The 42886-nt window shown below is 71.3% G+C and carries 41 protein-coding genes; 20 read left to right on the plus strand and 21 right to left on the minus strand.

Features of this window, described 5'->3' with window-relative positions:
• Nucleotides 1-8: 8 nt before the first annotated feature.
• From G3A44_RS14485 to G3A44_RS14505, 5 genes are all read right to left on the minus strand, one after another.
• Nucleotides 9-905 (minus strand): PhzF family protein, encoded by an 897-nt coding sequence (locus G3A44_RS14485; protein WP_163458245.1) that lies wholly within the window; start codon nucleotides 903-905, stop codon nucleotides 9-11.
• A 106-nt stretch (nucleotides 906-1011) separates the two neighbouring features.
• Nucleotides 1012-2079 carry a threonine dehydratase gene (locus G3A44_RS14490; protein WP_163458246.1) on the minus strand — a complete coding sequence of 356 codons (1068 nt, stop codon included), beginning with the start codon at nucleotides 2077-2079 and terminating at the stop codon, nucleotides 1012-1014.
• A gap of 147 nt (nucleotides 2080-2226) precedes the next feature.
• On the minus strand, nucleotides 2227-3450 hold the full coding sequence (locus G3A44_RS14495; protein WP_163458247.1) for an aminotransferase-like domain-containing protein: 1224 nt from the start codon (nucleotides 3448-3450) through the stop codon (nucleotides 2227-2229).
• A gap of 2 nt (nucleotides 3451-3452) precedes the next feature.
• The gene (locus tag G3A44_RS14500) at nucleotides 3453-4436 is read right to left on the minus strand and encodes a DMT family transporter (protein ID WP_163458248.1); all 984 of its coding nucleotides are present in this window, start codon (nucleotides 4434-4436) and stop codon (nucleotides 3453-3455) included.
• Nucleotides 4436-5035, minus strand: coding sequence for a LysE family translocator (locus G3A44_RS14505; protein WP_163458249.1), 600 nt, complete (start codon nucleotides 5033-5035; stop codon nucleotides 4436-4438). Before G3A44_RS14505 ends, G3A44_RS14500 begins: the two co-directional genes overlap by 1 nt.
• A gap of 112 nt (nucleotides 5036-5147) precedes the next feature.
• Here G3A44_RS14505 and G3A44_RS14510 point away from each other — a divergent pair, with 112 nt between their 5' ends.
• The gene (locus G3A44_RS14510) at nucleotides 5148-6635 is read left to right on the plus strand and encodes an aminotransferase-like domain-containing protein (RefSeq protein ID WP_163458250.1); all 1488 of its coding nucleotides are present in this window, start codon (nucleotides 5148-5150) and stop codon (nucleotides 6633-6635) included.
• Nucleotides 6636-6684: 49 nt separating this feature from the next.
• On the opposite strand, the gene G3A44_RS14515 is transcribed toward G3A44_RS14510, so the two are convergent.
• Nucleotides 6685-7074, minus strand: coding sequence for a nuclear transport factor 2 family protein (locus tag G3A44_RS14515; protein ID WP_163458251.1), 390 nt, complete (start codon nucleotides 7072-7074; stop codon nucleotides 6685-6687).
• 183 nt (nucleotides 7075-7257) lie between these two features.
• Here G3A44_RS14515 and G3A44_RS14520 point away from each other — a divergent pair, with 183 nt between their 5' ends.
• Nucleotides 7258-7626 (plus strand): antibiotic biosynthesis monooxygenase family protein, encoded by a 369-nt coding sequence (locus G3A44_RS14520; RefSeq protein WP_163458252.1) that lies wholly within the window; start codon nucleotides 7258-7260, stop codon nucleotides 7624-7626.
• Here G3A44_RS14520 and G3A44_RS14525 read toward each other — a convergent pair.
• Nucleotides 7593-8573 carry an alpha/beta fold hydrolase gene (locus G3A44_RS14525; RefSeq protein ID WP_163458253.1) on the minus strand — a complete coding sequence of 327 codons (981 nt, stop codon included), beginning with the start codon at nucleotides 8571-8573 and terminating at the stop codon, nucleotides 7593-7595. The two genes, G3A44_RS14520 and G3A44_RS14525, sit on opposite strands and share 34 nt — an antisense overlap.
• Nucleotides 8574-8668: 95 nt before the next feature.
• Between G3A44_RS14525 and G3A44_RS14530 the strand changes: the two genes are divergently transcribed.
• Complete coding sequence (locus G3A44_RS14530; protein WP_163458254.1) at nucleotides 8669-9190, plus strand: GNAT family N-acetyltransferase; 522 nt, start codon at nucleotides 8669-8671, stop codon at nucleotides 9188-9190.
• Between the two features lie 22 nt (nucleotides 9191-9212).
• Here the strand turns inward: G3A44_RS14530 and kefC are convergent, their stop codons facing one another.
• Nucleotides 9213-11141: a glutathione-regulated potassium-efflux system protein KefC gene (gene kefC / locus G3A44_RS14535; RefSeq protein ID WP_163458255.1), complete on the minus strand. Its 1929-nt coding sequence runs from the start codon at nucleotides 11139-11141 to the stop codon at nucleotides 9213-9215.
• 123 nt (nucleotides 11142-11264) lie between these two features.
• Between kefC and G3A44_RS14540 the strand changes: the two genes are divergently transcribed.
• Both G3A44_RS14540 and G3A44_RS14545 read left to right on the plus strand, forming a co-directional pair.
• Complete coding sequence (locus G3A44_RS14540) at nucleotides 11265-11726, plus strand: MaoC family dehydratase (RefSeq protein WP_163458256.1); 462 nt, start codon at nucleotides 11265-11267, stop codon at nucleotides 11724-11726.
• A 100-nt stretch (nucleotides 11727-11826) separates the two neighbouring features.
• Nucleotides 11827-12489: a response regulator gene (locus tag G3A44_RS14545; protein WP_163458258.1), complete on the plus strand. Its 663-nt coding sequence runs from the start codon at nucleotides 11827-11829 to the stop codon at nucleotides 12487-12489.
• 39 nt (nucleotides 12490-12528) lie between these two features.
• Here G3A44_RS14545 and G3A44_RS14550 read toward each other — a convergent pair whose 3' ends face one another.
• A complete protein-coding gene (locus G3A44_RS14550) occupies nucleotides 12529-13368 on the minus strand; it encodes a segregation and condensation protein A (RefSeq protein WP_375138664.1) in 840 nt (279 codons plus the stop codon).
• A 68-nt stretch (nucleotides 13369-13436) separates the two neighbouring features.
• Nucleotides 13437-13646, minus strand: coding sequence for a DUF3460 family protein (locus G3A44_RS14555; RefSeq protein WP_163458260.1), 210 nt, complete (start codon nucleotides 13644-13646; stop codon nucleotides 13437-13439).
• 115 nt (nucleotides 13647-13761) lie between these two features.
• Between G3A44_RS14555 and G3A44_RS14560 the strand changes: the two genes are divergently transcribed.
• Nucleotides 13762-14910, plus strand: coding sequence for a CYTH domain-containing protein (locus G3A44_RS14560; RefSeq protein ID WP_163458262.1), 1149 nt, complete (start codon nucleotides 13762-13764; stop codon nucleotides 14908-14910).
• A 60-nt stretch (nucleotides 14911-14970) separates the two neighbouring features.
• Here the strand turns inward: G3A44_RS14560 and G3A44_RS14565 are convergent, their stop codons facing one another.
• The 5 genes from G3A44_RS14565 to metG form a co-directional block, all read right to left on the minus strand.
• Entirely contained in the window at nucleotides 14971-16701 is a 1731-nt protein-coding gene (locus tag G3A44_RS14565; RefSeq protein WP_203561418.1) for a SulP family inorganic anion transporter, read from the minus strand.
• Nucleotides 16702-16964: 263 nt separating this feature from the next.
• On the minus strand, nucleotides 16965-18935 hold the full coding sequence (locus tag G3A44_RS14570) for a hypothetical protein (protein ID WP_163458264.1): 1971 nt from the start codon (nucleotides 18933-18935) through the stop codon (nucleotides 16965-16967).
• 144 nt (nucleotides 18936-19079) lie between these two features.
• Nucleotides 19080-21914 carry a serine/threonine-protein kinase gene (locus tag G3A44_RS14575; RefSeq protein ID WP_163458266.1) on the minus strand — a complete coding sequence of 945 codons (2835 nt, stop codon included), beginning with the start codon at nucleotides 21912-21914 and terminating at the stop codon, nucleotides 19080-19082.
• Nucleotides 21915-21950: 36 nt separating this feature from the next.
• Nucleotides 21951-22547: an ECF-type sigma factor gene (locus G3A44_RS14580; protein WP_163458268.1), complete on the minus strand. Its 597-nt coding sequence runs from the start codon at nucleotides 22545-22547 to the stop codon at nucleotides 21951-21953.
• A gap of 25 nt (nucleotides 22548-22572) precedes the next feature.
• Nucleotides 22573-24615: a methionine--tRNA ligase gene (gene metG / locus G3A44_RS14585; protein ID WP_163458270.1), complete on the minus strand. Its 2043-nt coding sequence runs from the start codon at nucleotides 24613-24615 to the stop codon at nucleotides 22573-22575.
• Between the two features lie 122 nt (nucleotides 24616-24737).
• Between metG and G3A44_RS14590 the strand changes: the two genes are divergently transcribed.
• The 5 genes from G3A44_RS14590 (at nucleotide 24738) to eda (ending at nucleotide 30060) form a co-directional block, all read left to right on the plus strand.
• The gene (locus tag G3A44_RS14590; protein WP_163458272.1) at nucleotides 24738-25775 is read left to right on the plus strand and encodes a glycosyltransferase family 9 protein; all 1038 of its coding nucleotides are present in this window, start codon (nucleotides 24738-24740) and stop codon (nucleotides 25773-25775) included.
• An 86-nt stretch (nucleotides 25776-25861) separates the two neighbouring features.
• Nucleotides 25862-26572, plus strand: a complete 711-nt coding sequence (locus G3A44_RS14595) for an urease accessory protein UreF (RefSeq protein ID WP_163458274.1) — start codon at nucleotides 25862-25864, stop codon at nucleotides 26570-26572.
• Between the two features lie 199 nt (nucleotides 26573-26771).
• Nucleotides 26772-27413, plus strand: coding sequence for an urease accessory protein UreG (ureG, locus tag G3A44_RS14600; protein ID WP_163458276.1), 642 nt, complete (start codon nucleotides 26772-26774; stop codon nucleotides 27411-27413).
• Nucleotides 27414-27557: 144 nt separating this feature from the next.
• Nucleotides 27558-29378: a phosphogluconate dehydratase gene (gene edd / locus G3A44_RS14605; RefSeq protein ID WP_203561419.1), complete on the plus strand. Its 1821-nt coding sequence runs from the start codon at nucleotides 27558-27560 to the stop codon at nucleotides 29376-29378.
• Between the two features lie 58 nt (nucleotides 29379-29436).
• Nucleotides 29437-30060, plus strand: a complete 624-nt coding sequence (gene eda / locus G3A44_RS14610) for a bifunctional 4-hydroxy-2-oxoglutarate aldolase/2-dehydro-3-deoxy-phosphogluconate aldolase (RefSeq protein WP_163458278.1) — start codon at nucleotides 29437-29439, stop codon at nucleotides 30058-30060.
• A gap of 42 nt (nucleotides 30061-30102) precedes the next feature.
• Here eda and G3A44_RS14615 read toward each other — a convergent pair whose 3' ends face one another.
• The 6 genes from G3A44_RS14615 to G3A44_RS14640 form a co-directional block, all read right to left on the minus strand.
• The gene (locus G3A44_RS14615) at nucleotides 30103-31074 is read right to left on the minus strand and encodes an MBL fold metallo-hydrolase (RefSeq protein ID WP_163458280.1); all 972 of its coding nucleotides are present in this window, start codon (nucleotides 31072-31074) and stop codon (nucleotides 30103-30105) included.
• 17 nt (nucleotides 31075-31091) lie between these two features.
• Entirely contained in the window at nucleotides 31092-32294 is a 1203-nt protein-coding gene (locus G3A44_RS14620; protein WP_163458282.1) for a hypothetical protein, read from the minus strand.
• Nucleotides 32295-32421: 127 nt separating this feature from the next.
• Entirely contained in the window at nucleotides 32422-32847 is a 426-nt protein-coding gene (locus G3A44_RS14625; RefSeq protein ID WP_163458284.1) for an ExbD/TolR family protein, read from the minus strand.
• Between the two features lie 51 nt (nucleotides 32848-32898).
• Complete coding sequence (locus G3A44_RS14630) at nucleotides 32899-33330, minus strand: ExbD/TolR family protein (RefSeq protein WP_163458286.1); 432 nt, start codon at nucleotides 33328-33330, stop codon at nucleotides 32899-32901.
• Between the two features lie 84 nt (nucleotides 33331-33414).
• On the minus strand, nucleotides 33415-34221 hold the full coding sequence (locus G3A44_RS14635) for a MotA/TolQ/ExbB proton channel family protein (protein ID WP_163458287.1): 807 nt from the start codon (nucleotides 34219-34221) through the stop codon (nucleotides 33415-33417).
• A gap of 122 nt (nucleotides 34222-34343) precedes the next feature.
• Entirely contained in the window at nucleotides 34344-35030 is a 687-nt protein-coding gene (locus tag G3A44_RS14640; RefSeq protein WP_310734384.1) for an energy transducer TonB, read from the minus strand.
• A 449-nt stretch (nucleotides 35031-35479) separates the two neighbouring features.
• Here G3A44_RS14640 and G3A44_RS14645 point away from each other — a divergent pair, with 449 nt between their 5' ends.
• From G3A44_RS14645 to G3A44_RS14685, 9 genes are all read left to right on the plus strand, one after another.
• On the plus strand, nucleotides 35480-36118 hold the full coding sequence (locus G3A44_RS14645; protein ID WP_163458289.1) for a flagellar basal body-associated FliL family protein: 639 nt from the start codon (nucleotides 35480-35482) through the stop codon (nucleotides 36116-36118).
• Nucleotides 36119-36152: 34 nt separating this feature from the next.
• The gene (gene fliM / locus G3A44_RS14650) at nucleotides 36153-37157 is read left to right on the plus strand and encodes a flagellar motor switch protein FliM (RefSeq protein WP_163458291.1); all 1005 of its coding nucleotides are present in this window, start codon (nucleotides 36153-36155) and stop codon (nucleotides 37155-37157) included.
• Nucleotides 37147-37593, plus strand: coding sequence for a flagellar motor switch protein FliN (gene fliN, locus G3A44_RS14655; RefSeq protein WP_163458293.1), 447 nt, complete (start codon nucleotides 37147-37149; stop codon nucleotides 37591-37593). Before fliM ends, fliN begins: the two co-directional genes overlap by 11 nt.
• 36 nt (nucleotides 37594-37629) lie before the next feature.
• Complete coding sequence (locus G3A44_RS14660) at nucleotides 37630-38022, plus strand: FliO/MopB family protein (protein ID WP_163458295.1); 393 nt, start codon at nucleotides 37630-37632, stop codon at nucleotides 38020-38022.
• Nucleotides 38023-38111: 89 nt separating this feature from the next.
• Entirely contained in the window at nucleotides 38112-38858 is a 747-nt protein-coding gene (fliP, locus tag G3A44_RS14665) for a flagellar type III secretion system pore protein FliP (protein ID WP_163458317.1), read from the plus strand.
• Nucleotides 38859-38887: 29 nt separating this feature from the next.
• Nucleotides 38888-39160 carry a flagellar biosynthesis protein FliQ gene (fliQ, locus tag G3A44_RS14670; RefSeq protein ID WP_163458297.1) on the plus strand — a complete coding sequence of 91 codons (273 nt, stop codon included), beginning with the start codon at nucleotides 38888-38890 and terminating at the stop codon, nucleotides 39158-39160.
• Between the two features lie 22 nt (nucleotides 39161-39182).
• Nucleotides 39183-39956: a flagellar biosynthetic protein FliR gene (gene fliR, locus G3A44_RS14675; protein WP_163458299.1), complete on the plus strand. Its 774-nt coding sequence runs from the start codon at nucleotides 39183-39185 to the stop codon at nucleotides 39954-39956.
• 8 nt (nucleotides 39957-39964) lie between these two features.
• Nucleotides 39965-41599, plus strand: coding sequence for a response regulator (locus tag G3A44_RS14680; RefSeq protein ID WP_163458301.1), 1635 nt, complete (start codon nucleotides 39965-39967; stop codon nucleotides 41597-41599).
• Between the two features lie 104 nt (nucleotides 41600-41703).
• A partial coding sequence (locus G3A44_RS14685; RefSeq protein WP_163458303.1) for an EscU/YscU/HrcU family type III secretion system export apparatus switch protein occupies nucleotides 41704-42886 on the plus strand: 1183 nt, incomplete at its 3' end.

Genomic DNA, 42886 nt, shown 5'->3' on the forward strand with positions numbered 1-42886 from the left:
CCCTCAGATCACAGGCTCACCGTGCCGCTGATGCAGGCGGCCACGTCGCCACCCACCCACAGGGTGTCGCCGTCTTGTTCCAAATGCACGCGGCCGTCGCGGCCCAGGGCATGGCCTTGGGCGGCGGTGTAGCGGGTGGGGGCCAGGCCGGCGCCGATGAGCCATTGGCCCAGGCTGGCGTTGAGGCTGCCGGTGACCGGGTCTTCAAAGCCCTGACCTTCGCCGTCCAGCGGGCCACCCACCAGGGCGCGCACTTCAAACTGGGCGTCGGCCGGGGCACCGGCCTCACCGTCGTGCCACGGCGCCACCACGCCCAGCTTCAGGCCGCGCAGGGCGTCCCAATCGGGTTGCAGGGCGCGCACCTGGGCGCCGCTGGCCAGACGCACTGCCGCCCAGCCGGGGCCGTTGTCCGCCCATTGGTGGCCCAGCAGGTCGGCTGGCGCCAGGCGCAGGGCCGTGGCGATCTGCGCCAGCAGCGCGTCGTCCAGTGGGCCGGTGCGGGTGCAGGGCGGGGCGGCAAAGGCCAGGCGGTCGCCTGCGCCGGGCTTGGCGCCCGGAGCCGGTGTACGGCGGATGCGGATCAGGCCGGCGCCGCATTCCTGCACCACCACGCCGGGCTTGCCCGGCAGGCCGCCGGCCGCCAGCCAGGCGCGGCAGCTGCCCAGCGTGGGGTGGCCAGCAAAGGGAAATTCCTCATGCGGCGTGAAGATGCGCACCCGGTAGTCTGCGCCGGGCTGGGTGGGCGAGAGCAGAAAGGTGGTTTCGCTCAGGTGGGTCCAGCGGGCGAAGGCGGCCATCTCGGCCGTGCTCAGGCCATCGGCATCGTGGACCACGGCGAGCGGGTTGCCGCGCAGGGGCGTGGCGGTGAAGACATCCAGCTGGGAGAAGCGGCGCAGGGTGGGCATGGGGGGTGGGGTGGGCTGTGGCGAAGGGATGAAAGGGCGGGAGGAGCGGGAAGAGCGGGAAAGAGCGGGAAAGAGCGGGCTCGTTCAGCCGCTGCAAAGGTGGCCGTCAGCGCGGCAGGGCCGGTGCCGGAGACGGCGCATCAGCAGGCGCACCAGCAGGCGCATCGGCCAACACCTGGGCCAGCAACGGCCGGTCGATGTTGCCACCGCTGAGGATGGCGGCCACCCGCAGTCCCTGCAGTTGGGCGGCCTCCTGGCGCACGGCGGCCAGCGCGGCGGCGCCAGCGCCTTCGGCCACGTTGTGGGTGCTCTCGAACACCCAGCGGATGGCCTGCGCCACTTCCTCGTCGCTCACGCTCACCACCCGGGCCAAGCCGGCGCGCAGGCGGGCCAGGGCTTCGGGGTGCGGGGTGCGGCAGGCCATGCCGTCGGCCAGCACGGTGCTCACCTCGGCGGGCAGGGGCAGGCCGGTCTCAAAGGCCCGCGCAAAGGCCGGGGCGCCGGTGCTGACCACGCCAATGATCTCGGTGGACAGCCCCAGCGCGTCACGCGCAGCCACCAAGCCGGCGGCCCCGGATCCCATGCCGATCGGCACGTAGACCCGCTGCAAGTCAGGCTGGGCGGTGAACAGCTCCAGCGCATAGCTGGCCACACCGGCCACCAGATCGCCGTGGAAGCTGGGCACCATGTGGGCGCCGGTGTGGGCAGCAAAGGCCACGGCGGCCTCTACGGCGGCCTGAAAGTCTTGGCCGGCTTCCACCAGCTCGGCCCCCAGCGCGCGCATGGCGGCGTTCTTCTCGCGGCTGTTGCCTTGGGGCACAAAGATGGTGACGGGCAGGCCGTGGCGGCCGGCCGCAAACGCCAGCGATTGGCCGTGGTTGCCCCGCGTGGCGCTCACCAGTCCGCGGGGCGCTTCACCCGCGGCCGCCCAGCGTGCCATTTGGCGTTGTACGTACACCAGGCCCCCACGCACCTTGAACGCACCCAGCGGGGTGTGGTTTTCATGCTTGACCCACAGCGCGGCGCCGGCGGGCAGTGCCTGTTCCAACAAAGGCCAGCGGTACTGCGGCGTGGGTGGCAGCACGGCGTGCACGGTGTCGGCAGCGGCGCGCAAATTGGCGAGGCTGGGGGCCGCCGTTGGGGCGGAGGCGAAAAAGGAGGTGTCAGTGGTCATGGCGGTGCGGATTAAAAAAGGGCGGCGCAGGGCGAGGCTGGCCCCACCGCCGGGCGGGCCGGCAGTGCAGGGGCAGTGAGAGGGGCGGCGGGGGCGGGGCGGCTCAGCGCCCCGCGTGGGGTGGGCCGATCAGGCTGACTAGGCCGATCAGGGCGCCGGCGGCTGCAGGTCTTCCTGCAGGTGGTGGCGCAGCACCGCGCCCAGAGTGGCCACGGCTTGTTCGATCTCGGCCACGCTCAGCGTAACGAAGCTCAGGCGGATGGTGCGCGGGTCACCCCCGTGGGCGTAGAAGGCCTCGCCCGGCACATAGGCCACGCCGGCTTCTACGGCGGCCGGCAGCAGGGCGCGTGCATTGCAGCCGGCGGGCAGGCGGGCCCAGAAGAACATGCCGCCGCTGGGGGCCTGCCATTCGCTGCCGGCGGGCAGGTGGCGGGCCAGGGCCTGGGCCATGGCGTCGCGCTGGGCGCGGTAGCGGGCCTGCACGGTGGGCACATGCTGGTCCAGAAAGCCGTTCTTGATGACCTCGTGCACCACGCGCTGGTTGAAGCCAGGGGTGTGCAGGTCAGCGGCCTGCTTGGCCTGCAGCAGCTTGGGGTAGAGCGCCGGCGGGGCCACCAGGTAGCCCAGGCGCAGGCCGGGCGCCAGCACCTTGGAGAAGCTGCCCAGGTAGATCGTGCCCTCGGGCCAACGGGCGGCCAGCGGCGCGGGCGGCGGGGCGTCAAACCACAGGTCGCCGTAGGGGTTGTCTTCCACCAGCGGCAGGCGGGCGGCCTGGGCGGCGGCCACCACGGCCTGGCGGCGTTCCTCGGGCATCAGCCGGCCGGTGGGGTTTTGGAAGTTGGGCAGCACGTAGAGGAAGCGGCAGCCCGGGGCGTCGTGCGGCACGGCGCGGATGGCGTCGGGCAGGGGCCCGTGGTCATCGCTGGCCACGCTGTGGAACAGCGGCTCAAAGGGGCTGAAGGCCTGTAGCGCACCGAGGTAGGTGGGCGTTTCCACCGCCACGGGGGCGCCGGCGTCCACCAGGATCTTGGCCACCAGGTCCAGGCCCTGCTGTGAGCCGGTGGTGATGAGCACCTGGCCGGGCGAGACCGTCATGCCCTGGCGCCCCAGGTGGGCGGCCACCCACTCGCGCAGCGGGGCAAAGCCTTCGCTGGCGGCGTACTGCAGGGCCTCACGCGGGGTGTCGGCCAGCACGCGGGCCGTGGCTTCGCGCATGGCGTCGATGGGGAAGCTCTCCGGCGCGGGCAAGCCGCCCGCCAGCGAGAGGATGCCCGGCCGCTCGGTGACCTTGAGGATCTCTCGGATGACCGACGGGTTCATCCGCGCGGCGCGGCCGGCCAGGGTGAAGGGCGAGGGGGCGGTGGGGCTCATGGTCAGCGCTCCGAAGGCGTGGGGGTCACAGGAGAAGTCGGGCTCGGGTGGGCCGTGCTGGTGGGCATGCGCTTGCCCACCAGCACCACGGCCATCACGGCCACCGAGAAGAACAGGGTCTCGCCCCGCAGCGGCTCGCCCAGCACGGGCACGGCGAGCAGCAGGGCCAAGAAGGGTTGGATCAGCTGCACCTGGCTCACGCGCAGGGTGCCGCCCAGGGCCAGGCCGCGGTACCAGGCAAAAAAGCCCAGCCACATGGAAAACACGGTGACGTAGGCCATGCCGCCCCAGGCGGCGGCGCTGGCTGACCGCGTGGGCCACACGGCCCATGTGACGGGGACGGTGAGCGGCAGGCTCAGCACCAGCACCCAGCAAATCACTTGTTGTGCCGGCATCTGGGCCGAGAGCCGCGCCCCGGCCACATAGCCCACGGCCGCGCCGGCCACGGCCAGCAGCAGCCAGCCATCGGCCGCCACCCAGTGGCCGCCGCCGGCCCGCCAAGCAAAGACCAGCACCAGCAGGCAGCCCGCCACCGCACAGGCCCAGAAACCCAGCGAAGCGCGCTGGCGCAGCACCCAGGCGGCCAGCGCCGCCGTGGCCAGCGGCAAGATCCCCGTGACCACCGCGGCGTGCATGGCCGGCACCTCCCGCAGCGCCAAGGCCAGCCCCAGCGGGAAGCCCACCACCGTGCCCAGCGCACTCACGGCCAGCGTGGTCCACTGGTGCCGCTGCGGCCACGGCGCGCGCAGCCACAGCAGCCAGCCCAGGCTCAGCACGCCCGCCCCGGCGGCGCGGCCGGCCGTGACAAAGGCGGGCGGCAGTTGCGGGTCGGTCATGGGGCCCACGGCCAAGCGGGTCATGGGGAAGGTCATCGCAAAGATCAGCACGCCCAAGGCGCCCAGCCACAGCCCCAGGCGGGCCTGGGCGGGCGTGGGGCCGGCCGGTGGGGTCGGGCTTGGGGCGTAGTCTGGCGAGTGCGTGCGCATCAGGTGCTCCAGCCCATCCAGACGGTGGTGGCCAGCAGCACGCCCGCCATGCCGCGGTTGAACGCCAGCAGCCGCCCGCCTTGGGCCAACCACGGCCGCAGCGTGGCGCCCACCACCGCATACGTGGCGTTGCTGCAGAAGGCAAACACCGTCATGGTGGGCAGCACCACCAGCAGGCGCTCGCCCAGTGGGCCCGGCGCCACCCAGCCGGCGGCCACCAGCAGCGCCGCCATCCACGCCTTGATGTTCACCCACTGCAAGGCGGCCCCTTGCCAGAACCCGATGCGCAGCCGAGTCGGATCCGCATCTTTCAGGGACTGCGCCTGCGCCAACTGCCAGGCCAGCCACAGCAGGTAAGCCAGGCCGCCCCATTTGACGGCCAGGCGCAGCGCCGGCACCGCCTGCACCAGCGTGCCCACCCCCAGCGCGCAGGCCAGCATCAGCGCACACCAGCCCACCGGCACCGCCAAGGCAAACCCCAGCGCCACCTTCAGGCCACGGTTGGCGGCCAGCGCGGTGGAGAGCATGGTGTTGGGGCCGGGCGTGAAGGACATGGCCGTCAGCAGCGCCAGCAGGGCAAGGTAGTCGGACCAGGGCATACGAGCCAGTGTAGGATTTGCGGGCAATACACCACCAATACAGTTGTGCGGTGCAGCATCTGAATCTGTATTGCCTGCGGCAACAGCACAGAACCCCAGGAGAACCCTGAACATGCCCGCGCTGGACGCCCCTTTGGCCCTCTCACCGACCTCGTCGGCCGGCCCGGCCCTGGCCCAGGCGCCGCTGGCCCTGAGCCGGGGTGCCGGCACCACCTTGGCCGAGCAGTTGGCCCAGCAGCTGGCCGAACGCATCCGCCAGCGCCTGCTGGCCCCCGGCGCCCGCCTGCCCAGCGTGCGCGAGGCCGCCCGCCGCCAAGGCGTGAGCCCGGCCACCGTGGTGGCCGCCTACGACCAACTGCTGGCCCAGGGCCTGGTGGAGGCGCGGCGCCAGCGCGGCTTTTTTGTGCGGGGCGCGCAGGGGGGGGCCGGGCCGGGCGCTGCGGTGCCCGTGGCCGGTAGCGTGGCCGCGGGCGGCCCCGGTGCCGGCGGCAGTGCGCCGCTGGACGCCGCCGGCCTGATCCGCAGCATGTTCCATGGCCGCAATGACCTGCCGGCCCCCGGCCTGGGCACCCTGCCGGCCGATTGGCTGGACCTGCCCCTGCTGCAAGCCGCCGTGCGCAAGGTGCTCGCCCAGGGCGATGCGGCGCTCAGCTACGGTCACCCCTCCGGCGACCCGCGCCTGCGCGAAGCCCTGGCCGTGAAGATGGCCGAGTGCGGCGTGCGCGCCAACCCGGCGCAGATCGTCACCGCCAACGGCGCCACCCATGCGCTGGACATCATCGCCCGCGCCCTGCTGCAGCCCGGTGACGCGGTGCTGGTGGACGACCCTGGCTGGACGGTGGAGTTTGCCCGCCTCACCCAGCTGGGCATGCGCCTGCTGCCCGTGCCCCGTGGCCTGGACGGGCCCGACCTGGCCGTGATGGCCACCTTGGCGCGTGAGCACCGGCCCAAGCTCTACGTCACCGTCTCGGTGCTGCACAACCCCACCGGCAACTCGCTGAGCCTGGGCGCCGCGCACCAGGTGCTCAAGCTGGCTGAAGCGCACGACTTTCGGGTGGTGGAAGACGACACCTACGCCCACCTGGCCCCCGCCCACCTGCCGCGCCTGACCGCGCTGGACGGCCTGCAGCGCACCCTGTACGTGTCAGGCTTCGCCAAGATCCTCACCCCCAACTGGCGCGTGGGTTACCTGGCCGCGCCCCCCGCCCTGGTGGACCGCCTGGTGGACGTGAAGATGCTGGGCGGCCTGACCACGCCTTCGCTGCTGGAGCAAGCCGTGGCCCACTGCCTGGAGCAAGGCAGCCTGCGCCGCCACGCCGAGCGCGTGGTTCAGCGCCTGGACGCTGCCCGTCCGCGCGCCGTGCGCCTGGCCGAAGCCCACGGCTGTCGCTTCGTCACCCCGCCCGCCGGCCTGTTCGGCTGGGTGGATACCGGTGAAGACACCGAACGACTGGCCCTGCGCCTGCACGACGCCGGTTGGCTCACCGCCCCCGGCCACCTGTTTCACGCCACCCGCCGCGCCAGCACGCTGATGCGCATCAACTTCGCCACCAGCCAGGAGGCGCGGTTCTGGGCGGCGTTTGATGGGGCCAGGGGGTGAGGAGGTCGCGCGCCCGCGGGCGAGCTGAGGGGCCGTGGGCCCCGGAGCCTCAGGCCTGGATCGCGCCGCTGACTGGATGCAAGGTCGGCGGTCCAAACGCGAATGACGCGCTCTGGATCTTGCCGCGCTCCACCACGTAGACGCACACCAGCTCGATGCTGCCGGGGCCTTCGGGGAAGGAGCGGGTGACATCCTCATGGTCGATGACCACATGCCCCATCACCTCGCGGCGCAGCAGATGGGCGTGCAGGTGGGGCTCCAGGAACCGGGGGGCCGTGCGGGCTCGGATCTGCGCATGGCCTTCGGCCAGCAGGGCGCCGCCCAGCTCAAACTGCTTGGCGTCTTCGGCATAGCAGTCCAGCCAGGCCTCCAGGTTCTTGGCGTTGTAGGCGTCGAGTTGGCGTTGCACCACGACGGCGGGTGAGGTGTACTGGGGCATGAAGATGGGGACGTGAAGAAGGAGCGGCCAACTGGGCCGGCCCAGCCAGCGCGGGCGCAAAGCATTCTGGGTAGGCAGGCTGGCTGTGCCAAGACCGTAAAGTTCGACCCGCGGCCCCTCCGTCGCCTTGGTCGCCTTTGCCGGTCATTTCCAGACTTCGTTCGCCACACCGCCGCCCCCGCCATGTACAGCGCCACCTTCCTCTTCATCCCCGGCACGTTTGATGATGAGTTCCACCGCCTGGACCAGGCGATTGCCCAGGTGGCCAAGTCGCTGCCGGGTTACTTGGGCGAGGAGACCTGGGCGCAGCCGGGCAGCGGGCGGGTGTGCAATGTGTATTACTGGGAGACGCTGGAGGCGCTGCAGGCCTTGATGCAGCACCCGCTGCACCTGCAGGCCAAGGCGGCGCAGGGGCGTTGGCTGGACGGCTACGAGGTGATCATTTCGCAGGTGCTGCGGCGCTATGGGGACCGTTCCTTGTCCGGTCTGCCCACGGGTTTGCCGTCCGGCCTGACCCCTCAGGCCGGGGCGGACCCGTCCAAGAACGCCTGAAGGGCTTGGGCCAGCGCTTCGGGCTGGTCGTGGTGCAGCATGTGGCCGGCGGGGCTGAGCCGCACCTGCCGGCTGGCGCCTTGGCCGTGGCGGGCCTGGGCCAGGCGTTGGCCAAACTCTTCGCGGGTGTAGCGGCCCTTCCACCACTGGTCCATCTCGGTCAGGTCGCCCTCCACCCACAGCAGCGGGGCGGTGATGCGGCGCCAGCAGGCCAGCACTTCTTCCACCCGGTAGGGTTGGCCGTGCACGCGCTTGTGGGCGGCGTCGCCCAGGATGTGCCACTGGCCGTCTTGGGCGGGGCGGGCCCAGTGGGTGGCCAGCCAGTCGGCCTTGTCGGCGGGCAGACGCGGGTTGTTCAGGCGCAGGCGGCGGGCCACGCTGGCGGCGCTGTCGTGTGGGCGCAGGGCCTGGGGGGTGGCCAGGTCGTCCAGCCATTGGGCCAGGCGGGTGGGGGCCTGGTCGGCCGGCAGGGCGGGCATGCCAAAGCCTTCCAGGTTGATGAGGCGGCGGATGTGGGTGGGGCGCAGGCCGGCGTAGTGCATCACCACATTGCCGCCCATGCTGTGGCCCAGCAGGTCCACGGGCTGGGTGCCGGCGTTCAGGCCCAGTTCGGGGTGACGCAGCAGGGCGTCCAGGTCACCCAGGTAGTCGTTGAACCAGTAGTGGTCGGTGGGCGGGCCTTCGGTCAGGCCGTAGCCGCGCCAGTCCACCGCCAGGATGTAGCGGTGTTCGCCTTCCAGCGTGTGCAGCGCGTCCACCAGGAACTGGAAGGAGGCGCCCACGTCCATGTAGCCATGGCACAGCACCAGGGCGGGCCGCTCGGGGGTGACGAGGCGGGTGTCGCCCCAGGCACGCAGGTGGTAGCGCCAGTGCTGGCGCACGTCCACTTGCAGGTGGCGGGCGGGGCGGCGCGGGGTGTAGGCGGCGTCAGCGTCGGCGGCAGTCATGGGCGCCGATTTTCTCGGGGCCCGCGCGGCGGCGCTGTCGTGGGGGCGTCATGGGAGTTTCATGGCGACCCTGCGCACTCGCACAATGCGGCGGCATGAATGCACCCCTCACGCCCCCGCCGGCTGCGGCCGATCCCGTCTTGCTGCGCGCCGCCACGGCCGACGATGTGCCGGCCCTGATCGGCCTGATCACCGAGCTGGCGGCGTATGAGTCGCTCACCCACCTGCTGCAGGTCACGCCGCAGCGGCTGCAGCAGCACCTGTTCGGTCCGCGCCCGGTGGCTGAATGTGTGGTGGCCCAGGCGGGGCCGGCGGTGGTGGGCATGGCGCTGTTCTTCACCAACTTCTCCACCTTCCTGGGCCAGCCGGGGCTGTACCTGGAGGATTTGTATGTGCAGCCGGCTTGGCGCGGCGCCGGGGTGGGCGCCTCGCTGCTGCGCCATGTGGCGGGGCTGGCGGTGCAGCGCGGCTGCGGCCGTTTTGAATGGAGCGTGCTGGACTGGAACCAGCCGGCGATCGACTTCTACCAGCGCATGGGGGCGGTGGTGATGCCCGACTGGCGCATCTGCCGGGTGACCGGCCCGGCATTGGCGCGCCTGGCGCCCCCGCGGGGCTGACGGTGCGACCTCCGCGGCGGCCTCAGCGGCGGCGTCCGGAGCGCGTGGGACGCGTGGGGCGCGGTGGGCGCCCGCCGCTGCGGTGCCCGGCGCCTTGGGCCTCGCGTTGTGGCTGGGCCAGTTCCCGGCCGGCCCAGCCGGCCGGATTGGGCGCTTTCTCGTAGAGCGCGCGTTCGGCCGCGAACAGGGCCTCCAGCTGCTGGCGGCCCGCTTTGCTCAGGGCCAGCAGGCGATCTTCGTCGTGGTAGTGCGGCGTCATGGCCTCCAGCTGGCGCTGGTTGTGCTGGCGGAAGCGGCCGGCCAGTGCCCGCGCCCGCTCCTGCGGCAGGCCCAGCAGGGTGAGCACGCTGCGGCCGCTGGCCAGCGAGGCGTTGAAGGTCTCGCGCTCTAGGTGTTCCACGCCACGGCGGCGCAGCTCGTGCCAGTGCTGCACATTGCGGGCTCGCACCACCAGACGCAGGTGGGGAAAGTGCGCCTGCGCCAGGTCCACGATGCGCAGGCTCTGCCCCATGTCGTCCACCGCCACGACCAGCACCTGCGCTTGCGCGGCGCCGGCGGTGCGCAGCAGGTCCAGCCGGGTGGCATCGCCCCAGAACACCCGCCAGCCGAAGCGGCGGATGGTGGCCACCTGGTCGGCGTCGTGCTCCAGCACCGTGGCGGTGTAGCCGGCGGCATAGAGCAGGCGGCCCACGATCTGGCCGTAGCGGCCAAAGCCGGCGATCAGCACCGGCGCCTGGGGCTCCAGGTCCTGCGTGGGATCGTTGCCCGGCGCGGCGGCCGGACCGGCCAGGCGGCGGTTGAGCCGCTCGGCCACCAGCAGCAGCAGCGGGGTCAGGGCCATGGTCAGGGTGACGACGGCGGTCGCCAGCGAGGCGGTGCTGGCGCTGACCGCACGCTCCTGCGCCGCCGCCTGGAACACCACGAAGCCAAACTCCCCGCCTTGCGCCAGCAGCAGGGTGAAGACGGCCCGCTCCCCCGGGGCAATGCCCATGCCCCGTGCCATGCCCCACAGCAGCAGGGCTTTCAGGCCCAGCACCGTGAGCACCCCGGCCAGCACCACCCACGGCTTACCCATGACCACGGCAAAGTCGATGCCCATGCCCACGGCCATGAAGAACAGGCCCAGCAGCAGGCCCTTGAAGGGCTCCAGGTCGGTTTCCAGCTGGTGGCGGTACTCGCTCTCGGCCAGCAGCACGCCCGCCAGAAACGCCCCCAGGGCCATGGACAGGTCCACCGCGCGCATCAGCGCGGCCGTGGCCACCACCAGCAGCAGCGCGGCGGCGGTGAAGACCTCGGGCGTGCCGCTGCGGGCGATCCAGCGCAGCGCCGGGCGCAGCAGCAGGCGGCCTCCCACCACGATGGCCAGCACCATGCCCACGGCGCGCAGCAGGTGGCTCCAGCTGGCCTCGTCGCTGTCGAGGCCGGCGCCCAGCAGCGGCAGCAGGGCCAGGATGGGGATGGCGGCAATGTCCTGCAGCAGCATGACGCTGAGCACGTTGCGGCCGGCGCCGGTGGCCGAGAGGTTGCGTTCGCGCAGCACCGCCAGCCCGATGGCGGTGGAGGACATGGCCAGGCCCAGCGCCACCGCCAGCGCTGGCTTGCCGGCCATGCCACCCAGGCGCAGGGCGCCCCAGAGCAGGGCGGTGCTGCCCAGCAGTTGCAGGCCACCCCAGCCGAAGATGGGCCGGCGCAGCGCCCACAGCCGGTGGGGCTCCAGCTCCAGCCCCACCAGGAAGAGCATCAGCACCACCCCGAACTCGGCGAAGTGCAGCATGTCGTGGCTGTGCACCACCAGGCCCAGGCCCCAGGGGCCCAAGGCCACCCCGGCGGCCAGGTAGCCCAGCACCGCGCCCAGGCCGGCCCAGCGGGCCAGCGGCACGGCCACCACGGCGGCGGCCAGATAGATCAGGCTGGTGTGCAGCCAGTCGTGCTGCAGGGGGCTGGGACTCATGGGGGCAGGGGCGAGACGGGGAGAGGGGGCGGGGGTTCGTCCGCAGCAGGGGCATGGCGCCGCCCGCTACCATACCCCGCGCCGGTCCTGGCCGGACCGTCCCCTGACTCTGGAGCATGCCGCATGAGCCTGGCCCTGGCCTTCGCCCACCTCTCTGATCTGGCCCACCGCGTGGGTCAGCCCCTGGGCTGCAGCGACTGGATTCCCATCGACCAGACGCGCATCCAGCAGTTTGCCGATGCCACTGGCGACCACCAGTGGATCCACACCGACCCGCGGCGCGCGGCCGACGGCCCGTTCAAGACCACCGTGGCGCACGGCTTTCTCACCTTGTCGCTGCTGCCGTTGATGTTCGAGAGCGGGCTGCGCATTGCCGATGTGCGCATGGGCGTGAACTACGGTCTGAACCGGGTGCGCTTTCCGGCCCCGGTGCCGGTGGACAGCCGCCTGCGCGGCCATTTCACCCTGCAGGCCTACGACCCCCTGCCCGGTGGCGCGCAGCTGACGGTGGAGGTCATCATGGAGCGTGAAGGTTTTGACAAGCCGGTGTGCGTGGCCGAGGCGGTGGTGCGCCAGTACGTCTGAACCCGCGGCGGCCGGGTCCGCCGCTCCTCCGTGAGGGGGAGCTTCCTATACTCGCAGCCGGCCGGATGTCCGGTCGCCCTGCCGCCTTGCGCGCGCTGCCATGCAAGTCCTGATCGTCGACGACCACCCGCTGATCCTCTGGGCGCTCCAGACCATGGTGCGGCAGATCCAGCCCGAGGCGCAGGTGGTGGCGGTGGGCTCGGCCCGGGCGCTTCGCGAGGCCTTGATGCACAACCCGATGGCCGACCTGATGATGGTGGACCTGGAGTTGCCCGATGCCGAGGGCTTCGGCTTCCTGCGCGAGCTGCGCACCGAGCACCCGCTGGTGACCCTGGTGGTGGTCTCCGATGCCGAGCGGCCCGGTGACGTGATGCAGTCGCTGGACCTGGGGGCCATGGGTTACCTGCCCAAGCGCCTGACCACCGAGGCGCTGTCCGACGCGCTGCGGGTCATCCTGACAGGGGGGATCTACGTGCCCCCCACCCAGCCCGAGGTACTGGCCGACGGCACCGTGGACGATGCCCGCTACCAGACGCTGACCGATTTCCAGGACCTGGGCATCACCCCGCGGCAGTCCGATGTGCTGCACATGCTGCTGCAGGGCAAGCCCAACAAGGAGATCGCCCGTCGGATGAACCTCTCGGTGGAGACCATCAAGGACCATGTGGCGGCCGTGCTGCGCGCCCTGGGGGTGAACACCCGCACCCAGGCGGTGCTGGCGGTGGCCGAGCTGCAGAAGCGCCGCCGCATGGCCACGCGCTGAGCGCTTGCACGTGGCGCCGGGTGGTGTGGCGCGCCAAGCTCAGGCCGGCGTGTAGGCCAGCCGCACGAAGATGGGCGCGTAGGCCTCGGCTTGCGTCACCTCCAGCAGCCGCTCGCGCGTCAGCTCCAGCATGGCGATGAAGGTCACCACCACCACCGCGGTGCCGCGGCTGACGTCGAACAGCTCCTCGAAGGGCAGGTAACGCACGCCCTGCAGGCGGCGCAGCAGGTGGCCCATGTACTCGCGTACCGAGAGTTGCTCTCGGCTGATGCGGTGGTGCTGGTGCAGCTTGGCGCGGCGCAGGATGTCGGCCCAGGCGCCGCGCAAGTCGTCCACCGACACCTCGGGCAGGCGCGCCACCAGGGACTGCTCCATGGCCACCTGGGCCCGCAGCAGGTCGCGGCCCATCACGGGCAGCTCGTCCAGCCGCAGGGCGGCCAGTTTCATCTGCTCGTACTCCAGCAGGCGACGCACCAGCTCGGCGCGCGGGTCCTCGGGCTCCTGGCCGTCCTCGCTGGGCTTGGGCGGCAGCAGCATGCGCGACTTGATCTCGATGAGCATCGCGGCCATCAGCAGGTACTCCGCGGCCAGCTCCAGATTGGTCTTGCGGATCTGCTCCACGTACTTCAGGTACTGGCGCGTCACATCCGCCATCGGGATGTCCAGGATGTTGAAGTTCTGCTTGCGGATCAGGTAGAGCAGCAGGTCCAGCGGCCCCTGGAAGGCTTCCAGGAACACCCGCAGCGCATCCGGCGGGATGTACAGGTCCTGGGGCAGGGCGAAGAGAGGTTCGCCGTAGAGGCGGGCCACCGCGACCGCGTCCACCGCCTCGGGCGCGGTGGGGTCCGGGGTGGCCGGGGGCGGCAGCTCGGTGGGCACCGGCGCCGCCGGAGCAGGGCCCTCGGCGCCGGGCGCGGGCGGCGCGTCCGGCGGCGTGGCCGACACGCTCACTTGGTCTTGCTGTGGCTGAAGTAGACGTAGGCCTGCTGCGGCACGCGGGCGGCCTGGTGGGCGGTGGCGGCCTCACGGTCCTGGGGGCGGTCCCACAGCAGTTCGCGGCCGGCGCGCTGCTCGGCTTCCAGCGTGGGCTTCTTGGCCTTGAGCTCGTCGATGAACTGGGTGACTTCGGACTTGTAGGGCTTCCAGAACAGCGGCATGGTGCGTGGCAGGTGGGAAATGAGGGCCGGGGCGCAGCCTCCGGGACAACCCGGCATTCTAAGTCGCCCGCCTTTCGGGCAGGGAGGCGCCGAGGGGCTGGTTACCATGCCAGCCATGCAGGAGATCGAACTCAAGTGCCGTTTTTCACCGGCGCAGCTGCCCGCGCTGCGACAGGCCCTGGACGACTGGGCGCGCGCCCAGGGGCAGCCTGGTCCGCAGACCCAGCGTCTGCAGGCCGCCTATGTGGACACGCCCGGGCGGGCGCTGGCGGCGGCGCGGGCCGCCCTGCGCTTGCGCCGCGAGCCTGCGGGCTGGGTGCAGACCCTCAAGGCGCTGGGCCCCACCACCTTGCAGCGCCTGGAGCACAACGCGCCCGTGCCCGGTGCCGCCGGGAAGGCCGAGGCCCTGCCACCGCTGCGGCTTGACCGCCATGCCGGCACCCCGGCGGCGGCTGCACTGGCGGCGGCCCTGGGCCTGAGCCCGGCCGACTTTGACCTTCGTGCCGCCCGGGGCGATACGCTGGACCTGGCCCCCACCTTCGAGACCGACATCACCCGGCTGTGTCTGGCCTGGACGCCGCCTGACGCCCCGGCGGGGACCTGCATCGAGCTGGCGCTGGACGAGGGCGAGGTGCGCGCCGGCAGCCACCGGGAGCCGTTGCTGGAGTTGGAGTTCGAGTTGCTGGCCGGGCCGGTGTCGGCCCTGGTGGAGGCGGTGGTGCAAGCCTGCGCGCCCTTTGGCCTGTGGCTGGACACCCGCAGCAAGGCAGAGCGTGGCGAGCGGCTTTCGCGTGGTCTGGGCCTGCCGGCGCCGCAGGCGGTGCCGCTGCCCCAGTGGCGCAGCGGCGGGCCGGACCCGACCGACGCCGACGCCCTGGCAGCGGGTGGCCATGCCGCCCTGCGCCAGGCGGTGCGCCAGGTGCTCAACCCCCTGCTGGGCCTGCACAGCCTGGTGGCCGACCCCCTGGCCGCGGCGCCGGGTGGGGGCCTGCTGCCGGCCCATGTGCGCCACTGGCACCGCGGCCTGGGTGCGCTGCATCAGGCGCTGGCCCAGGCGGCCGAGCCCGCCTTGCTGGGCTGGAACCTGCCGCCCGCACCCGGGCTGGACCCGGCCTGGGCCGAGGCCCTGATGGCCCAGCTGGGCCCGCTGGACGCGATGGCGCCCGACAGCGCCCAAGCGGCGCAGGCCGCTGGCCGTGTGGCCCGCTCGCCTGCGCTGCAGGCGCCCCTGCTGCGTACCCTGGGCTGGCTGGCCACGGGCTGAGCACCCACGGCGCGGGGCACCGACGGTGCGGCCGGCACCGTGCCGGGCGCAGTGCCGGGTTCAGTGCCGGCCGGCCCCGGGGCCGACCCATTCGGCGGGGGGGCTGCCGGATGCGGCTGGTGTGGGGGGCGTAGCGCGCAGGGCGTCCACGCCCGGCACGATGGCCTCCGGGCCCAGGCGGGTCTCAAAGCCGGCGCGCCGCATCAGGCCCAGTGGCTGGGCGTTGACGCTGGCCAGCACCAGCGCCACACCGCGCCGGTCCAACTCGGTGTGCAGGCTCTCCAGCGCATCCAGCCCGGAGGTGTCCATGGAGATGAGTTTGCTCATTTCCAGCACCACGGTCCGCGTGCCTTCGGGCACCTGGGCGGGCAGCGCCTCCATGGGGCCCACGGCGCCAAAGAACAGCGAGCCGTACAGCTCGAACACCGCCGCTCCGGGCGGCAGGCCCTCCGCCGGCAGGGCCGAGACGCGGAACAGCGAGCCCATGCGCCAGATGAAGAAGGCGCAAGCGCCCAGCAGGCCCATCTCCACCGCCACCGTCAAGTCGAACACCACGGTCAGCACGAAGGTGCCCAGCAGGACGGTGCGGTAGGGCAGCAGAAAGTGGCGCAGCCGGGCGAACTCGCGCCATTCGCCCATGTTCCAGGCCACGAACAGCAGGATGCCCGCCAGCGCCGCCAGCGGCACATGCTCGGCCAATGGTGCGGCGGCCAGCACCACCAGCAGCAGGGTCAGCGCGTGCACCACGCCGGCCACCGGGCTGGTGGCGCCGGCGCGCACATTGGTCACGGTGCGGGCGATGGTGCCGGTGGCCGGTATGCCACCAAAGAACGGCGTCACCAGATTGGCCACGCCCTGGGCCATCAGTTCCTGGTTGGGGTCGTGGCGGGGGCGGCCGCTCATCTGGTCGGCCACGCGGGCGCACAGCAGGGACTCGATGGCCCCCAGCAGCGCGATGGTGAGCGTGGGCATGAGCAGCTGCTTGGCGGTGGTCCAGGTGAACTCGGGCAGGGTGAAGGTGGGCAGGGTCTGCGGGATGCCGCCAAAGCGGCTGCTGATGGTCTCCACCGGCAATGACAGCAGCCGCGCCACCACCGTGGCGCCCACCAGGGCCACCACCGTGCCCGGCACCCGGCTGGCCCAGCGGCGCGCGTGGTCGCGCCAGGTGGCGGGCTGGGTGGGCATGGTGTAGCTCTTGGGCCAGACCACCACCACGGCCAGGCAGGCCAGGCCTAGCGCAAAGGCCCAGGGGTTGAAGCTGTGCAGGTGGCGCCCCAGGGTGGCGAGCTGGCTGAAGAAGTCGGCTGGCAGCTTGTCGATCTGCAGGCCCAGCAGGTCCTTGGCCTGGCTCAGGCCGATGAGGACTGCGATGCCGTTGGTGAAGCCGATGACGATGCTCACCGGGATGTAGCGCACCAGGGCGCCCAACCGCAGCCACCCCATGAGGAACAGCAGCACGCCAGCCAGTGAGGTGGCGATGAGCAGGTTGGCCAGACCGTAGCGCTCGACGATGCCGTACACCACGACGATGAAGGCCCCGGCCGGCCCACCGATCTGCACGCTGGAGCCACCCAGGGCGGAGATGATCAGCCCCGCGATGATGGCGGTGAACAGGCCCTGCTCGGGCTTGACGCCCGAGGCGATGGCAAAGGCCATGGCCAGCGGCAGGGCGACGATGCCCACCGTCAGGCCAGCGCCCAGATCCTGGGCGAGGCGGGCGCGGCCGTAGCCGCGCAGGTCGGCGATCAGCCGGGGACGGAAAGGGTGGGTGCGGAGAAAGGCCAGTGACATGCGGGCTCCGGGGGCTGACGACAGGGTGAGCAGGTCGTGTGCCAGCCTGGAGGGCCACAGTGATGCCCCCGCGCCAGGAAGCGGCGCCGGCGCGACAGCCCCTGCACCAGGGGGCGGGAGCGGTCGGCGCGCGGCAAGGCGCGGCAGGGGGCGCAGGGCATGGTCCGATTGTGCGTCCGGGCCGTGCGCTGCCGAAGCCCTGCAGGGGTGTGGCCCGGCCGGGGCCGCCCCTTCAACAGGGGGCAGACGGCCGGGCGTGGGCCTCAGCGCCGCGCGGGGGCAGGTTCCGGGGCGTCCAGCACCCCAGGCGAGAGGGTGAAGCTCTCAAACAGCTGGCCTGTGAGCGTGCGGCCATCCCCGCTGCCCTGCAGCAGCCAGTTGTCGCGACTCACACTCTCGCCACTGCCCCAGCTGACGGCGGTGTAAAGGCGGCCCAGGGGGTCACGGCTTTGGGAGACCAGCTGGACGGTGAAGGCGTCGTAGCTGCCCAGCAGGCGCGGCGCGCCGGTGCAGGTGGCGTCGTCGTACTGGTAGCGCGCGCGGCTGATGCTCAGGGCCGGCATCACCGGGGCGGTGTCGCGCAGGGCCCGGCTGCGACCGGTGCGCGACAGGCCGCCCTTGGTGGGGGTCATGCTGGCCGTCCAGCGCTCGCCGTTGCGGCAGTCGCTCAGCCATTCGCCTTGAAGCTGGGCCGCCACGGCCTGCAGGGTGGTGGCGTCCGTGCGCTGGGCGGGGGTGCGCCCGCTGCGCCATGCAGGCCGGGCGGGGCTGCCGTCGGCCTGCAGCAGTCGGGTGGTGTTGTCATCGTGCAGGTGCGCGGCCACCGGCAAGCCCGTGCCGTCCAGGGCCTCGGCGCGCAGCCAGCCGCCGTGCACATGGGCGTTGGCCCAGGTCTGCACGCTGTCGCCCGCGCGCACGGTGAAGACCACCAGCGCCTCGCCTGTGGCATTGACGCTCAGCTGCGCGCCGCTGGCGCCGGCGTCGGTGATCTCCTCGATGACCTGCCGTCCGGCAAAGCCGGTGTCCGCGGCGCCGTCCCAACGGGCGGCGTACAGGCTGTTGTCGGTGCCGTCCCACTGGTGCCAGGCCAGTGTGGCCTGGCCGTTGCCGCCAAAGCGCACCTGAGGTTCGGCGCTGTTGGTGCGGTCATCGGGGGCCTCGATGTCCGGATTGCGGTTCATGTAGGCGGTCTGCCAGGCGCCGCCGGCGGTGCGCCATGCGGCCATCACATGGAAGTCATCGCTGCGCCACGCCATGGCCACGGCGCCGCCGAGGCTGGTGTCCAGGCTGAGCTGGCTCAGGCCGGTGCCGCCGCGCCATACGGCTTCGGCCTCGTGCCCGGGCCGCAGCAGGGTCAGCACCGGGGTGTCTCGGTCCAGGGTGGCCAGGGCCACCACGGGGCCGCTGCGGCTGGTGGCGGCCTCCAGGGCCACGTAGCTGGAGGTCATGCCCTCCCAGCGCTGCAGGTCGCCGATGTCGCTCCAGGCGTTGGATCCGGCGCTCAGGGTGCGGTGCCGCACCCGCCGCACCGTGTTGCCGGCGTCTTGGGTCATTTCCAGCCAGGCGACTACGGCCTCCCCGGTGGGGGCCATGGCCAAGCGGGCATCGCGGTCCAGGCCGCCGGCGCATTCAGTCTGCTGCGGTCGTTCGCCCAGCACGACCGGGTCGGTCCAGGCGCTGCCGTCAAACTGGCTGGCCACCAGCTGGCAGCCGCGGATCCAGGTGGCCACGTCGCGGCCGTTCTCCTGCACGGCCACGCGCAGCGTGTTCACCGGCAGGCCTGAAGGATTGGGAAAACGCACCGGGGCGGCCCAGGTGCCGGTGGGGCTGGCGCGGCGCAGGTACACGGTCTGCCCGTCTTCCACCCAGCCCACCAGGCGCCCACCGGCTTGGGTCATGCCCGTGGCGGCCGCGCTGCCGTCGGCCACTGCGGTCGCGACGTTCCAGCCCGGCTCGGTGGGCGCCGCCGCCAGGTCGGGGCCGGTGCTGCTCACCGGCGCGGTGGCGGAAGGCGTGGGGGTTGGCGTGGGGGTTGGCGTGGGGGTTGGCGTGGGCGTCGGTGTGGGGACGGGATCGGCGCTGTTGCCGCCACCACCACCACAGGCGGCCAGCAGGCTGAGGGTGGCCAGCGGGGCAAGCCATCGCCAGGTGGTCGCGGGGTGGCGGCGGTGGGCGCCAGCCAGGGCGCTTGGACGCTGAGGGGAGGGCGAGGTGTGCGGACGGGAGCGGTTCATGGCGGTTTCCTGGTTTGGGCCGCCACGGGGTCTGCCGCAGGGGGGAACCAGCGGGCTCAGAGCGGCCTCAGTTTCCAGAGCGGGAACGCGCCGGCGCATGGCTCATCGGCGGCCGCATTCCCCCTTGTCCTGGGGGGGCGTGGCTCAGCCTTGCCGCCAGATCGGTGGGGGGCGGCCGTCGGCCCAGCGCCGCCGCAGGGCGCTGGCGGCGGCGTCGCGGCCGGCCCGGGCGCGCTCGCGCAGGCTGGGGTCCTGGGCCCAGGGGGCCGTGCTGTCCAGGGCGAGCTGGCAGAGCTGCCAGCGCTGTGCCTGGGTCTCCAGGTCGTCCGGGGCTTGTTCCAGCCAACGGCCGAGCTGCGCATCGGCCAGCGTCCAGCGTCGTGCAGCCTCGCTGGCCAGGCGGGCCTCGGGGGCTGCAGCCTGCACCCAGGCTTGGGCGGCCAGGGCCAGACCCAGGTGCTGCCGCCTGGGCGAAGGGCCTTGGGCGGGATCTGCCGCGGCGGGGCCCAGTAGCGCGTTCAGGCCGTCAAAGGCGTGGCTGGCCAGGGGCAGGGCCTGCTGTGGACGGCCCAAGGCCACCAGGGCCAAGGCCTGTTCGGTCGCCAGGCGCAGGCGCTGGCCCTGCAGCACGGGGGGCTCAGCGCCGGACGTTGCCGGTCGCACGGCACCGGCCAGGGAGACGGCCTCTGCAGGCTGTCCGCTGCGGCGCAGGCCGCGTACCAGGCGCCATACGCTCATCAGCTGGCCGTGCTGGGCCTGGCTGTTGTCAGGGTCGGCCCGCAGCAGTTGGGTGGCCAGCGCGGTGGATTCGCGCAGCCGGGCCAGGCCGGGGCCCACCTGCCCGGCCTGCAGGCGCAACTCGCCCTCGGTTTGCGCGCTGGTGGCCAGCAGGATGCGGGCTTCCAGCGCCTCTTCGGGCCGCGCCCAAGGGCGGGCCCGTTCCACCACAGGGGCGATGAGGGACAAGGCCTGCTCGTCTTCTCCGTGGGCGCCCTGTAAAAAGGCCAACAGGTCGGCGGCCAAGCCGGCCTGGATGTCCCAGGGGCCAGGGCCGATGGCGGCGGGGGCCGTGGTGTCCTGCGCGGCCTGTTTCACCGCGGCCTGGTAGGCCCGGGCTCGCGGCAGGGCTTGTTGCCAGGCCGCGCCATCGCCCAGGCTCTCCAGGCTGGCCAGGGTGGAAAGCAGCGAGAGCCGTAGGGTTTCGCGCTCTGCCTTTGCTGCGGCCGCTGGGGTGGAGCTGGGGTCGGGCTGGTGGCCGGCAGCGGGTGCCAGGCCCTCCACGCGCGCGAGGGCGCTGCGCAGCAGGGGCAGGGCCAGGTCATGCCGGCCCTGCAGGGCGCTGGCCTGGGCCTGCCCCTCTTCGGCCTGGGCCAGGTTCAGGCAGGCCTGGGCCCGCTCGCCAGCGTTTTGGGGGGGCGTGTCGGGCATGCCGCACAGCGGTTGCAGCAGCCTCGCGGCCTGGGCGAAGCTGCGGCCCGCGGCTTCAAACTGACCCAGACCGGGGCCGGCGATGCCGCGGCCTTGCACGCCGCCAATGGCCAGGTAGGCCTGGGCCAACTCGCGTTGGAAGGCGGGACTGGGGGCGGGGCCGCTGGCCTCGGCATCCAGATAACGCAGCGCGTCGCCCACCAGCTGCTCGCGCACCTTGACGGTGCCGGGCAGCTTCTCCAGCTCGCGGTTGTAGTCGTGGATCACCTGCCGGGCGAAGGCCCGCACCTGCTGCAGGCGTTGTTCGGCCACCGCGCGGTGGCCGTCGGCCTGCTGGGCATTGCGCGCGGAAGTGAAGGCAAAGCCCAGGGTGCCGGCCACGCCCAGGAGGGCGGTGGCGCTGAGCAGCCGGTGGCGCCGCACCCATTTCCCCGCGCGCTCCAGGGGGCTGGGCAGCCGGGCGGCCACGGGGTGCCCGGACAGCCAGGCGCGCAGGTCGGCGGCCAGGGCGTCGGCGCCGGGCAGGCGGTCTTGCGGCTGCTTGGCCAAGGCGCGCAAGGTGATGGCGTCCAGGTCGGCGTCGATGCCGGGCAAGGCGCCGGGCTGGCGCGAGGGGGGCTGAGCCTCCTCGTGCACGGTGCGCTGCATGACGGTGCCCACGGTGTCGCTCGGCCCGCGGAAGGGGCTTTGGCCGGTCAGCAGCTCGTGGAGCATGACCCCCAGCGAGAACACGTCGCCCAGGGTGCTGACGGCCTCGCCGCGGATCTGCTCGGGGCTGGCGTAGCCGGGGGTGAAGGGGTTGCCCTCGCGGGTCAGGGGCTCGGCACCGGCGGCTTCGTCCAGCAGCCGGGCCACGCCAAAATCCAGCAGGCGCACCTGGCCCTGGGCGTCGACCAGCACGTTGGCGGGCTTGAGGTCCCGGTGCACCAGCAGGTGGCGGTGGGCGTGGGCCACGGCCTCGGCCAGCTGGCTCATCAGGGCCACCCGGGCGCGCAGGCCCAGGGCATGCCGGCGGGCGTGCTCGGTCAAGGGCAGACCGTCCACCCGCTCCATCACCAGCCAGGCGGTGCCGTCCTCGGTGCGACCGGCGTCGAGCAGGGCGGCGATGTGGGGGTGGCTCAGGCGGGCGAGAACCTGGGTTTCGCGGTCGAAGCGGGCGCGCAGCGTGGGGTCGGCCCATAAGGGCGGCAGCAGCTTGAGGGCGACCTGCCGCTCAAAGTGCCCGTCGGCCCGATGCGCTGCCCACACGACGCCCATGCCGCCGCGGCCCAGGGGTTCGTCCAGCGCCCAGGCGCCCAGCCGGGTGCCCGGGGTCAGGGTCTCAGCGCCGGTGGCCCCGGCCTGCGAGGCCGAGGCGATGGCGGCCTGGTGCACCGCCGTTTGGCTGGCGCCCAGCGTGGGGCCGTTCAGGCCCGGCAGGTAGGGCAGCAGCGCCTCATGCAGGGTGGGCATGTCCCGGGCACAGCGGTCCAGCCACTGCGACCGCGCTGGCGCGGTCATCTCGGAGAGGTCGTACAGGGCCGCTTTGAGGGCGTCGCGGGAGGGGCGCATGCGGGCAGGGACGATGGGGACAGGGGGCAGCGGCTTTCAGCCCTGCCCGAGGGCGCGGGCCATCCAGGCGCGGCCAAAGACCCACTCACGCTTGACGGTGGCCAGCGAGATGCCCAGCACCTGGGCGATTTCTTCCAGACCCAGGCCGCCGAAGCCTCGCAGCTCGATGACCTGGGCGCAGCGCGGGTCTTCGGCCGCCAGGCGCTCCAGGGCCTGGTGAACAGCCAGCACCTCCGCTGGGTCGCCACGGCCGCCGTCACCGACGAATTCGGCGGCAGACAGGGTCAAGGGCAGGTCGCCGTCGCCACGTTTGGCGGCCTGCCGGGCGTGGGCGTGGTCCACCAGCAGATGGCGCATGACCCGGCTGGCCAGGGCAAAAAAATGTGCCCGGTCGCCAAAGGCACCCGGACGGCTGTCGAGTTTGAGCCAGGCCTCGTGGATGAGGGCCGTAGGGGTGATGGTATGGCCGGGGCGTTCGCGGGCCATCAGTCGGCCGGCCACGCTGCGCAGCTCCTCGTAGACCAGCGGCCAGGCGGCGGCCAGGGCCTGGCGGTCGCCTTGCCCGGCGCGCACCAGCAGCGTGTCTGCCCCGGGCGGGGGAAGGCGCGGATGGCCGCGGTCAGCGTTGTCCATGCCGTGCTGGACCAGGGAAAAGGACTCAGCGCACCCGCATGCCGGGCTGGGCACCGGGGAAGGGCTCCAGCACGAAGATGCCGGGGTGGGCCTTCTCGTCGGCGTGGCTGGCGGCCAGCACCATGCCTTCAGAGACGCCGAACTTCATCTTGCGCGGAGCGAGGTTGGCCACCATGACGGTGAGTTTGCCTTCCAGGTCCTCGGGCTTGTAGGCGCTCTTGATGCCGCTGAAGACGTTGCGGGTGCGGCCTTCGCCCACGTCCAGCGTCAGGCGCAGCAGCTTGTCGGAGCCGTCCACCTGCTCGGCCTTGACGATCCGGGCGATACGCAGGTCGACCTTGGTGAAGTCGTCGATCTTGATTTCGGGGGCCAGGTCTTCACCACCGGGCACCACCTTGGCCGGCGCCGGCGCCTCGAACAGGGCGTCCAGCCCCTTGGGGTCCACGCGCTGCATCAGGTGCTTGTACTCGCCGATGACATGGGCGCCAAGGGGCTGCGCCACGTCGGCGAAGGTGAAGGGCGCCACTTGCAGGAAGGACTCGACCTTGGCCACCAGGGCCGGCAGCACCGGCTTGAGGTAGATGCTCAGCACGCGGAAGGCTTCGATGCAGGTGGAGCAGACGTCCTGCAGCACCTGGTCGGCGCCTTCCTTCTTGGCCAGCTCCCAGGGCTTGTGGGCGTCCACGTACTCGTTGACCTTGTCGGCCAGGGCCATGATCTCGCGCAAGGCCTTGCCGTACTCACGTTCCTCGAACAGGGCCTCCAGCGCGGCGCGTTGGGCGCGCAGCGCGTCCAGCAGGGTGTTGCCCTCCACCCCCAGGTCGGCCGAGAGCTGGCCACCGAAGCGCTTGGTCAGGAAGCCCGCGGCCCGCGAGGCGATGTTGATGAACTTGCCCACCAGGTCGCTGTTGACCCGGGCGACGAAGTCCTCGGCGTTGAAGTCGATGTCCTCGACCCGGCCGTTGAGCTTGGCGGCGATGTAGTAGCGCAGCCATTCGGCGTTCAGGCCCAGCTCCAGGTACTTCAGCGGGCTGATGCCGGTGCCCCGGCTCTTGCTCATCTTCTCGCCGCTGACGGTGATGAAGCCGTGCACATTGACCTTGTCGGGCGTCTTGCGGCCGCTGAAGTGCAGCATCGCCGGCCAGAACAGGGTGTGGAAATAGGTGATGTCCTTGCCGATGAAGTGCACCTGCTCGACCGCAGGGTCGGCGAAGAAGGCGTCGAAGTCGCGGCCGGTCTTGGCGAAGTAATTCTTCAGCGAGGCCAGGTAGCCGATGGGCGCGTCCAGCCAGACATAGAAGTACTTGCCCGGCGCGTCGGGGATCTCGATGCCGAAGTAGGGCGCATCGCGGCTGATGTCCCAGTCGCCCAGGCCGCCGTTGCCTTCCTCATCGGTGGTGAACCATTCCTTGATCTTGTTGAGCACCTCGGGCTGCAGCCGGCCCGGGGTGTGGGTCCACTGCTCCAGGAAGGCGACGCATCGCGGATCCGAGAGCTTGAAGAAGTAGTGGTCGGAGGTGCGAAGCACCGGGGTGGCGCCGGACAGGGCCGAGTAGGGGTTCTTCAACTCGGTGGGGGCATAGACCGCGCCGCAGGCGTCGCAGTTGTCACCGTACTGATCCTTGGCGCCGCACTTGGGGCATTCGCCCTTGATGAAGCGGTCGGGCAGGAACATGCCCTTGTCGGGATCAAAGAACTGCTCGATCGACTTCACGCTGATCAGCTCGTTCTTGCGCAGCGCGCGGTAGATGTCCTGCGCCAGTTCATGGTTCTCCGGCCCGTCGGTGGAGTGCCAGTTGTCAAAGGCGATGTGGAAGCCGTCGAGGTACTGCTTGCGGCCGGCGGCCACCTCGCCGACGAACTGCTGCGGCGTCTTGCCGGCCTTCTCGGCGGCGATCATGATCGGCGCGCCATGGGCGTCGTCGGCGCAGACGAAGTGGACCTCGGCGCCCTTCATGCGTTGTGCCCGCACCCAGATGTCGGCCTGGATGTACTCCATCATGTGGCCCACGTGGAACGGTGCATTGGCGTAGGGCAGGGCGGTGGTGACAAAGAGCTTGCGGGTCATGACGGGAGCACCGGGAGACGGAAAATCCCCGATTTTAGGTGCCACCCCCTGCCGGGTGCACCACGTTGGCCCCCACAGGAAAGCCTCCAGTGAAGAATGATGCGCACCGCACCGCCCCTTCCATGCCCACCTCCCCCCTTCCGGCGGCCGCCGCCGGCTCACCCCGTCCGCGCCTGGTGATCCGGCTGCGCAACTTCATCGGCGACGTGGTGCTGGGGGTGCCCGCCCTGCGGCGCCTGGAGGCTGAGGGTTTTGAGCTGGTGCTGGTGGGCAAGCGCTGGGCCGCGGAGCTGCTGGCAGGGGAGGGCTGGACGGTGGAGCCCCTGCCTGCCGGTCGTCTGGACCGGTGGCGCCAGCTCTGGCGCCTGCGCCGGGGTGGCGCCCGGGTGCCGGGGCCGCGGCTGCCCGGCGGTGTGAACGCGCTGAGCCTGCCTTTCTCCTTCTCCAGTGCGCTGGAAATGCGCCTGGCCGGCCTGCGCCCCATCGGCTACGACCACGAGGGCCGGGGTTTCCTTCTCACGCGAGCCGTGCCACGCCAACGCGGCCGTCATGAGCTGGAGGTGTACTGGGCGCTGGCCCAGGCGGCCCTGGGCCGCGACGAGCCGGTGCCTGCGCGCATCGACCTGCGCCTGGCGCCGCGCCACCCCGAGCGCGCCCGGGCGCTGATGCAGGCCCATGGCCTGCGGCCCGGGGCCTTCATCGCCCTGGCGCCCTTTGCCGGCGGCACCTTCCAGAAGCTCTCCAAGGAGTGGCCGGGTTTTGCGGCCTTTGCCCAGGCCTTGCGGGCCCGCGGCCACACCCTGGTGCTGTGCCCCGGTCCTGGCGCCGAGACCGAGACCGCCCGGCGTGACTACCCTGGCTGCGTGCTGCTGGACGGCGTGGACCTGGGCACCTACGCCGCGCTGCTGGCCCAGGCCGCCCTGCTGGTGGCCAACGACACCGGCCCGGGCCACCTGGCCGCGGCCGTGGGTGCGCCGGTGCTGACGGTCATCGGACCGACAGACCCGGCGCAGTGGCGTCCCTGGGGCCCCAGCGCCCACCTGGTGCAGGGCGCCCGGCGGCCCCAATGGCCCGAGGCCGACGCCGTGCTGGCGGCCACCGAGCGCCTGCTGCCTGGGCCCGCCGCCGTGGCCGGCGCTGGCGGCAAGCCGCTTGCTTGAACCCAGGTGCGCCGCCCCGTCCTGCCTGGCTGCGCTGGGCCGGCGGCGCGCGGACCCGGCCAGCGGCTCCCTGACCCTTGCGCCCCATGCCCCGTTGCCGTCCCACCCCTGGCCCGTTGGCCGCACGCAGCCTGCTGCAACTCATGTGGCTGGCCTCGCCCGCCCTGCCGGTGGGGGGCTTCAGCTACTCCGAAGTGCTGGAGGCCGCGGTGGACACCGGCCATGTCCAGGACGAGGCCCAGGCCGCCACCTGGATAGAGCATCAGCTGCGCCTGTCCCTGGGACGGGCCGATCTGCCCCTGCTGGCCCGGGCCCAGGGGGCCTGGCGGCGCCATGACCTGGCCGAGGTGCAGGCGCTCAACGACTGGGTGCGGATGACGCGCGAGACCAGCGAGCTGCGTCAGCAGACCGAGCAGATGGGCCGCAGCCTGACCGACTGGCTGCGCCAGCGCCAGCCGCAGGACCCCCGGGTGGCCGCCCTGGCGGGGCTGACCCCGGCCCCCACCTGGCCGGTGGCCTTCGCCCTGGCCGCGCTGCACACCGGCGCGCCGGTGCGCGAGGTGCTGCTCACCCACGCCTTTGGCTGGTGCGAGAACCTGGTGCAGGCCGCCCTCAAGGCGGTGCCGTTGGGCCAGAGCGCCGGCCAGCGCATCCTGGACCGCCTGGTCGACGTCCTGCCCGAGGTGGTGGACGCGGCGCTGCGTCAGCCACCCGGGCAGCGGCAGTCCTTTGTGCCCCTGCTGGCCATCCTCTCGGCCCGGCACGAGGAACAGTACTCGCGGCTGTTCCGGTCCTGATGGTGGCTGCATGTTGGTGCGCCATGCACTGAAATGGTTCTTCCGATCGGGAGGTGCCCGCCTTGGTGCATCCGTGCGGCCGGGCGGGTGCTGGGGGCAGGTGGCCATGCACCGCTGTGGCGCCCCGCGGCATGGAAGCTGCTGACGTGCCGCACTCACCGTATCCCTTTCCTGCCTGTCCGACTGGAGATTCCCGCCCATGAGCACGCCCCTGCCCACCCGCCGCACCAAGAAGCTGCCCCCCCTGCGCGTGGGCGTGGGCGGCCCCGTCGGCTCCGGCAAGACCACGCTGGTGGAGATGCTCTGCAAGACCATGCGCCAGCGCTGGGACCTGGTGGTGGTGACCAACGACATCTACACCAAGGAAGACCAGCGCCTGCTCACCGTGGCCGGCGCGCTGGATCCCGAGCGCATCATGGGGGTGGAGACCGGCGGCTGCCCGCATACCGCCATCCGCGAGGACGCCAGCATCAACCTGGAGGCGGTGGACCGCATGCTGGAGAAGTTCCCGGACGCCGACATCGTCTTCATCGAGAGCGGTGGCGACAACCTGGCCGCCACCTTCAGCCCCGAACTGAGCGACCTGACGATCTACGTGATCGACGTGGCCGCCGGCGAAAAGATCCCGCGCAAGGGCGGCCCCGGCATCACCAAAAGCGACCTGTTCGTCATCAACAAGACCGACCTGGCGCCGCATGTGGGCGCCAACCTCGACATCATGGAAGCCGACACCCGCCGCATGCGGCCCAACCGGCCCTTTGTCATGACCAACCTGAAGACCAGGTCGGGTCTGGACCAGGTGATCGACTTCATCGAGAAGAAGGGCCTGCTGGTGGGCTGAGCCGCCGTCCCGGTGGCGTGAAGAAGGCCACGCCGATGGGGTGGAAACGGACAAGGTACTGTGCATGTAACCCGATTACTTCATAATCGGCGCGATAGTTACATCGACCGGCGCCCTGTGCGGCCGCCGGCAGGACACCCCGCCATGCCTTCACTGCACCCCGTCCTCGCCTCCGTCACCGACCGCATCCGCCAGCGCAGCGCCGGCCAGCGCGGCGCCTACCTGCAGCGTGTGCAGGCCCTGCGCCAGCGCACGCGCGGGGTGGACCGCATGGGCTGTGCCAACGTGGCCCACGCCTTTGCCGGCCTGCCGGGCAGCGACAAGTTCAAGGTCGTCGCCGAGAAGGCGCCCCACATTGGCATTGTCACGGCCTACAACGACATGCTCTCGGCCCACCAGCCGTATGAGGGCTATCCCGCGCAGATCCGTGAAACCGCGCTGAAACTCGGCGCCACTGTGCAGGTCGCCGGCGGTGTGCCGGCCATGTGCGACGGCGTGACCCAGGGCTACGCCGGCATGGAGCTGAGCCTGTTCTCGCGCGACACCATCGCCATGTCCACCGCCATCGCGCTGTCGCACGATGTGTTCGATGCGGCGCTGATGCTGGGCATTTGCGACAAGATCGTGCCGGGCCTGCTGATCGGCGCGCTGCACTTCGGCCATCTGCCCACCCTGTTCATTCCTGCCGGCCCCATGGCTTCGGGCCTGTCGAACAAGGACAAGGCCAAGGTGCGCGAGCAGGCCGCCCAAGGCCTGGTGGGCCGCGAGGCCCTGCTGCAGGCCGAGCAGGCGGCGTACCACAGCCCTGGCACCTGCACCTTCTACGGCACCGCCAACTCCAACCAAATGCTGCTGGAGGCCATGGGCCTGCACGTGCCCGGGGCGGCCTTTGTGCACCCGCATGATCCGCTGCGCACCGCGCTGACCGATGAGGCGGTGCGCCGGGTGCTGCAACTGCGCGAGCGTGGTGTGCCCATCGGCGAGCTGGTGGACGAGCGCTGCATCGTCAATGCCATGGTCGCCCTGCTGGCCACCGGCGGGTCCACCAACCACCTGATCCACTGGGTGGCCGTGGCCCGCGCCGCCGGCATCCTGATCGACTGGACCGATTTCTCCGAACTCTCCGGTGTGGTGCCGCTGCTGACCCGCGTCTACCCCAACGGCTCGGCCGATGTGAACCACTTCCAGGCCGCCGGCGGCCCCAGCTTCGTGATCCGCGAGCTGGTGAACGCCGGCCTGATGCACGGCGACGTGCTCACCGCCAGCGCCGAGGGCATGGCCGCCCATGGCCAGCGCCCGGTGCTGGATGCGGCCGGTGCGTTGGCGTGGCAGCCACTGCCCCCCACCACCGGTGACGACACGGTGCTGCGCACCGTGGCCCAGCCCTTCTCCGCCACCGGCGGCCTCAAGCTGCTGGCTGGCAACCTGGGCCGGGCGGTCATCAAGGTCTCGGCTGTGCCGGAAGACCGCCACGTCATCGAGGCGCCGGCCCTGGTGTTTGACAGCCAGGAAGCGCTGCAGGCCGCCTTCAAGGCCGGCGAGCTGGAGCGCGACTTCATCGCCGTGGTGCGTTTCCAAGGTCCGCAGGCCAATGGCATGCCCGAGCTGCACAAGCTGACCCCGCCGCTGGCCGTGCAGCAGGGCAAGGGCTTCCAGGTGGCGCTGGTCACCGATGGCCGCATGAGCGGTGCCTCCGGCAATGTGCCCGCGGCGATCCATGTGAGCCCCGAGGCCCTGGCCGGCGGTCCGCTGGCCAAGGTGAAGAACGGCGACCTCATCCGTCTGGATGCCCGCAACGGCACCTTGCTGGCGCTGGTGGACGAGGCCGAGTGGGCCGCCCGCCCGCTGGGCGAGCGCAGCGAGGCCCAGGCGGCCGTGCATGGCCACGACTTTGGCCGCGAGCTGTTCGCCGGCCTGCGCCGCAATGTCAACACTGCCGAGGAAGGCGCCTGCAGCTGGCTGTGAGGCCGCGCCGGCATGACGCTTCGCCCCGGATTCCCTGATCGATTCAACGACCCCTGACATGAACAACACCCTTGACCTCGTCACCCACGGCCCCGTGATCCCCGTGATCGTGATCGACCGGCTGGAAGACGCCGTGCCCCTGGCCCAGGCCCTGGTGGCCGGCGGCGTGAAGGTGCTGGAGGTGACGCTGCGCACCCCGGTGGCCCTGAAGGCCATTGAGGCGATGAGCGCGGTGGAAGGCGCCATCGTGGGCGCCGGCACCATTCGCAGCGCGGCCGACGCCCGCGCCGCCAAGGCGGCTGGCGCCGTGTTCGGCGTGAGCCCGGGCTATACCGCCGAAGTGGGCGCAGCCTGCCGCGAGGTGGGCCTGCCGCTGCTGCCGGGCGTGGCCACGGCCAGCGAGGTGATGGCGGCCCAGGCCGATGGTTTGAACTTCCTGAAGTTCTTCCCGGCCACGGCGGCAGGCGGCATTCCCATGCTCAAGGCCCTGGCCGGACCGTTCCCGGATGTGGTGTTCTGCCCCACCGGCGGCATCAGCCTGGCCACGGCCCCGGATTTCCTGGCCCTGCCGAATGTGAAGGTCTGCGGTGGCTCCTGGCTCACGCCGGCCGACGCGGTGAAGTCGGGTGACTGGGCCCGCATCACCCAGCTGGCCGCCGAGGCCGGCGCGCTGCGCCGCTGAGGCGCGGCTTACGGTGCGCGATCCCGGCGCGCACCTGAGCGTTCAGCGTGCCGGGCGGTCCAGCCAAGCGCCCATGCCCTGGGCGTTGAGCTCCAGGTCCAGCGCCATCCAGCGGTCAAATTCCGCCGGTTCCATCACCCGGCCCATGTCGGCCAGGTCGGCCAAGTAGAGCTGGCGCAGGCCGTCCCGCAGGGCCTGGTGGCGGTCGGGTGCGGCGCGCAGGCGCTCGCCCAACTCGACCACGGCGGCCAGCAGCTTGAGCTGGCGCGCACCCAACGCGGCCACGTTGCCCAGCCGGCCATAGTGCGTGGGGCAGACCCACAGCGGGTCGGCGGCCAGCATGCGGCCAATCGACCGCGCCAGGGCCTCGGGCTCGAACTGCACCGGTGTGGTGGTCGGGAAGATCCAGGGCTGGCCGTCCACATCCAGCTCGCGGTAGCTGATGCCGAAAGTGTCGCCGGTGAACCAGGTGCGGCTGCGGGCGTCCCAGATGGCGTGGTGGTGCTTGGCGTGGCCCGGGGCGTCGATCAGCGTCAGCTCACGCTGCCCCACGCGGATGACCTGGCCGTCGTGGCTGCTCTGCACCCGCTCGGCCGGCACCGCGTCCAGCGTGCCGTAGGAGCGGGCCATTTCCTCGGCGCCATACACCGCCAGCGCGCCCTGGTACAGGGCGCTGGGGTCCACCATGTGGCGGGCGCCGCGGGCATGCACCAGCACCTGGGCCTGGGGCAGATGTTGCATCAGTGTGCCCACGCCGCCGGCATGGTCCAGGTGCACATGGGTGGGGATCACCCAGTCCACCGCGTCCACGCCCAGGCCGGTGGCGGCCAATGCCTCCAGCAGGCGCGGCACCGAGAAGCGGGTGCCGGTGTCGATGAAGGCGGCACGGCCGCTGTCCACGATCAGGTAGGCGGCGTCGAAGGCCGGCCGGTGAAAGCCGGTGTCCACCAGGTACAGGCCGTCGCCGAGATGGCGGGTGTGCTCGGGCAGGGGGGCGTGGGTCGGGGTGGTCATGTGGGCGGGCCCCTGCCTCAGCTGTTGCCTTGCAGGGCGTACAGGCGGGCGATGTCGGCCACGCCGTCGCTGCCCTGCACGCTGCGCAGCACCTGCAGGCCGCGCGCCTTGGTCTTGCCACCCTGCACCAGGGCCAGGCCCAGGCGCAGCTTGGCGTCCTCGGGGCGCTTGAGCGCGGCGGGTTTGGCCAGGGCCTGCTCGATCAGGGCCTGGCCGCGGTCGGCCTGCCCCACCGAGGTCAGCACCATGCCGGCCTGCAGCAGGGCATTGGGGTCCTTGGCGTCGGCCACCAGCTTGTCCAGGCCGGCGCGAGTCTCGGCGTCCTTCTTGACCGCCAGGTCCTTCAGGCGCTGGTGCCGGGCGGCCTCGGGGCCGCTGCCCAGCACGCCGGCGGCAAAGCCCTTCTCGGTGATGGCCAGGGCCTCGGCGGGCAGGCCCGCCTGCAGGGACAGCTGGGCCATTTCCATGTACTCGTCGGGCTTGGAGAGGTTGCCGCTGGCCAGCTTCAGGCGCATCACGTCCAGCGCAAAGCGGTCGGAGAACCCCGGCTTGCGCGGCAGGCGCTCCAGCACGGCCTTCCAATACTCCTTCTTGGGGTAGTGGGCCAGCAGCTTCTCCAACGCGGCGCTCTGGCCGGCGGCGTTCTGGGTGCGCTGGTAGGCGTCGGCCAGGCGCAGCAGGTCGGCCTCCTCGGGGCGCTTGCCGGCCTGTTCCGCGGCGGTGATGGCGGCGGCGGCTTCCTTGGCCACGGCCGCGTAGTCGCCGCTCTGTGCCTGCAGGTAGCTCTGCAGCTGCTTGAGCTGCGGGCTGGTGCTGCCCAGGGCCTGGGCCTTGGCTGCCCATTGGCCGGCCTTGGCCAGGTCCTTGGTCTGGGAGTAGGCGAAGGCCAGGCTTTCGGCCACCTGGGCCTGTTCGGCCGGGGCCAGCTTGCCCGAGGCCATGGCCGACTCGAAGGCCTGGATGGCGGTGGCGTTGTCGCCCGCGCGCTGGGCGGCGGCGCCCCGCATGCGGTCGATCATCAGCTGTTCGGCGGCGGTCTTGTTGGCGGCGCCGTCGGCCTCCTTGACCTTGGCCAGGGCTTCCTTGGCCTTGCCCGCCTTGAGCAGCTCGCCCGCGGCCTGCAGGGGCTTGCCAACCTCGGGGCGCAGGGCCTGGGCCTGGGCGGTGTGGACGGCCAGCGCCAGCGTGGCGGCGGCCAGGGTGTGCAGGATCTTGTTCATGGCGGCGTGGGGGTCTGGGTGGAGTCCGCACCGGCGGTACGGGCCCCTCAAGAACACAGGGGGAGCGCTCCGGTCGGAGCGCCCCCCCTGGGTGTGCTTCAGTGCGGGCTGGACATGGCCGGCGGCGTCAGTTCATGAACTGCTCGTTGCCGATGATGCCGATCTTGGTCACGCCCAGGCGCTGGGCCTCGGCCATGACCATGGCCACATGTTTGTACTCCACCAGCTTGTTGGGCCGAAGGTGGACCTCCGGCTGGTCGGGCAGTTGGGTCAGGCGGTACAGGCGGGCCTGCAGGTCGCCACGGCTGCTGACGATCTCGCCGTTCCAGCCGATGGTGCCGTCAAAGTCCACGTCGATGCGGATGATCTCCGGCGGCTTGGGCGGCGGGGCGCTGTTGGCGTTGACCGGCATGTTCATCTTGACCGCGTGGGTCTGCACCGGAATGGTGATGATGAACATGATCAGCAGCACCAGCATCACGTCGATCAGCGGCGTGGTGTTCATCTCCACCATCATGTCGTCTTCGGACGACGAGCCGACACTCATGCCCATGGGTGCGTTCCTTCCTTCAATGCGTTCGGGGGCGGCGGTGGGCGCGGGGCCTCACTGACGCGCCGGCGGTTCGGTGATGAAGCCCACCTTGGCGATGCCCGCGCGTTGGCAGGCCACGATCACGCGGCCCACCGACTCGTAGCGTGAGGCCTCGTCGCCGCGGATGTGCACCTCAGGTTGGGGCACCTTCACCGATTCCTTCTTGAGCGCCTCGACCAGGGTCTCGACGTCCGGGATGCGCCGGGTGTTCCAGTAGATGTCCCCGTCCTTGGTCACGGCCAGCAGCACATTCTCGGGCTTGGTCTGGGTGGGGACGTTGGTCTCCTTGGGCAAGGAGAGGTTGACCGACTGGGTGACCACCGGGATGGTGATCAGGAAGATGATCAGCAGCACCAGCATCACGTCCACCAGGGGCGTGGTGTTGATGCTGGAGTTCATCTGCTCTTCGCCGTCGTCTGCGGCGGGGCCTACGGACATGGCCATGGCAGGGTCCTTGAGGTCAGTGGGGCCGGCCGACCGACGCGGTGCGCCTTGTGGGCGCCAGGCGGCGGGCGGCCCGGCCCGGAATCACTTCTTGCCGGCCAGCAGCACGTTGTGCAGGTCACCTGAGAAGGCGCGCACCTTCTCCATCACCGACTTGTTGCGGCGGATCAGCCAGTTGTAGCCCATCACCGCCGGCACGGCCACGGCCAGGCCGAAGGCGGTCATGATCAGCGCCTCGCCCACCGGGCCGGCCACCTTGTCGATGGAGGCCTGACCGGAGATGCCGATGGCGGTCAGGGCGTGGTAGATGCCCCACACGGTGCCGAACAGGCCCACGAACGGCGCGGTGGAGCCCACCGTGGCCAGGAAGGCCAGACCGTCCTGCAGACGGGAGTTCACCAGGTCGACCGAGCGCTGCACGCTCATGCCGATCCAGGTGTGCAGGTCGATGTTCTCGACCAGGGTGCCTTCGTGGTGCTTGGCCGCCTTGACGCCCTGCTCGGCGATGTAGCGGAAGGCGCTGCCCTCGGTCAGGGTGTCCACGCCCTTTTGCACGGTGCCGGCACTCCAGAAGCCGGCCGCGGCCTCATCGGCGTTCTTGAGCAGTTTGCGCTGGTCCCAGAGCTTGGTGAAGATGATGTACCAGCTGCCCATGGACATGATGATCAGCGTGCCGCGGGCGACAAAGTCACCCTGCTTCCACAGGGCTTCCAGGCCGTAAGGGTTCTCGATCTCCTCCTTCTTCACCTCGGGGGTGGGCACCGCGGCGGGGGCGGTGGCTTCAGCCGCGGGCGCGGCCGGGGCGGAAGGGGCCTGCGCGAAGGCGGTGGCGCCCAGGGTGGCCAGGGAAGCGGCCATCAGCGCGGCACGCAGGAACTTGAGAATCGACATGGGTCCTCCGGGATACAAAGGGGTGCAGCCAGGCCTGGATGGGGATCGCCGTCAGGCGCTGCGAGAAGGGGGTGGGGGAGAAGCGGGGCGGCGGCCTGCCGTCGGGGTGGGCCGCCGGCCGTTCATTCGATCTTCCAGGTGTACTCGACGTTGGCGAAGGCGCCCACCGGCTTGCCGTGCTCGTCCGTGCCTGCACGGAACTTGCAGCCGCTCAGGGCCTCGACCGCGGCGCGGTCCATCAGGCGGTGCTCGCGGGAGGCGCCGGAGGGGCCGACGATCTCGGCCTTGGACACCTGACCCTCGGCATCGACCGTGAAGCGGATGCGGGTGGTGCCCTGGGCCTCGGTGCGCAGGGCCGCCGCCGGGTACTCCGGCTTGGCGCAGCTGCCCACGTCGATCTGGGCCGGACGGGCCTGGATCTTGGGGGCGGGGGCCGGCGCCGCGGGCGGCGCGGCCACCACGGGCGGTGCGGCCGAGACGGTGACCGGTGCCGGCGGCGGCGCCACCGTGGTGGTGGTGATGGCCGGCGCTGGCGTCGGCGGCGGGGTCACCTGCACCTCCGGCGGCGGCACGAAGGCCGGCGGCGGGGGCAGGTTCTTGGGCGGAGGGGGCAGGTTCTCCGGGGGAGGGGGCGGCGGGGGCTTCACCTCCTCGATGATCTTGGTTTCGATGGGGGCCTTGACGACCTCCACCACCTTGCGGGCCAGTCCGCTGACCAGCGCCCAGCCCAGCAACACGTGCAGGACGATGACGATGCCCAGCCCGACCGGGTGCTTGCCCGGGCCGCTGCGCGACTCTGCGAAATCCACTCCAATCCTCCAGTCACCTGTTGGGGTGCTGTTCCTCACTGACCGTCGCGACCTCATGAGCCGCAGCAAGTGCCCCACTATAGCGGCCGGGTTCTGCTTGTCATTTGAGGCTTTTCCTCAACAAACTGAGCAAGGAAAGCCCTTGACAGACACAAAATCTCGGTGCAAAGCGCTTAAGGGCGATAACCCTTCGGTTCGACCCGGGCCAGGACCGAACCGGGCGTCACTTTAAGCAAGACACAGACCAGCACGGGTGTGCCAAGGTGGTGCGCGGTCTTCCTCGACCGCCAGACGGCCACACCCCGGGACTGGACCGCCAGCCGGCCCCTATTCCAGGGTTTGACTGCCGGGGGCGCTCCGAATAATCGGCTTGTCCTCTCAGGCAGGTCGCCGGTCCATGGCGGGCCGGGCTGCGCCCTGCCGCGGGAGATGGCCACAGGAGTTCCCGCATGTCTGCTGCCGCTGCGCCCGCTGCCGGCGACGCCCCACCGCCCAAAGGGGGCAAGAAGAAGCTGATCCTCATCATCGTGGCGGTGGTGCTGCTGCTGGCCGCCGGCGGTGGGGGCTTCTTCTATTTCAAGGCCAAGGCCGCCCACGAGGCCGAGGCTGCGGCCGAGGAGGAGGGGGCCGAGGAGGCGCCGGCCAAACACGCCGAGAAGAAGCCGCCCAAGCGCGAGAAGAAGAAGGACGAGAAGCACGCGCCGCCGGTGTTCGTGCCGCTGGACCACTTCACGGTGAACCTGGCCGACCGGGAGCAGGATCGCTTTGCCCAGATCGGTATCACGTTGGAGGTGGTGGACGCCAAGGCGGGTGACGAGATCAAGGCGTACCTGCCGGCCATCCGCAACAACATCCTGCTGCTGCTCTCTAGCAAGAGCGCGGCCGACCTGGCCACGGCCGAGGGCAAGGAGAAGCTGGCCCGGCAGGTGCGCCGCGAGGCGGTGCTGCCCATGGGCATCGAGCTGGAGGACGAGGACGAGCCGGTCGAGGAGCCGCAGCCGGGCAAGAAGCGCAAGCGGCGCGCCTACGACAGCCTGGCCGACTCGCCGGTGCAGCACGTGCACTTCTCGGCCTTCATCATCCAGTGAGCCCAGGGGCACCGGCCAGCGGACGCTTGCAGCCATGAACCAGCAGATCCTGTCGCAAGACGAAGTGGATGCCCTGCTGCAGGGCATCACCGGCGAGAGCCAGAAGCTCGAGCAAGAGGAGGCGCCCACCTCGGGCATCCGCAGCTACGACCTGGCCAGCCAGGAGCGCATCGTCCGTGGCCGCATGCCGACCATGGAGATCATCAACGAGCGCTTTGCCCGCAATGTGCGCGTGGGGCTGTTCAACATGATCCGGCGCTCGCCCGAGGTGAGCATCGGCGGCATCAAGGTGCAGAAGTACAGCGCCTTCCTGCGCGAGATCGTGGTGCCCACCAACTTCAACATCGTGCAGGTGCGGCCGCTGCGCGGCTCGGGCCTGATCGTGTGCGATCCGAGCATCGTCTTCGCGGTGATCGACGCGCTGTTCGGGGGCACGGGCAAGTTCCACACCCGCATTGAGGGCCGGGACTTCTCGGCCACCGAGCAGCGGGTGATCGAGCGCCTGGTCGAGGTCATCATCGCCGAGTACAAGAAGTCCTGGCAGGGCATCTACCCCCTGGAGCTGGACTACCAGCGCAGCGAGATGCAGCCGCAGTTCGCCAACATCGCCACGCCCAGCGAGGTGGTGGTGGCCACCTCCTTCACCCTGGAGCTGGGGGATGTGTCGGGCTCGGTGCACATCTGCATCCCGTACTCCACCATGGAGCCCATCCGGGACGTGCTGTATTCCTCCATGCAGGGGGATTCTGTGGAGCCCGACCACCGCTGGGTCAACCTGCTCAAGGACCAGATCCAGTCGGCCGAGCTGGAGCTGGTGGTGGAGCTGGGCACGGCCCCGGCCACGGTGGAGCAGCTGCTGGCGCTCAAGCCGGGGGATTTCATCGAGCTGGACCTGGAGCCGCTGATCCAGGCCAAGGTGGATGGCGTGCCGGTCATCAGCTGCCACTACGGCACCTCCAACGGCAAGTACGCCCTCAAGGTGGAACAGATGCTGACCGGCGCCACGCTGGGTTGGCTGGGAGAACGAAATGGCGGATGACGCCGGCACCGAACAGGACGACATGGCCGATGCCTGGGCGGCCGCGCTGGCGGAGTCCAAGGCCGCCACCCAACCCGAGGTGGCCTCCGAGGTCACCGCCACCGAGCAGGTGGCGCCCGCCGCGTTCACCAACTTCTCCGCCCCGCCCACCGGCGCGGGCGGGGCGCCGGTGAACGACATCAACATGATCCTGGACATCCCGGTGCAGCTCACCGTGGAGCTGGGCCGCACCCGCATCCCCATCAAGAACATCCTGCAGCTGGCGCAGGGCTCGGTGGTGGAGCTGGACGCGCTGGCCGGCGAGCCCATGGACGTGCTGGTCAACGGCTTTCTCATTGCCCAGGGCGAGGTGGTGGTGGTCAACGACAAGTTCGGCATCCGCCTGACCGACATCGTCACCCCCAGTGAGCGCATGCGCCGGCTCAGCCGGCTCTGAGCGTCATCTGCCCGTCCGTCTGCCTCCGCCCCGCCCATGAATCCCTCCGTCAATCCCGCCGATGCCGGCCCCAGCCTCTGGCCCCTGGCCGTCTTCGTGGGCGTGCTGGTGCTCATCCCGCTGGTGCTCTGGGCGCTGCGCCGCAGCGGCCTGGGTGGCCGCTTCGGTGCGCCCGGGCTGATGCGGCCGGTCTCGGCCCTGGCCCTCTCGCCCACCCAGCGCCTGATGGTGGTGGAGGTGGGGCAGGGCGCGCGTGCGCAGTGGCTGGTGCTGGGCGTCAGCGCCGACCGCATCCAGCACCTGGCCACGCTGGAACCCCAGCCGGCGGCGGCGCTGGCGGCCGGGGCGGCCGCCGGGGCGGCGGCGCCCACGGTGCAGGCCCTGATCGACCGCTGGCGTCAGGGCCGTGACCCCCAGGAGCCGTCATGAGGTCTTCCGTTCCCACCCTGGGCGCGCGTCGGCTGGCCGCCGCCAGCGCGGCGGCCGCCGGCCGGCGGCGCCGGCGTCTTCTGGCCTGGATGGCCGCCCTGGCCATGATCCTGCTGACCGGGGTGGCCCTGGCCCAGCCCACCGCGCCGGCGCCGCCGGCCGGCGCCGCGCTGCCGCTGCTGGTGGGGCAGGGGGCGGGGGGCACCAGCTACTCGGTGCCCATCCAGACCCTGCTGTTCTTCACCGTCCTGGGCTTCCTGCCGGCCATGCTGCTGATGATGACGGGCTTCACCCGCATCGTCATCGTGCTGTCGCTGCTGCGCCAGGCCCTGGGCACACAGGCGGCGCCGCCCAACCAGGTCATCCTGGGGCTGAGCCTGTTCCTCACCTTCTTCGTCATGTCGCCCACGCTGGACAAGGTCTACCAGCAGGCCTGGGTGCCCTACCAGAGCAGCCAGATCGACGTGGTCGAGGCCCTGCGGCGTGCCGAGACCCCGATGCGCGAGTTCATGCTGCGCCAGACGCGGCAGGCCGATGTGCAGCTGTTCTCGCGGCTGGCGCGGGTGGACCCTGCGGTCCCCGGCGATGCTGTGCCCATGAAGGTGCTGATCCCCGCATTCGTCACCAGCGAGCTGAAAACCGCCTTCCAGATCGGCTTTCTCATCTTCATCCCTTTCCTGGTGATCGACATGATCGTGGCCAGCGTGCTGATGAGCCTGGGGATGATGATGCTTTCGCCGGTGTTGGTGGCGCTGCCCTTCAAGCTCATGCTCTTTGTGCTCGCCGACGGCTGGAACCTGCTGCTGGGCTCGCTGGCCGCCAGCTTCGCCACCTGAACCTGCAACCTCAAGGCCAGGAGGCCGACATGGACGTCTCACAAGTCTTCACACTGGGCCAGCAGGGCCTGATGGTGCTGCTCAAGGTCTCCGCGCCCATGCTGCTGGTGGTGCTGGCCGTGGGCATCGTGGTCAGCATCTTTCAGGCCGTCACCCAGATCAACGAGGCCACCCTCACCTTCGTGCCCAAGCTGCTGGCGGCGGTGGCGGTGATGGCGGTGGCCGGCCCCTGGATGATCATGAGCCTGATCGACTACCTGCGCGCCATGCTGCTGGCCATTCCCAACGCGGCGGCCGGCTGAAACGGGCCCGCGGAGCACTGCCATGATGGGGCTCGACGAGCAGCAGATCCTGGCCTGGCTGACGCCGGTGCTCTGGCCGTTCCTGCGCGTGCTCGCCCTGTTCCAGGTCATGCCGGTGCTGGGCCAGCGCATCGTGCCTACCCGGGTGCGGGTGGCGCTGAGCCTGCTCATCGGCATGGCCGCCTCCACCGCCGTGCCGCTGCCGCTGCACGAGGGCCGACCCATTCCCCTGGACGCTGCGCTGGCCGTGCCCCTGGTGCTGCAGCAGCTGCTGGTGGGCTGGACGCTGGGCTTTGCGGTGCGCATCGTCTTTGCCGCGGTCGAGTTTGCCGGTGAAGTGGCCGGCCTGCAGATGGGCCTGAACTTCGCCGGCTTCTTTGACCCGCTGCTGGCCAGCCAGGCCACCGCCACCAGCCGCTACTTTGGCAACCTGGTGAGCTTTCTGTTCATCGCCGTGGGGGGGCACCTCACCGTGCTGGCGGCGGTGGTGCAGAGCCTGCAGGCCGTGCCGGTGGCGCCCGATCCGCTGGGCTTCATCCTGCAACTGCAGCCCTGGGTCTGGGGGGCGGAGGTTTTCCGCCTGGGCCTGTGGATCGCGCTGCCGCTCATCGGCCTGATGCTCATGGTCAACCTCATGCTGGGCATCGTCTCGCGGGTGGCGCCGCAGGCCAACATCTTCTCGCTGGGATTTCCCGTCACCCTGAGCGTCGGCCTGCTGGGCATGGTGGCCATGCTGCCCAGCCTGCAGACGCCATTTCTCGCAGCGCTGGAACGCCTGCTCTCACCTTTTCAGTGAGCCCCGCCATGCGCCTGCCTGAGGACCTCAGCCGCCACACCGCCCTGGTCGTGGAATACAACCCCACCACCCGCAGCATCCTGTGCGGGCAGCTGCGCGAGCTGGGCTACGGCCAGGTGCTGCAGAGTGGGCGTGCCAGCGAGGCGCGCAAGACCCTGGAGTACCGTCAGGTGGACCTGGTGCTGTGCGAGATGGACTTCCCTGGCGAGACCCGCGGCGGCCAGCACCTGCTCGACGAGCTGCGCCGCGAACAGCTCCTGCCCTGGTCCACCGTGTTCATCATGGTCACCGGCGAGCGCCGCTACCACCAAGTGGCCGAGGCCGCCGAGGCGGCCCTGGACAGCTACCTCATCAAGCCCTTCACCGCCCAGGCCCTGGCCGACCGCATCACCCAGGCCCGCCGCCGCAAGGTCGAGCTCAAGGAGATCTTCACCGCCATGGAGGCGGGCGACTATGAGACCGCCGCCCGCCACTGCCTGGAGCGTTTCCTGGAGCGCCGGCGCTACTGGCTCTACGCCGCGCGCCTGGGCGCCGAGCTGTTCCTGCGCATCGGCCAACTGGACAAGGCCCGCCTGATGTTCGACGCCGTGGTGGCCACCCAGGCCCTGCCCTGGGCGCGCCTGGGCATTGCCCGGGTGCAGCTGGAACAGCAGCAGACCGCAGCGGCCATGGGCACGCTGGAGTCCCTGGTCTCCGACGATCCGGGCTATGCCGATGCCTATGACGTGCTGGGCCGCGCCCAGCTCTCCCTGGGCCAGCTGGAAGAGGCCCTGGCCACCTGGCAGCGGGCCGTCAGCCTGACCCCGGGGGCGGTGCGCCGCCAGCAGACCCTGGGCATGCTCGCCCTGGCCCTGGGCCAGACCGAGGTGGCGGGCAAGGCGCTGGAGCGTGCGGTCATCCTGGGCCATGGCAGCAAGCTTTTTGACCCGCAGACCCTGGTCTCGCTGGCCCTGCTGCGCACCCGCGAGCGCGACAGCAAGGCCGTCAACCGCTGTGCCAGCGACCTGCAGCGCCTGCGCGAGCGCGACCCCGACGACCTGCGGCTGCGACGCATGGCCCAGGTGGTGCAGGCCCTCGAACTGATGTTGGCGCGCCAGCCGGCCAAGCTGGTGGAGGTGCTGCGCCACCTGGCCGCCGAGATCCTGCGCCCCGACTTCGACGTCGAGATCGCCTGGAACCTCACCAGCCTGCTGGCCCTGCTGGTCTCGGCCGAGGTGCAGCTGCCGGCGGCCGACGAGTGGGTGCTGCAGGTGGGGCTGCGCTATTGCGGCAACCGCGCCGTCACCGAGCTGCTGGCCCAGGCGGCCGCCCAGCATCCGCGCCATGCCGAGGTGCTGCGCCACTGCCACAGCCAGGTCGTGGCCGCGGCCGAGAAGGCCATGGGCCTGAGCGTGCGGGGCCGCAAGCCTCAGGCCTTGCAGGCCCTGCTGCGCCAGGGCTCGGGCACGCTCAACGCCAAGTTCTCCGATGCCGCCGCCGGCCTGCTGACCGCCTATGGCCAGAACATGCCCGAGGCCCCGGCCTTGCAGGCCGAGCTGGACGCCCTGCTGGCCCGCATGGGCCGGCGCAGCCAGAGCCTGCCGGAGTTTGGCCAGCAGGGGGGCACCGGCGGCGGCCTGCGCCTGCGCACCGCCGGCGGCTGAGCCCTGCCCGGCGGCGGCCGGGCGGGTGGCGCTGAACAGCACCGCCACGGGCCGGCTTATCGCCCCCATGGCCCGGGCCGCGGCCGGGCAGCATGGGCACTGCCATGGCCGATTCCGCCCAAGACCGCAACTTACCCGCCTCAGACAAGAAGAAGCAGAAGGCCCGAGAGGACGGCAGCCTGCCGCGCTCGCGCGACCTGGGCCACTTCCTGTCGCTGCTCATCGGCGGCCTGGCCCTGATCACCGGCGCGGGCCCGCTGGCCAGCTGGTCGCGCCAGCTGCTGGAGCAGGCGCTGCGCTTTGACCGCCACACCGCCGTCGAGCCCGTGCGCATGGGCGAGCGCTTCACCGAGCTGTTCCTGGGCGCCCTGTGGATCGTGCTGCCCCTGGGCCTGCTGATGATTGCCGCGGGCTTCCTGACGGCCTTGCTGGCCGGCGGCTGGAACGTCAGCGGCAAGGCCGTGCACCCCGACTTCAGCCGCGCCAGCCCGCTGGCCGGCGTGGCCCGCCTGTTCTCCAAGCAGCACCTGGTGGACGTGGCCAAAATGTGGATCATGGCCGGCGTGCTGGGCACCGTGGGCGCCTTCTACCTGAGGGCCCGCTGGGGCGCGCTGGCCGGCCTGCTGGCCGAGCCGCTGCCCTCGGCCCTGGCCCACCTGGGCCTGCTGCTGACCGACGGTTTCCTGCTGCTGCTGGTGGTGCTGGGCCTGTGGGCCCTGATCGACGTGCCGCTGCAGAACCACCTCTGGCTCAACCGCCTGAAGATGAGCCACGAGGAAGTCAAGCAGGAGCACAAGGAAGCCGAGGGCAGCCCGCAGGTCAAGGGCCGCATCAAGGCCCGCATGCGCGAGATGGCCAAGAAGCGCATGCTGGCTGTGGTGCCGCAAGCCGATCTGGTGGTGATGAACCCCACCCACTACGCTGTGGCGCTGAAGTACGACGAGGCCAGCGGCCGCGCACCCATGGTGGTGGCCAAGGGCACCGACGCCCTGGCGCTGAAGATCCGCGAGGTGGCCGAGGACAGCCGCGTGCCGGTGCTGCAGTCGCCCCCGCTGGCCCGGGCCCTGTACGCCCACTGCGAGCTGGACCGCGAAATCCCGGCCGTGCTGTTTGCCGCCGTGGCCCAGGTGCTGGCCTGGGTCTACCGCCTGCGGCAGGACCCGGCGCAGCGCTGGACGCCGCCGCAGGTGGCCGTGCCCGCCGACATGGACCCGCACGCCCTGGGGGCCCGCCCGCCCAGCGCCCGGGACGGCCGCAGCGCCGCCGCCGGCCCGCAGGCCGTGGCCG

Origin of the sequence: Ideonella livida (assembly GCF_010499455.1) — a bacterium.
Lineage (GTDB): Bacteria > Pseudomonadota > Gammaproteobacteria > Burkholderiales > Burkholderiaceae_C > Ideonella > Ideonella livida.

Excerpts from the sequence above, each read along its gene's own strand:
- G3A44_RS14485 (WP_163458245.1), bottom strand. The coding sequence starts at position 905 with ATGCCCACCCTGCGCCGCTTCTCCCAGCTGGATGTCTTCACCGCCACG.
- G3A44_RS14490 (WP_163458246.1), bottom strand. The coding sequence starts at position 2,079 with ATGACCACTGACACCTCCTTTTTCGCCTCCGCCCCAACGGCGGCCCCC.
- G3A44_RS14495 (WP_163458247.1), bottom strand. The coding sequence starts at position 3,450 with ATGAGCCCCACCGCCCCCTCGCCCTTCACCCTGGCCGGCCGCGCCGCG.
- G3A44_RS14500 (WP_163458248.1), bottom strand. The coding sequence starts at position 4,436 with ATGCGCACGCACTCGCCAGACTACGCCCCAAGCCCGACCCCACCGGCC.
- G3A44_RS14505 (WP_163458249.1), bottom strand. The coding sequence starts at position 5,035 with ATGCCCTGGTCCGACTACCTTGCCCTGCTGGCGCTGCTGACGGCCATG.
- G3A44_RS14510 (WP_163458250.1), top strand. The coding sequence starts at position 5,148 with ATGCCCGCGCTGGACGCCCCTTTGGCCCTCTCACCGACCTCGTCGGCC.
- G3A44_RS14515 (WP_163458251.1), bottom strand. The coding sequence starts at position 7,074 with ATGCCCCAGTACACCTCACCCGCCGTCGTGGTGCAACGCCAACTCGAC.
- G3A44_RS14520 (WP_163458252.1), top strand. The coding sequence starts at position 7,258 with ATGTACAGCGCCACCTTCCTCTTCATCCCCGGCACGTTTGATGATGAG.
- G3A44_RS14525 (WP_163458253.1), bottom strand. The coding sequence starts at position 8,573 with ATGACTGCCGCCGACGCTGACGCCGCCTACACCCCGCGCCGCCCCGCC.
- G3A44_RS14530 (WP_163458254.1), top strand. The coding sequence starts at position 8,669 with ATGAATGCACCCCTCACGCCCCCGCCGGCTGCGGCCGATCCCGTCTTG.
- kefC (WP_163458255.1), bottom strand. The coding sequence starts at position 11,141 with ATGAGTCCCAGCCCCCTGCAGCACGACTGGCTGCACACCAGCCTGATC.
- G3A44_RS14540 (WP_163458256.1), top strand. The coding sequence starts at position 11,265 with ATGAGCCTGGCCCTGGCCTTCGCCCACCTCTCTGATCTGGCCCACCGC.
- G3A44_RS14545 (WP_163458258.1), top strand. The coding sequence starts at position 11,827 with ATGCAAGTCCTGATCGTCGACGACCACCCGCTGATCCTCTGGGCGCTC.
- G3A44_RS14555 (WP_163458260.1), bottom strand. The coding sequence starts at position 13,646 with ATGCCGCTGTTCTGGAAGCCCTACAAGTCCGAAGTCACCCAGTTCATC.
- G3A44_RS14560 (WP_163458262.1), top strand. The coding sequence starts at position 13,762 with ATGCAGGAGATCGAACTCAAGTGCCGTTTTTCACCGGCGCAGCTGCCC.
- G3A44_RS14565 (WP_203561418.1), bottom strand. The coding sequence starts at position 16,701 with ATGTCACTGGCCTTTCTCCGCACCCACCCTTTCCGTCCCCGGCTGATC.
- G3A44_RS14570 (WP_163458264.1), bottom strand. The coding sequence starts at position 18,935 with ATGAACCGCTCCCGTCCGCACACCTCGCCCTCCCCTCAGCGTCCAAGC.
- G3A44_RS14575 (WP_163458266.1), bottom strand. The coding sequence starts at position 21,914 with ATGCGCCCCTCCCGCGACGCCCTCAAAGCGGCCCTGTACGACCTCTCC.
- G3A44_RS14580 (WP_163458268.1), bottom strand. The coding sequence starts at position 22,547 with ATGGACAACGCTGACCGCGGCCATCCGCGCCTTCCCCCGCCCGGGGCA.
- metG (WP_163458270.1), bottom strand. The coding sequence starts at position 24,615 with ATGACCCGCAAGCTCTTTGTCACCACCGCCCTGCCCTACGCCAATGCA.
- G3A44_RS14590 (WP_163458272.1), top strand. The coding sequence starts at position 24,738 with ATGCCCACCTCCCCCCTTCCGGCGGCCGCCGCCGGCTCACCCCGTCCG.
- G3A44_RS14595 (WP_163458274.1), top strand. The coding sequence starts at position 25,862 with ATGCCCCGTTGCCGTCCCACCCCTGGCCCGTTGGCCGCACGCAGCCTG.
- ureG (WP_163458276.1), top strand. The coding sequence starts at position 26,772 with ATGAGCACGCCCCTGCCCACCCGCCGCACCAAGAAGCTGCCCCCCCTG.
- edd (WP_203561419.1), top strand. The coding sequence starts at position 27,558 with ATGCCTTCACTGCACCCCGTCCTCGCCTCCGTCACCGACCGCATCCGC.
- eda (WP_163458278.1), top strand. The coding sequence starts at position 29,437 with ATGAACAACACCCTTGACCTCGTCACCCACGGCCCCGTGATCCCCGTG.
- G3A44_RS14615 (WP_163458280.1), bottom strand. The coding sequence starts at position 31,074 with ATGACCACCCCGACCCACGCCCCCCTGCCCGAGCACACCCGCCATCTC.
- G3A44_RS14620 (WP_163458282.1), bottom strand. The coding sequence starts at position 32,294 with ATGAACAAGATCCTGCACACCCTGGCCGCCGCCACGCTGGCGCTGGCC.
- G3A44_RS14625 (WP_163458284.1), bottom strand. The coding sequence starts at position 32,847 with ATGGGCATGAGTGTCGGCTCGTCGTCCGAAGACGACATGATGGTGGAG.
- G3A44_RS14630 (WP_163458286.1), bottom strand. The coding sequence starts at position 33,330 with ATGGCCATGTCCGTAGGCCCCGCCGCAGACGACGGCGAAGAGCAGATG.
- G3A44_RS14635 (WP_163458287.1), bottom strand. The coding sequence starts at position 34,221 with ATGTCGATTCTCAAGTTCCTGCGTGCCGCGCTGATGGCCGCTTCCCTG.
- G3A44_RS14645 (WP_163458289.1), top strand. The coding sequence starts at position 35,480 with ATGTCTGCTGCCGCTGCGCCCGCTGCCGGCGACGCCCCACCGCCCAAA.
- fliM (WP_163458291.1), top strand. The coding sequence starts at position 36,153 with ATGAACCAGCAGATCCTGTCGCAAGACGAAGTGGATGCCCTGCTGCAG.
- fliN (WP_163458293.1), top strand. The coding sequence starts at position 37,147 with ATGGCGGATGACGCCGGCACCGAACAGGACGACATGGCCGATGCCTGG.
- G3A44_RS14660 (WP_163458295.1), top strand. The coding sequence starts at position 37,630 with ATGAATCCCTCCGTCAATCCCGCCGATGCCGGCCCCAGCCTCTGGCCC.
- fliP (WP_163458317.1), top strand. The coding sequence starts at position 38,112 with ATGGCCGCCCTGGCCATGATCCTGCTGACCGGGGTGGCCCTGGCCCAG.
- fliQ (WP_163458297.1), top strand. The coding sequence starts at position 38,888 with ATGGACGTCTCACAAGTCTTCACACTGGGCCAGCAGGGCCTGATGGTG.
- fliR (WP_163458299.1), top strand. The coding sequence starts at position 39,183 with ATGATGGGGCTCGACGAGCAGCAGATCCTGGCCTGGCTGACGCCGGTG.
- G3A44_RS14680 (WP_163458301.1), top strand. The coding sequence starts at position 39,965 with ATGCGCCTGCCTGAGGACCTCAGCCGCCACACCGCCCTGGTCGTGGAA.